A 55,731-nucleotide genomic window follows, 5' to 3' on the forward strand; every position below is an offset into this window, starting at 1 on the left:
CCGAACTCATCGGCGTCGTCTTCGTCGCCGCCGGTCTCGCCCTGGCCCTCGTCGTCCGCGACACCGCCGCCCACGTCGCCCTCGAACTCGCCCAGCACCCCGGGCCGCTGCCCGCCGGCGAGCGCACGGATCTCGCCGCCACGTTCGCCCGCACGTCCTGGCGCGACCGCTCCCTGCGCGGCGCCAGCCAGGCCGGTCTGGTCAACAACCTCAACGACGGCCTGACGTGGGGTGTCTTCCCCCTCCTGTTCACCGACCACGGTCTGGGCCTCGCCGCCGTCGGCCTCATCAAGGGCCTGTATCCGATCCTGTGGGGTGTCGGGCAGATACCCACCGGGCACCTCGCGGACCGCATCGGACGCAAACCCCTCATCGTCACCGGCATGCTCGTCCAAGCCGCCGGCTTCGTCCTCGCCCTCGCCCTGCTCGACACCCCCCTGCTCGCGGGCGTCCTCTCCGCCGTCGCCCTCGGCATCGGCACCGCCATGGTCTACCCCGCCCTCATCGCCTCCGTCTCGGACCACGCGCACCCGGCCTGGCGCGCCAACGCCCTCGGGACGTACCGCTTCTGGCGCGACATCGGCTACGCCGCGGGCGCCCTCGTCGCCGGCCTCCTCGCCGACGCCTTCGGACTGGACGCCACCGTCATCGCCGCGGCAGCCCTCACCGCCGCGTCAGGCCTCCTCGCCGCGCACTGGATCACCGACCGCGCGAAGGCCTGACGAGGAGGCACGGCGACGCGACTGACCCGAATGCCCCAGGGGCGGGGCGCCCCGACCGCAGTGCCCCGAGCATGGGAAGGGGCCGGCGGCAGTGGTTCCGTGCCGTCGGCGGCCCCGCAGCCCCGCAGCCCTTCCGCGGAAAGAGGTCCGTCATGACGTCGAGGGAGTCGTTCGGCGAACCCGTCTTCCCGTCCCGCGCGCCCGACGGCGGGCGTTACGGTGAGGACGTGTTCCGGCCCGAGCAGGCCGGCGAGGGCGAGCGGATCGATCTCGGGGCGCTCGCGTACGACGACCTCACCCTGTCGCGGCTGCGCGCCCTCGGTGCCGGGCCGGGGTGGCGCTGTCTGGACATCGGTGCCGGTACGGGCACGGTCGCGCGGCGCCTGCTGCGCGAGGCGGACGTGGCGGGCGTGCTGGCCGTCGACCGTGATGTGCGGTTCCTCGCCGAACGGACCGTCCCCGGCCTCGACGTGCTCCAGGCCGACATCACCGCCCCGGACTTCGCGCCGGGCCGGTTCGACCTCGTCCACGCGCGGTTCGTGCTCATGCATCTGCCGGAGCCCGAGCGCATGGTGTCCGCGCTGGCCGGGCTGGTCGCGCCCGGTGGCGTGCTGGTCCTCAGCGACGCCGTGGACCTGACCAACCACCCGCACTCGGCTCCGGACGGCCTGGCCCGGGCGGACACGCCGTACGCCGCGGCCATGCGGGCGATGTGGCAGGGGCTGCGCACCTCCATCGGCACCGACGTCTCCTGGGTGCCCTCGTACCCGCGGCTGCTGCGCGCGGCGGGCCTGCGGGCGGTCGGCGCCGAGATGTACGTGCCGCCGCTGCTGCCGGGAAGTCCGATCAGCCGTTTCTGGGCCGACACGTGGGAGCGCAGCCGGGCGTCCATGGTGGCCACCGGCCTGATCGACGGCGCGGGCATCGACGCGGCGGTCCGCTACCTGGACTCGGACGCGTGCGCCGCGCTCTCCGCCGGGATGCTCACCGCCTGGGGTCGGGCCGCGCGCTGACGCCGGCACGGATGCGCCCCCGCACCGTCACGCGACGAGCCGGGCCGCTGAGAACCCACCGCGAGGCGGGCCGAGGGGGCCGTCCGGCCCTCCTCACGGCCCGCCCGCAGGGGGAGACTCGGTAGGGACGACCTACCGAACCCTCCGCCCTGAGGAGCACACGATGCCCTCCTCCCGCTACACCGTCAGTGACGTCATGACGCACACCGCCATCGCGATCGGCCGTGACGCGCCGTACAAGGAGATCGTCGCGCTCATGGACGAGTGGAAGGTGAGCGCGCTGCCCGTCCTCGAGGGCGAGGGGCGTGTCATCGGGGTCGTATCGGAGGCGGACCTGCTGCCCAAGGAGGAGTTCCGGAACGTCGCACCGCGCCCGGAGGAGTTCCCCGAAGCCGCCAAGGCCGGGGCCGTACGGGCCGCGGAGCTCATGTCGAGTCCGGCCGTGACCGTGCACGCGGACGCCTCGCTCGCCGAGGCCGCCCGGATCATGGCGCGGCGGAAGGTCAAGCGGCTCCCGGTGGTGAACGAGATCGGGATGCTGGAGGGGGTCGTCAGCCGCAGCGACCTGCTCAAGGTGTTCCTGCGCAAGGACGAGGAGATCGAGGCGGAGATCCGCCGTACGGTGCTCGGCGGGTCTGCCGCGCTCGTGGACGTGGACGTCTCCGTGGGGGAAGGGGTGGCCACCCTGCGTGGTGCCCTCCCCGACCGCTCCCTGGTGCCGCTGCTCGCGCGCGCCGTGCGTGCCGTGGAGGGTGTGGTCGACGTACACATGGATCTCGACGGACAATCCTCGTAGGGGCGGGCAGGAACCCATCGAGCACAGGGGTCGCCATGACCGAGCTGCCGGAAGCGGCATCACCCACGCGGGTCTTCCTCGTGGACGATCACGAAGTCGTCCGACGGGGCCTGCGTGACCTGATCGACGACGAACCCGACATGGAGGTCGTCGGGGAGGCGTCGAGCGCGGACCAGGCGCTGGCCAGGGGGCCGGCGCTGCGTCCGGACGTGGCCGTGCTCGACGTACGGCTGCCGGACGGCGACGGGATCTCGCTCTGCCGCGAGCTGCGCTCACGGATGCCGGAGCTCGCATGCCTGATGCTGACCTCGTTCGACGACGAGGACGCGCTCATCGACGCGATCATGGCCGGAGCCGCCGGGTACGTGCTCAAACAGATCAAGGGCTCCGATCTGGTGTCGGCCGTACGGACCGTGGCCACGGGCCAGTCGATGCTCGACCCCGCCACCACCGCCCGGCTGATGCACTCGCTGCGGGATCCGGAAGCGGCCAAGCCGCCCGAGGACGAGCGGCTCGCGGTCCTGTCCGAGCGGGAACGTTCCGTGCTCGACCTGATCGGCGAGGGGCTCACCAACCGGCAGATCGCGAAGCAGCTGTACCTGTCGGAGAAGACGGTCAAGAACCACATCTCCCGGCTGCTCGGCAAGCTGGGTGTGGAGCGGCGGGTGCAGGCGGCCGTGATCGCCGCACAGGCCCACGAGCACGAGGCGGACGCGCAGTAGGCCGGCGCCCTCGGGCGCGTCCGGCCGGCAGCGGCAGCCGCCCTGCGAGCAGCGTGCAGCCGGTCGGTCACGGCCGCGCGGGGATCGGCCGGACACCCCCCTGCAGGCGTACGGCCCGTTCGGCGAGGTTCCATCGGCGCGGTCGCCGAGGCCGGCACGGCGGCCTCAGTCGACCGGGACGGTGATCACCGGGCAGTGGGCGCGGTGCAGCAGCCCGTGGACGACGGAGCCGAGGCGCATCCCCGAGTAGCCGCCCCGGCCACGGCGGCCGACGACGAGGGCCAGGGCGTGCTCCGCCGCCTCCGCGAGCCGCTCGACGGGCGAGCCGATGAGCACCTCGTGGGTGAGTCGGACGTCGGGGTACTTCTCCGCCCACCCGGCGGTGGTCTCGGAGAGCATCCGGCGCTCGGCGTGGAACAGGGTGTCGCCGGTGTGCAGCGTGAAGACGGGCGGGGCCCAGACGGCGATGGCGCGCAGGGCGCAGCGCCTGAGGTCCGCCTCCTCGAAGGCGAGGGCCAGCGCGGCACGGGAGGATGCGCTGCCGTCGACGCCGACGACCAGGTAGGGCGGGTCCTGTGTGCTGTGCTCGGCGTCGCCCACGACGACCACGGGGCAGCGCGCCTGGGCGGCGACCGGGACCACGAGGGAACCCGCGCTCAGGAACTCCTCGGTGCGGCTGAGGTGCCGCGAGCCGAGCACCACCATGGCGGCGTCCGACGACAGGCCGGCCAGCACCTTCGCCGGGGCGCCGTCGAGAAGGGCGGTGATCACGCGGACGTCGGGCTGCCGGTCCCGTGCCCAGGCCGACGCGACGCGCAGCGCGTCCTCGCCCGCGACCCTCCGTGCCCGGCGCCGGGCGGTGTCCTCGCCGTCGGGGGTGTCACGCGGGGGCGGTACGGCGACCACGAGGCGCAGGGCGCGGAGGCGCCGGCGGGCCTCGTCGGCGGCCCAGGCCATGGCGAGGTGCCAGTTCCGGTCGGGGTCCAGGCCGATGACGATGTCGCGCGGTACGAGCGTGCTGGTCATGGTGTGCTCCCGATGTCTGTCCGGGTCCGTGCCGTGGGATCGGCTCCACCGGGCAATGGGCGTACTGCGACTCCTCCACCCTCACAGCGGAGGGCGGCGCCGGCGGAGGGCCGCTGGGGCCCATACGGGGACCAAAGGTCCCCTCGGGGCACGGGCCGGGTCCGATCCGAACGGGCCCCGCTGTGGACCGTTCGGCCCTCGCCGCCCGTCGGCGGTCCCGTCAGGGTGGTGACACGGAACAGCTCTCGGCAGCGGCACGCGCGAACAGGAGGCGCGGCGATGAAGCACATGAAGGTCGGCGGCCTGATGACCGGCAATGTGGTCTCGGCCACCCCTGAGACCTCGTTCAAGGAAGTGGCGAAGCTGCTCGCCGAGCACGACATCACGGGTGTTCCCGTCGTGGACGAGGACGACCACGTGCTCGGCGTCGTGTCCGAGAGCGACCTGCTGGCCGCCCGGGAGCCGACCGCGCGGGCCCTGATGACCGAGCCGGCCGTCACCGTGCACGCCGAGCAGTCGGTCGCGGACGCGGCTCGTCTGATGCTGCGGCGCGGAGTCGAGCGCCTCCCGGTGGTCGACGAGGAGGAGCGGCTGGTGGGCATCGTGACCCGGCGCGATCTGCTGTGCGTGTATCTCCGTCCCGACGCGGAGATCCGGCACCGCGTGCGCGAGGACGTCCTCTCCGACGTCATGGGGCTGGCCGGTGACGCGGTGGACGTGCACGTCCTGGACGGTGTGGTGACCCTGGCGGGCCGCCTCCGGTGGCAGAGCCAGGCGCGGCTGCTCGTGAACCTCACGGAGCGCGTCGACGGCGTCGTCGCGGTCGTGGACCGTCTCTCCGCCCAGGAGGAGGGCACCCGGTTCGCGCCCGCCGGCCGCCCCTCGCACGATGCCTTCGGATGAGTCGCGTGCACCGGACCCGGGTGACGCCCAGCCGCTCGCGTCACCGCCCGGGGTCACAGGCGGAACCAGCGCTCCTGTCCCGGAGCGACCGCGAACCGCCGTTCGCCCGGGAGTACGACGGTGAGCGGGGCCTTCGGCGAGGCCGGGACCCGTACGGCGAGGCGCCCGGGAAACACCCGGAGGCGCACCCCCCGGTGGCCGGCGACGCAGAGGGTGAACGCGAACCGCGGAAGCTCCCGCAGGACCACCGGAGCGACCCGAAGCCCCTCCGCGGTCGCTTCGAGACCGGTGATGCCGCGCTCGACGAGGTCGATCGTGCCCGCCATCGCGCCGAGGTGGATGCCTTCACCGGTCGTGCCGCCCTGCACGTCGGCCACGTCCGCGAGGAGGGCCTCCTCGCAGTACCGCCAGGCGTCGGCGCCCTTCTGCCGGGCGAGGACCCAGCCGTGGACGAGGCTGCTGAGCGTCGAGCCGTGGCTGGTCCGCCCCAGGTAGTACGTGACGGTGGCGCGCCACACCTCGTCGTCGAGGCGGTGGCCGAGCCGGTCGAACAGCGCGTACAGCTCGTCGGGCCGGAAGAGGTGGCCGAGCATGAGGGTGTCGGCCTGCTTGGACACCTGGTAGCGGTTGACCGTGTCGCCCTCGGCCTCCAGGATCCGGTCCAGGCGGCGGATGTCCCCGTACCGCGCCCGGTACGCGTCCCAGTCGAGCTCCGCCAGCTCGCCGTAGCCCTCGAACTGGCTCACCACACCCTGGTGGAAGGGCACGTGGAGGCGGCGGGAGACGTCCTCCCAGTGGTCGGCCTCCGCGTCGTCCAGCGACAGTCGTGCCCGCAGCTCCGAGCGCCGGGCGGCGGGCAGTTCACGCAGGAGGTCGAGGCCGCGGGCGAGCACCCAGGCGGCGGTGACGTTCGTGTAGGCGTTGTCGTCGATGCCCGGCGCGGTGCTGCCGGGGTAGGCGTCGTGGTACTCGTCGGGGCCCACGACGCCACGGATCCGGTAGCGCCGGAGCGACGGGTCGAAACGGGCGGCGCCGGCCCAGTACCGGGCGATCTCCAGGAGCGTCTCGGCCCCCTCGCCGTACAGGAATCCGCGGTCGCCGGTGGCCTGGGCGTACCGCCACACGTTGTACGCGACGGCCGACCCCACGTGGTGCTGGAGGCGGGAGAAGTCGGGCAGCCAGCGCCCGGAGCGCGGGTTGAGGTGCAGCTCCTGGGTCTCCTCGCGGCCTGAACTCGCGCTCTGCCACGGGTACATGGCACCGACGCCGCCGGCCGCGCGGGCCGCGGCACGGGCGGCGGGCAGGCGACGGTGGCGGTACAGGAGCAGGGACCTGGCCACCTCGGGGAAGTGCAGGTCGAGGTACGGGAGGACGAAGAGCTCGTCCCAGAAGACATGGCCCCGGTAGGCCTCACCGTGCAGACCCCGCGCCGGAACGCCCACGTCGAGTTCCGCCGTGTGCGGGGACAGCGTCTGCAGCAGGTGGAACAGATGCAGCCGCAGGATGCGGCCGGCCTCGCCGGGCACGTGCAGCTCGCCCTGTTCCCACAGGCGTTGCCAGGAGGCCTTGTGGGTGGACAGCAGCCGTGGGAAGGCCGGGGCGCGGCCGGCCTCGTCGCAGGCCGTCTCCCGGGGATCGCCGGGGGGCCGGTCCGTCGAGGTGCGCAGGGCGAGTGTCTTCACGACGGTCACCGAGCGGCGGGGAGCGATCGGCAGGCGGTACGTCTGGACGGTGCCGGTCCTCGTCACGGTCTCTCGGGCGGGGCGCACGGGACGGGTGACCGTGCGGACGGCCGCGGCGATCACGGCCCCCGGGTCGGCCGTGCGGCAGGTGAGCCAGGCGACCCCGCCGGGCTCGAAGCCGCTTCTGTGGCCGGTGAGATGCCGCCCCTCCAGGTGCCGGTAGCGTTCCACACCGGCGTTGACGACCGCCCCGTCGAGGACGGACTCGACCTCGACGACGCCGCTCCAGCCGTAGGCGCGGAACCTCGTGCACTGGGCCGCGAGCGAGCAGTCGCCCATGTGCACGATCCTGAGGTGGCTCACCCGCAGGCCGTGGCCGCGGACGTCGCGGAAGAACAGATGCCGTGACAGCACACCGCCGCGCAGGTCGAGCTGCACGTCGTAGTGGCGCAGGTCCTCGGAGTCGGGTGTCAGCCAGTCTCCGGGCGACCCGTCGTCCGGCAGGCAGCGGTAGCGCAGCCGCGTCCAGTCGGGAAGGTTGACGAGGTCCTCGTTCTCGACCCGCTCCCCCGCGACGACCGAGGTGAGCCGGTCGTAGCAGCCCGCCAGGTAGGTACCCGGGTAGTGGGTGGCGTCGGCGGTGCACTCGGGGGTGGAACCGCGGGTGGCGAAGCGGCCGTTGCCCAGGGTGCAGAGCGCTTCGACCAGCCGTTCGCGTTCCGGTGCGTAGTGGTCGTACGCCCACGTCCAGCCGGTGGTCATCCGCGCTCACCCCAGACGCTCCGGACCAGCGTCGCGAGGTCGGGGACGACGAGGTCCGCCCCCGCTTCCCGAAGGCCCGGGGTGGCGTGGGCGTCCGGCGTGCGGTCGACTCCCACGACGAGGCCGAAGCCGCCCCGGCACCCGGCACGGACTCCGGCGAGGGCGTCCTCGACCACCGCGGTGTCGCCGGGGCGGGTGCCGAGGAGGCCGGCCGCGTGCAGGAAGAGCGCCGGGTCCGGCTTTCCGGCGAGGCCGAGCCGGGCGGCCTCCTCGCCGTCCACGACGGCGGCGAGGAACGGGACGAGCCCCGCAGGTCCGAGCAACGCCCGGGCGTGCCGGGAGGCCGACACGGCGGCGCAGGGCACACCGAGGGAGCGCAGGACGGCCAGTGCCTCCCCGGCGTCCTCGTAGCGGGCGACCGGTACGCGGTCGAGGGCGTCCCGGAACGCCTGCTCCTTGCCGGCCGCCACGGCCCAGACGGTGTCGCAGCCGGGCGGGTCTCCGGGCGCTCCCGGTGGGAGCCGGATGCCACGGGCGGACAGGAACGCCTCGGCCCCGTCGTACCGCGACCTGCCGTCGACGAACCGCCGGTACTCGGCGTCCGCGTCGAACGGCGCCTGCCCGCCCGCCTCGGCAGCCGCCCGGTCGAGGCAGGCGTCGAACGCGGTCTTCCACGCCGCCGCGTGCACGGCGGCGGAGTCGAGCAGAACTCCGTCGGTGTCGAACACGACACCCCGCGGCGGGGAGCCCGTGCGCCGGGCGTTCATCCGGCCACCGGAACTGCGTCCCGGAGCCGTACGACCGCGTGGCCGGGCTGCTCGATTCCCGGCCCGGGCAGGTCCCGCCGGGCGATCGGGCCCGGTCCCTCGACGACGGCTGCCTTCATGGCTCCACCCGCCTCCCTCGCTGCGTTCGCGTGTTCTCCTCGGTCAGGCTCGGCCGCCGCGCCGTGGCGGTGCACGTGCCGATCGGTCCCTGCAAGGGGGCCGGTCGGGCCGTGCGGGCCGCGCCGTCCGGTGCGACGGTGGAGACCGGACACCTTCCGAAGGAGGGCCGACCATGTCCGAGGCAGTCCCGCGAACCGCCCCTGCTCCCGGCGGCGAGCCCCTTGTCACGCCACGGCCCGTCCTGCTCACCTTCCCGGGCGGCGTGGGAACGGTCACCGGCAGCACGTTCCTGGTCGAGAGGGACCACGCGCGGATCCTCGTCGACTGCGGCCTCTTCCAGGGTTCCGCGAACCTGCGGCGCCGCAACCGGGAGCGCCTGGCCCGTGACGCCGCGGACGGACCGCCGTCGTACCCCGGTCCGGCGAGGCCGTCCTGGTCCGCCGCCCCGGGCCCTTCGGGCCCCCCGGCCTGCCCGGTGAGGAGAGAGCCATGACGAGCCGGCCGTTCACCGTCGCCGATGTGATGACCAAGAAGGTCGTCGCGGTCCTGCCCCGCGCCGACTTCAAGGAGATCGTCACCACGATGCAGCGCTGGCGGGTCACCGCCGTCCCCGTCGTCGAGGGCGAGGGCCGTGTCATCGGAGTGGTCTCCGAAGCGGACCTGCTCCTCAAGGAGGAGTTCCATGAACACCGCCTCGGCCTCATCGAACAGATGCGGCGCCCCGATGCCACGGCCAAAGCGGGCTCCCGCCGGGCCGAGGACCTGATGACCTCACCCGCTGTCACCGTCACATCCGAGGCGTCCCTGGCGCAGGCCGCCCGTCTCATGGCCGCCCATCGCGTCAAGCGGCTGCCGGTCGTCGACGGCCACGGGGCCATCCAGGGCATCGTGAGCCGCTCCGACCTGCTCAAGGTCTTCCTGCGTCCGGACGAGGACCTCGTCGCCGAGGTCCGTCGCGATGTCGTGGAGCGTCTCTTCCCGCTGTCGCACCGCGGGGTCGACGTCCGGGTCGACGCCGGCGTCGTGACCCTGTCCGGCACGGTCCGCGACAGCGCGCTCATCCCCGTCGCAGCCCGTCTGGCCGGCGCCGTCGAAGGAGTGGTGGACGTGCGGTGCGAACTCACCGCCGGCACGGAGTAGTCGGCACGGAGCGGCCGTGTCCGGACCATGACCGACGCACGGGGTGTCCGGACCATGACCGACGCACGGGGTGTCCGGACCGACGCACGGGCGGCGAGGAGTCGGGGGCGGATCTCCGCTCACGGCCTCCGCCTCCGGCACGGTCACTCGTCGCCCGCCCCGGGCTCGCTGCGCCGCCCCAGCCGGCCGGACCAGACGGGCTCCACCCGTTCCCACTCCCGCTCCCAGGCCGCGAGCCGTCGGCCCTCGCCGCTCCGTCGTACCAGGGCGAGTACGCCCGTCGCCGTCAGCCCTGCGGCCCCCGCCACAGCAGTACTGCCCGCGACAGTGCTCAGCGCGAGGTCCGCGGTGGTGTCCGGCGGACGCGCCGGAGCGCCGCTGTCGTCCACCCAGATGGTGACGGCGCGGCCCTGGGGTGTCCTGGGCGGGACATGGACGGATCCGGACCTGCGGACGTGGTCCGGATACTCCCAGACGGCCGGTGCGACGGCCTGCGGCTCGACGCCCGGCCGGATGGCGACCGGCGGGTCCTGGGAGCGCGCGGTGGTGGTCGCCTGCACCCGGTGGCGGTGTGCGGCGGTCTCCCGGTCGGCCCTGGCCCCGGTGCGCCAGAGGATCGCTGCGGCGACGGCACCGCAGATCAGGGCGATCGCCAGGACGAGGACCAGGGCGGCGCGCCCGGCGCGGGGGCTCCCGGACGCGGTGGTCTCGGGGCCCGACGGCTCGTGGTGGAACATGGCACACCTCCGGGGCGGGACGCCCGCCGGACGTCTCGGCGGTGCGCTCAGCGTGTGGCGCCGAGCTCGCTTCCGATGTGATGGGCCCACTCCTGGACCCGTGCCGGGTTGCGGAAGTCCCCGCCTCTGCCGTGCCGGACCATGGACCGGGCGATCCGCCCGGACGTCTCGGCGGTCACCGCGCCGCCGAAGGTGACGTGCTCGCGTGCGCCGAGCTTCTCCATACGACGCGCGACGCCGGGCACGGGCGGAATGTCCCGCTGTTCGGCGGAGCTGTCGACGGGCCCGCTGCTGAAGAGCCACAAGGGCTTGCGACGGAGTTGCTCGGCGTTGCGGCTCGCGCACCGTCGCGCCTTGCCGTTCCAGCGTCCGGCGTAGAGGGCACCGCCCAGGACGACCCCGTCGTAGCCGCTGACGTCGGTGACGGTGTCGGCCGGCAGGACGACCGCGTCGATGCCGTCGGCCCGCAGCGCCTTGCCGATCTCGTCGGCGATGCCCTCGGTCGCGCCGTGCTTGCTGCCGTAGGCGACCAGGACGCGCTTGGCGTTCATGACTTCCCCTCTCCGGTGTCGTCGGCCCGCCGCACGCGGATGGTCCGCCGGGTGTCGGCCTTCGCCTCCGGCATCGGGACGCGGATGGTGAGGATGCCGTCCTTGTACGAGGCGTCGACGTCGTCGGCGGGGATCGTCACCGGCAGCTGCAGGGTCCGGCGGAAGGACCCGTAGCGGAACTCGGAGTGCTCCTTGTCCTCCTCGCTCTCGCTGTGCTCCGCGCTCACCGTGATGACGTTGTCGTCGACGGTGATGGTGAAGTCCTCGGGGTCCATCCCCGGCAGTTCGGCCCGCAGTACGTACGCGTCGGTGCCGCTGGACACCTCCACCGGAATGGAGTGGGCGGCGGCACCGGGGCGCCATCCGGGCAGGCCCGGGAACTCCCGGGTGAACAGGTCGTTGAAGTCGGGGACGTGGCTGTGCCTGCGTTCCACCCTGTCACCGGTCATCGTTCTGCTCCTTCGGGAAAGTCGCCGACACCGGGATCGTCCGCTCCGGACGCCGGCGTCGCGCCGTACGGGGATGGTCACTCCGTTCTTCCGGGGGCGCCGCGAGGTGCGTCTCCGCCCGGGCTGTCCGCCGCCCGATCGCGGCGAAGCCGTCCGGCCGCAGGCCGGGGCTGTTCCGCTCCTCCCACTGTGCTCGCCCGGGAGCGGAGAACCCAGTGTCGAGCGGGCCGGCCCGTCGGGGCCGGTCGGCCCCGGAAGCGGTACCGTCCGTCGCTCCCGTCCGCCGGACCGGAACGGTGATCACGGGGCAGGCGGCATGGTGCAGCAGTCCGTGGACCGTGGAACCGAGCCGCATGCCGGAGTAGCCGCCGCGGCCCCGGCGGCCGACGACGACCGCGAGGGCCTCGCGGGAGGCATGGGTGAGTTCCTCGACGGGCTGCCCCCGGAGGATCACCTGTTCCACGTCGACGTCCGGGTAGCGGTCCGCGCAGCCGGCCACCGACTCGGCGAGCAGTCGGCGGCGGTCCGCGAGGCCCTCGGCTCCGTCTCCGTGGGACAGCGGGGGCCGGGGCCACGCCCAGACCGCCATGAGCCGTGCCTCGCGCAGGCTCGCCTCCACCGCGGCGAAGGCGACGGCTGCCCTGCAGTCCCTGCTGCCGTCCACGCCGACGACGATCAGCGGCGGGTGGACGGACGTGTGTTCCGGTGTGCGGATCACGACGACGGGGCAGTCGGCGCGTGCCGCCAGCGGGACGGCCACCGAGCTCTCGCTGAGAACCTCGGCGGCCCTGCCCAGGCGCCGCGAGCCGACGACGGCGAGCGCCGCGTCGGGTGTCCTGTCGCACAGCACGGTCGCGGGGGCGCCGTCGACGAGCTCCGTCGCGGTCCACAGCCCGTCGTGCAGTTCCCGTACGAGATCCTCTGCGTTCGCGAGCGCCGACTCCGCCCGGGTGCGCAGGGAGCCCCGGTGGGCGACGCCGGCGTACCAGAACCGGTCGTGGACCGGGGGAAGGGCGACGACCATGCGCAGCCTCGTTCTTCTGCGGACGGCTTCGTCGGCGGCCCAGACGAGGGCCGGGACGGACAGGTCGCGCGGGTCGATGCCGGCGAGGACGTCGCTCACGGCTGCCCGGACTCCTCGACGAAGGCGGAGGGGATGACCTCCACGGGGCAGCGGGAGTGGTGGATGAGCGCGTGGGCGACGCGGCCCAGGGACGGTCCGACGCCGAGCGGGCGGCGACCGCGGCCCATCACCAGGAGGTCGGTGTGGCCGCTCGCCTCGATCAGGATGCCCGGGGTGCTCGTGCCGGTCTCCACGTGGTGCCCGACGATCAGTCCGGGGTGGACCTCGCGGACCCGGTCGGCGAGGTCCTTGACCTCGTGTACGCGCCGGCGGGCGATCCCGTCGAGGTCGTCGAGCATGCTCGCGACACGGCCGACATGGGCCAGCACGTTCCACACGCTCACGATGCGCAGGGCCGCCTTGCGTGCCTCGGCCTCGGCGGCGGCGTGCAGGAGCCAGTCCAGGTCCGTGGCGTCGTGCACGGCCGCCGTCACGGAGCCCATCTCCGGTCGCTCGTCCCCCCCGCGTACGACGATCACGGGCACATCGGCACGCGCCGCGACACCCAGACCGACGGAGCCGAGCATGAGGGCGGAGAAGCCGCCGAGGCCCCTGCTGCCCACGACGATCGTCCCCCGGTCTCCGGCGGCCTCCCGGAGTCCGGCGACCGGCTCCCGGCGGATGAGCCGCCGCGTGACCGCGAGGTCCGGAAAGCGCTCGTGGACCGCGGCCGCGGTGTCGGCCAGCAGGTCTCGCCCCGCTTCCCGTACCGCCTGGATCGTCTCGGCGTCGGTCCAGTAGGCGCGCCGGTCGGTGTCGGCGGCGTGGACGAGGAACAGGGAACGGCCCCGGCCGTCCGCCTCGGCGGCGGCCCAGAGTGCGGCCGTTCGCGCGGAGGCGGAACCGTCGACTCCCACGATGACGTCGCCGAGCTCCGCTCGGGTGAGGCTCTCGCTGGTCATGGCTCCTCCCGCGGGGTACGCCTCCGAGGCACCGGGGCCCGGAGGGCACCTCCCACGCTGGCACCGAAGCGTTCCTCCCGGGATGGGCCGTTCGGCCCTGATCGAACCCTGCCCGGCCCCCTCCGTCGGGCGGGCCGACGGGCACAGCCTGATGTCCTGGAGTCCGTACGCCCTCCGGCGTCCGGACGCGGCACGGGCCCGGCCGAGGAGGCAGGTCATGACAGCCCAGGTCACCGTCGGTCTCGACGGCTCGGAGGAAAGCGTCGCCGCGGCACGCTGGGCGGTGCGGGAAGCGGTCCTGCGTGAGGTGCCGGTCCGCCTGATGTACGTGGAAGAGTGGCCGCCCGCCCCGGAGGTCCCCGTCTCTTACACCCGCGAAGCGGCCGAACGGGCCGACAGGCTTCTGGCGGAGACGGCGGAGCAGACGCGGAAGGAGCACCCCGATCTGGAGGTGTTCACCGAACGGGCCCACGGCCGGGCGGCCGAGGTACTGACCGCCGCGGCCGATGACGCGGATCTGACGGTGCTCGGATCGCGCGGCCTGGGTGGCCTGCTCGGCTTCGTCGTCGGCTCGGTGTCCCTCGCCGTCGTCGGAGCGGCCCGGCAGCCGGTCGCCCTGGTGCGCGCGGAGGGCGAGCGGACGCGGCCGCCCCGTGACGGGATCGTGGTCGGCGTCGACATCCACCGTCCGTGCGAGGGGCTGCTGGGGTTCGCGTTCACGGAGGCCGCTCGCACCCGCCTGCCCCTGCGCTTCCTGCACAGCTGGACGCTGCCCGCCTCGTACGGCTACACCGCCATGCTCGATCCCGCGATCGGCGCGGAGCTGGGCGCCCGTCGCGTCCGGGGACTCGGGGATCTGCTGGAGCCGTGGCGGAAGCGGTACCCGGGTGTCGAGGTGGCGGCCGCGAGGGCGATGGCGGGATCGCCCGCGTACGAGCTGGTCGAGGCGTCACGGGACGCGGATCTCGTCATCGTGGGACGTCGTACGAGGAGGGTGCCCGTCGGCCCCCGTCTCGGCCACGTGGCCCACGCGGTCATCCACCACAGTCCCGCGCCGGTCGTCGTCGTACCCCTGGGGTGAGCCGCCGGCCGGACGACGGGATGAGCCGGCGGCCGGACATCGGACATCGGGTCGAGCCGCCGGCCGGACGCCTGCGGCCCGGGCCCGACGGCCCGGGCCGCGCAGGCGGTGGGGCTCGTCAGCTGTCCGGCTCGGACGAGGTGCCGGGAGCGCCCGGCACCGACACGCGCCGCCCGGTCACACGGTGCGGGGACAGCACGACGACGGTGTCCCGCTCCGTCCCGGCCCACGGCATCGAGTACGCGGTCTGCTTGAGTGCACCGGCCGTGACCCGGTTCGACACCGTGCGTACGGGTCCGACGAGAAGAACGCTCCAGCCCTGGCTGAAGGCCTCGTCCATCTGGTCCTGCTCGAAGGCGATCACCGCGCCCGACGCCGCCGCACGGGCCAGCAGCGAGTCATCGCCCGTCATCAGCAGCAGTTCGCTGCCGACGACCTGGTAGTTCATGGGAAAGATCTGCGGCCCGTCGCCGCTCGTGACGGCGACCCGGCCGACTCCGTGATCGTCGAGCAGCGACCAGCACTCCTGCTCGCCGATCTCGTCCGTGCGCGCGTGATATCCCGCCCGTCCTCGGCCGGGCGCGAGGTCCGCGGTGTATCCGGTGAGGTCCTGGAGGGTCGTGTCGAGTGCGTCCGCGAGCCGGATCAGGAACTCGATGCCGGGAGTGGGCAGTTGCTCTTCCACCAGGGCGATGTAGCCCGGTGTGGAGCCGGCCCTCGCGGCCACCTCCTCGCGGGAGAGGCCGAGTCGGGAGCGCCGGGCCTCGACGCGGCGGCCGAGGTCGCTCATACGGTGTCGGGCGGCGGAGTTCATGACTGGTCTCCCTCCGAGGGGGCGGGGCGGCGCTCGGGGACGACGGCGACCGGGCAGGAGGCGTGGTGCAGGGCCCGGTGGGCGACCCTGCCCAGCTCCAGACCGACCAGGCCGTCCCGGCGTCGCGCCCCGACGACCAACAGGTCGGCGGCGGCGGAGCGCTCGGTCAGTACACGGTGGGCGGGGCCTTCGACGGTGCTTCTGCGCAGCCGGACCCGGGGGTACTCGTCCGCCATCGGTTCCAGGGCCTTGTCGAGGAGCTCCGACGCCCGGTGCTCCATGGCCGAGGCCGGCTCGCCGGTGAGGAGCGGGTGGCGGGCCGGTTCGTGGACGGGTCGCCGCCAGGTGCGGACGACGTCGAGTTCCGCGCCCCGCGCGGCCGCCTCGCGAAAGGCGAACCGCACGGCCGCGGCGTCCACGTCGTGGTCGCCGATGCCCAGCAGGATCCGCTGGTGGCGCGCTTCCAGGGCGTACGTGTCCCCACGGACGACGACGACCGGGCCGTGGGCCCGGGCCGCGACGACGAGGCCGACGGATCCGAGCAGAAGGTCGGCCAGCTCTCCTCGTCCGCGCGAGCCGACCACCAGGAGCGCGGCTTCCTGTCCCTCCCGCAGCAGCGCGCCGGACGCGTCCTCGGCGAGGACGTCCGCGGTGAGGGGGAGAGCGGGAGCGCGTCGCCGGGCCCGCTCCGCGGCCGTGCCGACGATGTTCTCCGCGAGGACCTGGCCGGAGGGCCGGTCCGTGGACGAGGCCGGCACGACCCCTTCGTAGCGTTCCCACAGCGAGGCGTGCACGATGCGCAGCGCCCAGCCGTGCCGTACCGCTTCGTCGACGGCCCAGTCCAGCGCCGTGAGACTGCCGCCGGAACCGTCGACGCCCACCACCACGGGGCCAACCCGACGCGACTCCATCGTCCCCACCGCCTTCCGAGTGCGAGGTGCACGCTGCCACGCTCGCACCGGGTCGCGCCGGCCGATAGGGCCGGTCGGCCCCCGCCTCGGCCCGTCGGTCCCGGCCGGGGTCCTCTCCTCCCGGCACGGTCGCCGCGTAGGGGCCAACGGTCCCGGAAGGGGACCGTTCGGCACTCCTGTCGGGAGGTTCCGCGTATGAGGGTGGGATCCGTGGAGACCGCCCGCCCGGTACGAGAGGAGCAGGTGATGCGTCACCGCAGGATCGACCGGCTGATGACCCGTGACGTGGTGAGCGTCCGCGGCGACACGCCGTTCAAGGAGCTCGTGCGGATGCTGTCCCGGCACAGGGTGACCGCCGTGCCGGTGGTGGACGGGAAGAACCAGGTGATCGGGGTCGTCTCCGAGGGCGATCTGCTGCGCAAGACCGCCGACCAGGCCGCCGGCCCGGGAGAGATGCCCGCGGTGCCGGGACTCGAGGCGTGGGAGCGGGCGAAGGCGGAGGGAACGCGCGCTGAGGAGCTGATGTCCGCGCCCGCGGTGTGTGCTCGTCCCGACTGGACCGTGGTGGAGGCGGCCCGGCTCATGGAGGTGCAGGGGGTGAAGCGGCTCGTCGTCGTCGATGACGAGGACCGCCTGATCGGCATCGTGAGCCGTCGGGACCTGCTCGGGACCTTCCTTCGCGAGGACGACGACATACGCCGGGAGATCTCCGAGGACGTCCTCGCCGGCACGCTCGGCCTCGATCCGGCCGGCATCACGGTCGAGGTCCGAGACGGCCGGGTGGAGCTCGGCGGCGAGGTGCCGTACCGGGGCATGCTGCCGGCGATCGAGCGCATGTGCGCGACGGTCGACGGAGTGGTCTCGGTCTCCGTCACCCGGCTCACGTACGAGAAGGACGACGTCTCCCCAGGAGGTGGACGATCATGACACAGGGCATCGTGGTCGGTATCGACGGCACCGGGCAGGCGCAGGCCGCCGCCGAGTGGGCTGCGGAGGAGGCCGTGCTGCGCGGCACCGGCGTCCATCTGGTCCATGCGCATGAACCCTGGCCCGATTCCGTCGACCACTGGGTGGCGCAGGAGTCCGAGGCGCCGGAGGAGGACCTGCTCGCGCGGACCGCCGACGCCCTGCGTGCAGGGCATCCGGGGCTGTCCGTCACCACCAGACTGCTCCTTTCGGGCCCCGTGCCCGGTCTCGTCGCCGCGGGCGACGAGGGCGACCTGCTGGTCCTGGGGTCGCGTGCGCTCGGGGGTGTGGCCGGGTACGTGGTGGGTTCGGTCGGGCTGACCGTCGCCGGTCTCGTCGAGCGCCCTGTGGTCCTCGTCCGCGCCCTCGGCGACACCTCGCCACGTGGCTCGGTCACGGTGGGGGTCGACGCACAGCAGCCCGCGGACACCGTCCTGGAGTTCGCCTTCGAGGAGGCCGCCCGTCGGCGCACCGGGGTGAACGTCGTCCACACCCAGCAGCTTCCCTTCTACGCCACCCTCGGGCCGGCCATGGTTCCGGACATCCGGCCCACCGTGGCCCCCGAGATCGAGCGTGCGCTGGAGGACGTCCTCGAGCCCTGGCGCGCCAAGTTCTCCGACGTGACGGCCACCGCCCGCGTGCTGATCGGGTCGGCCGGCCCCGAACTGGTGCGGGCGGCGGAGGACGCCGCGCTCGTCGTCGTGGGCCGCCGTACGCGTCGTTCGGTGCTGGGCGCCCACATCGGCAGCGTGGCCCACGCCGTACTGCACCACAGTCGCGCGCCCGTCGCTCTCGTACCCCACGACTGATCGCGGGCCGGTCATTCCTCCGGGCCCGCGGGGCGGAGCCGTACCGCCGTGACCTTGTACTCCGGGCACGAGGTCACGGTGTCGGCATGCTCCGACGTGAGCGAGTTGACGCTCTCGTCCGGGAAGTGGAACGCGCAGAAGACCTGTCCGGGCGCGAGGTCGAGGCCGACACGGGCGATCAGCCGCGCCTGTCCGTGGCGGCTGTGGACGAGGACGGGGGTGCCGTCCCGCACGCCGTACCGCGCGGCGTCCCGGGGGTGCAGGTCGAGGCGGCCACGGGGGTCGAGCACGAGGTTCGCGCCGTGCCGGGTCATGCTGCCGGAGTTGTAGTGGGCCCAGCGGCGCCCCGTGACGAGCAGGAGGGGGTAGTCGGCGTCGGGTTCCTCGCCCGGCGGCAGATAGGGGGCGGCGCAGAGGTGGGCGCGCCCGTCCGGGGTGGCGAACTCCTCGGTGTACAGGGTGGCTTCGCCGGGGCGGTCCGGGGCGGGGCAGGGCCAGGGAACGGCGCCCTCCCGGTCCAGTCGGGCGTGCGAGAGACCGGCGAAGACGGGGGCCGTCCGCCCGCACTCGGAGAGCGTCTCGGCGGGGGTGGCGCAGCCGAGGTCGGAGCCCATCGCGGTGGCCACGGCGTGCACGACGGCGAAGTCGCTGCGGGCCGATCCCGGCGGCCGTACGGCGGCTCGTACCCGTTGGAACCGGCGGTCGAAGTTCACGAAGGTGCCGTCCTTCTCCAGCCAGGAGGCCACGGGCAGGACGACGTCCGCGTGCCGGGCGGTCTCCCCCAGGAACAGCTCGTCGACGACCACCAGCGGGCAGGCGTCGAGGGCCGCGGCCACGCGCCGGCTGTCCGGGTCGGTCGCGCACACGTCCTCGCCGATGATCCACAGGGCGCGCAGCCGCCCCTCGCGGGCCGCCTCGAACATCTCGGGGATCCGCATGCCCGGTGTCGGCGGGACCGGCCGGTGCCAGACGGCTTCGGCGCGGGCGCGCGCTTCGGGATCGGTCACCGGCCCGTAGCCGGGCAGCAGGTCGGGCAGGGCGCCCATGTCGGAGGCTCCCTGGACGTTGTTCTGGCCGCGCAGCGGGCTGATGCCGAAGCCCCGGCCGGTGCCGCCGACGGCGCCGCGGAGGATGGGGAGGTTGGCCAGGGTACGCACGCCGTCGGTGCCGTGGAGGTGCTCGGTGACGCCGAGCCCGTAGACGATGGCCGGGCGTTCGGCTCGGCCGTAGAGGCGGGCCGCGGCCGTGATGTCCTTCGCCGGGACGCCGGTGATCTCGGCGACGCGTGCGGGCGGGTGGTCGGCCAGGAGCGTGGTCAGTTCGTCGAGGCCGGCGGCGCGGTCGCGGAGGAAGTCGGGGTCGGTCATGCCTTCGTCGACGAGGACGTGGGCGAGGCCGTGGAAGAGGGCGACGTTGGTGCCGGGCCGGGGCCTCAGGTGGACGTCGGCATGGTGGGCGAGGCCGACGCCGCGTGGGTCGGCGACGACGAGCGCGGCGCCGTCGAGGGCCCGCTGGAGGAGCCGGGCGCCGACGACGGGGTGGGCCTCGACGGGGTTGGCGCCGACGACCAGGAAGCAGTCGGCGGTCTCCACGTCGTCGAACGAGTCGGTGCCGCCGGCCCGTCCGAAGGACGCCGTGAGTCCGGCCGCGGAGGGGGCGTGGCACAGGCGGGAGCAGTTGTCGACGTTGTTGGTGCCGATGACGGTGCGCAGGAACTTCTGGACGAGGTAGTTCTCCTCGTTGGTGGCGCGGGCGGAGGAGATCGCGGCGACCGCGTCGGGGCCTCCCTGTGCGACGGCGGCGCGCAGACCGTCCGCGACGACGCCGATGGCCTCGTCCCAGCTCACCGGGGTCAGGACGCCGTCGCGCCGGACCAGGGGTTCGGTGAGGCGTTCGGCGGAGGTGAGGTAGCCGTACGAGAAGCGGCCCTTGACGCAGGCGTGCCCCCGGTTGACCGCTCCGTCGCGGGCGGGCACCACGGCGATGACCCGGTCGTCGCGGACGGCGACGTCCAGGGTGCAGCCGACGCCGCAGTACCCGCACGTGGTGCGGACCCGGTCGGGGTCCGGTCGCCGGGAGGTGAGGCCGTGCCCGGGACCCGGCTGGGTGATCGCGCCGGTGGGGCAGGTGTCGACACAGCCGCCGCAGGCCACGCAGTCGGATTGCGCCCAGGGTCCCCCGGTGCCAGGGGCGACGACGGTGTCGGCGCCACGTCCCGTGAGGGTGAGGGCGAAGGTTCCCTGCACGTCGGCGCACATCCGGACGCAGCGGCCGCAGGCGATGCAGAGGTCGCGGTCCAGTTGCACGTACGGGTGGGTGTCGTCGCGCCCGCGCGGGGGCGACCCGGCGCCGGCGGCCGGTGCGATGTCCAACGTGCGGCACAGTTCGGCGAGTTCACTGGGCGAGTCGTCCGCCGTCGCGTACGAGGGGAGCGCCGAGGCGATGAGGGCCACGGCGTCCCGGCGCAGGTTGCCGATCCGTTCGCCGGCGGTGTCGACCGTCATGCCCGGCGCGGCGGGGGTGACGCAGGCGGCGACGGTACGCCCGTCGGCGTGGACCAGGCAGGTCCGGCAGGAACCGGCGGGCCGGAGGCGGTCGTCGTGACAGAGGGTGGGAAGCTCGGCGCCGGCGGCCCGTGCCGCGTCGAGCAGGGTCGCTCCGGCGGGCAGGTCGACGGTGACGCCGTCGACCTGGAGACGGGTCACCGGTCCCACCCCGCGAGGTCGGCGCCGTAGGCGCGTGCGAGGCTGCGGACGGCGAAGGGCACGCGCCGGCCGAAGGCGCAGAGGCTCGCCTCGCCCATCAGCCGCGCCAGCCGTTCGTACGCCTCGCCCGGAGCGCCCGCTCGGTCGTGGGCGAGTTCGAGGCCGCGCCTGGTACCCACCCGGCAGGGCGAGCAGGCGCCGCAACTCTCGTCGGCCGCGAACTCCCACAGGTGCCGCATGAGTTCGTGTGGATCGGTGGCGGCGTCGAAGGCGACGAGGCCGGCATGGCCGAGGGCCGCGCCGTGCTCGGCGAGTGCCTGGGAGGTGAGCGGTACGTCGAGGGCGTCCGCGGCGAGGAAGCCGCCGAGGGGGCCGCCGATCTGGAGGGCGACGAGGTCGCGCCCGTCCTTGAGGCCACCGCCGTGCTGGGTGACGATCTCCCTGACGGGGATGCCGAGTTCGACCTCGTAGGCCCCGGGCCGGGCGAACCGCTCGGACAGGCACACCAGTTTCGTGCCCGTCTCGTCCGGTACGCCACGCCGGGCGTAGGCAGCGCCGCCGTGTCGGACGATCCAGGGCACGGCGGCGAGCGTCTCCACGTTGTTCACCACGGTGGGCGCGTCCCACAGGCCCTGGTCGGTGGGGTACGGGGGCCGGGGGCGGGCGCAGCCACGGGCGCCCTCCAGGCGGGCGATGAGCGCGGTCTCCTCCCCCGCCACATAGGAGCCGGCCCCTTCGACGATCTCGACGAACGGCCGCGGACCGGCGGTCCCGGCCGAGGGGGCGAGGTCTCCCGCCGCCACCGCTTCGCTCACCGCCCGTCGCAGCCGTGCCATCGCCTTGGGGTACTCGGAGCGCACGAGGACCGTTCCGCGCAGGGCGCCGCAGGCGTAGCAGGCCAGGGCGAGCCCCGCGAGGACGCGCTGCGGGTCCTCCTCCATCAGCAGCCGGTCGGCGTAGGAGCCCGGGTCGCCCTCGTCGCCGTTGGCGACGACGACCGCGCCGGGCCGGCCGGCGACCGCGTGCCACTTGGCCGCCACGGGGAACCCGGCCCCGCCGCGCCCGCGCAGCCCGGAGGCGGCCACCTCTTCGCGTACGTCGTCGGGGCGCAGCCCGGCCATCGCCCGGTGCCACACGTCCCAGGAGGACTCCTGGTTCACGATGCCCGCGAGGAGGACGGGGGCTGCGGTGGTGTCGGCGACGGGAATCGCGGGGGCGCGCGGGGCCGTGCGCCCGGCGAGCTGGTCGGCGAGATCGGCGCCGACGCAGGGGCGGGTGCCGTCGAGGGCGGCGGGGCCCGCGTAGCAGTAACCGAGGCAGTGCACGGTCTGGAGCGAGGTCCGGCCGTCGGCGTCGACGTGTCCGGCCGTCACGCCGAGCGCTTCCTCGGCCTCCGCCACGTGTCCGCCGCCACGGGCGGCGAAGCACGCCGTCGCGGTGCACACGCGCACATGGCGCTCGCCGCGCGGGGCGGCGAGGTCGGCGAAGTAGGTGGCGGGACCGAGACCGGCGGCACCCGGCAGTCCGGCAGCCCCCGCGACCAGGGGCGCCCATTCCCCGGGTCCTGAGGGGGTCGCCGCCCTGGCCCGCTCCAGCGCGGCCGGCAGCAGCCGACCGGGCGCTCCGTGCCGTGCGGTCACTTCACGGAGCGCGTCGCGGTGTCCGCCCGGCTCCCCGGGCTTCCGACCGGCCATGGTCCCAGGGTGACCGGGTGCGTCCACGTCCGCATCCCGGCACAGCGCCGCGCCGGAGGCTACGGCTCCCCGCTCCGCAGGGCGCGCAGGCGCCTTCGGTACTCCTCCTCGTCGATCTCACCGCGGGCCAGCCGCTCGCCGAGGATCTGCTCGGGCCCGCTGGGCCCCTGGCGCGCGGGCCGCTCCCCGGCACGGTCCAGCGAGCGGAAGAGCAACACGGCCGCGGTGATGAGGAGGCCCCAGAACAGGACCATCCCCGCCGACATGGCGAACCAGCCCCACCCGTTCATGCCGTCTCCGTACCAGAACATCATGGCTACTCACGCTCCCGGCAGCCGGACCGGGACGTGCAGGGCGTCCCTGCTCCCGATCGGGCCGACATTCCACGGTGCCCCGGTCCGCACACGGGCGCACAGGGCCGACCGGCCCACGCGGGGCCGCCGGTCGGGCACCGAAAGGGACGAGTGGCCCCTGGGGCCGGAATTCCCGTTCGCCGAGCGTGGGGGAACCAGCAGGCGTCCGCGTCGACGGCGCGAGCTGCTGCCAGGAGGCATCATGATCCGGCGTACCGAGAGATCGCCCCACGCGGACCGTGCCCCCCGACCGTGGCAGATGCTGCTCCTGGCCACGGTGGGATTCGCCCTCTGCTTCTGGGCGTGGGCCCTGCTCGCACCGCTCGGCCCCCGGCTGCGTGACGATCTCGACCTCAGTTCGTTCGAGCAGTCCCTGGTGGTCGCCGTGCCGGTGGTCGTCGGTGCGCTCGGCCGGATCCCGGCCGGAGCGATGACGGACCGCTGGGGAGCCCACCGCGTCTTCCCCCTGGTCTCCGCGCTGACGATCCTGCCGGTCCTGTACCTGGGGCATGTCGCCGACTCCTTGCCCGAGGTGCTGGCGGGCGGCCTCTTCCTCGGGCTCGGAGGAACGGCCTTCGCCGTCGGCGTGCCGTTCGTCAACGCCTGGTACCCGCCGGAGCGCCGGGGCGTCGCCCTGGGGCTCTTCGGCCTCGGGACCGGCGGCACCGCGCTGTCGGCGTTCACCACCGTCCAGCTGACCGACTCCGTCGGACGTGCCTTCCCCTTCGACCTCGTGGCCGGCTGCCTCGCCGTGTACGCACTGACGGCGTGGTTCCTGCTGCGCGACCGTCCGGGACGCGCGACGGCGGCGGGCTCGCTCGTGTCACGCACGGCCGCGGCCGTGCGCACGCCCGCGACCTGGCAGTTGGCGTTCCTGTACGCCGTGTCCTTCGGCGGGTTCGTCGCCTTCAGCGTCTACCTGCCGACCTATCTGACCCGGGCCTACGACCTCGGCCGCTCCGACGCGGCCCTGCGGACGGCCGGATTCGTCGTCCTCGCGGTCGCCATGCGGCCCCTCGGCGGCTGGCTCTCGGACCGCACCCACCCCGTGCCCGTACTGACGGTGTCGTACGGGCTCGTGGCGGCCTGCGCGGTCGTCGCCGCCGCGGAGGCGGAGCTGGTCCCGGTCGGCACGGCCGCCTTCCTCGGCATGGCCGCCGGCCTGGGGGCCGGTTCCGGGGCGGTCTTCGCCCTGGTCGCACGTCTCGTGCCGGCCGAGCGCGTCGGCTCGGTGACGGGTGTCGTGGGGGCGGCGGGAGGCCTCGGGGGCTTCTTCCCGCCGCTGGTGATGGGTACGGTCGAGAGTGTCGCGCACGACTACACGTGGGGCTTCGTCCTCCTCGCCGTCACCGCGCTCGTCGCCGGCGCGCTGACCACGACGACCGTCCGGCGCCGCGCGCGCACCACCGAGAACGCATGACCAGGCCCGGCGGCTCCCGATGGGGCCGGTTGTCCCCCCGTCCGGGCCCGGACGGCCGTAGCCGTCGATTCCCTCCCGGGTCTCGTATGGGAGGCATGAACAGCGACCGGCCTCTCCTGATCGCCACGAAGGTCCGCAAGATCTACCGGACCGGTTCGGTGGCGGTGACCGCCCTGGACGACCTCGATCTGTCCGTGCGCCACGGCGAGCTCGTGGGTGTCATGGGGCCGTCGGGGTCCGGCAAGACGACCCTGCTGAACTGTCTGTCCGGGCTCGACGACATCGACGGCGGCCGGGTGGAGATCGACGGGCACGACCTCTTCGCGATGTCGGACGCGGCGCGCACGGAGCACCGGGCCCGCACGATGGGCTTCGTCTTCCAGTCGTTCAACCTCATCCCGGTCTTCTCCGCGGTGGAGAACGTCGAACTGCCCCTGCTGCTGGTCGGCACCCGGCCCCGCGAGGCGCGGCGCCGGGCGCTGGCCACACTCGCCCGCGTCGGCCTCGAACACCGGGTCGGGCACCGGCCCAGCGAGCTCTCCGGCGGTGAGCAGCAACGGGTCACGATCGCCCGTGCCCTCGCAGGCCGGCCGGCCATCGTGTGGGCGGACGAACCGACCGGAAACCTCGACAGCGCCATGGCCGGCCAGGTCATGGACCTGCTGAGCGAACTCAACCGGGAGGAGGGCCAGACCATCGTCCTGGTCACCCACGACGCCGTCATCGGCGCACGCGTCCCCCGGCTGATCCACATGCGCGACGGCCGGCTGGTCCACGACCTCCACCAGCCCGTGCCGGTCCCAGACCCGGCCACCGACGTCTCCCGGGGCTGACGATGTACCCGAACCTGCTGGCCCCGCTGCTGATCGCACTCGCGCTCGTCCTCGTGGCGCTCGCCCTGGTCGCGGTGCGGCAGCCGGTGTCGCGGCGCCTGGCCTTCCGCCGCCTGGCTCGACGGCGTACCGAGGCCGCTCTGGTGATCGGCGGTTCGATACTCGGTACGGCCATCATCATCGGGGCCCTGGTGGTCGGCGACACCCTGAACTTCTCCGTGCGGCAGGAGGCGTACCGCACCCTGGGTCCGGTGGACGAGCGCGTCGTCGCACCTCCCGGCCCGGCCGGCCGCACCGTCGCCGAACGGCTCGGCGCACTGACGAGCGACCCCGATGTCGACGGTGTCCTCGTCGCCCAGGCCACCCAGGCGTCGGCCGTCAGCCGTAGCGGCGGCCGGCCGGTCGCCGAACCGCGTGTCCTGGCCTGGCAGACGGACTTCGACGAGGCAGCGCACTTCGGTGCCTCGGGCGGCGCCTCCGGTCTGGCCGGACCGGCCCCGAAGCCCGGCGAGGTCGTGATCAACGCCCCCCTGGCGCAGTCCCTGCGGGTGGGAGCCGGGGAGCCGATCACCCTCTACCTGTTCGGCACCCCGCACGCGTACCGCGTGGACCGTGTGGTGCCGGAGCGGGGCCTGGCCGGTGTGGGTCTGGGCGGCAGGCTGAACCGTGACGCGTTCCTGGCTCCCGGGACCCTGGACGCCGCGGCCCGGGCCGCCGGAACGGAGCCCCGTTCGGTCGTGTTCGTGTCCAACCGCGGCGGTGTCGAGAGCGGCGACGCCCTGACCGGGCAGGTGACCGCCGACATCCGCGAAACCCTGGGGCCGCTCGCCGGCCAGGCCGCGATCGACACCCCGAAACACACGGTCCTGCGGGACGCCCGGCGGGCCGGGGACTCGCTCGGCGCGCTGTTCCTGATGATCGGCAGCTTCAGCATCATCGCGGGCGCCCTGCTCCTCGTGAACATCTTCGTCATGCTCGGTGAGGAACGGAAGACGCAGATGGGCATGGTGCGGGCCATCGGCATGAAGCGCTCGCGCCTGGTCGGCTCCTTCACCCTCGAAGGCGCGGTGTACGCGCTGCTGTCCGCCCTGCCGGGGGTGGCCATCGGGGTCGCCGTCGGCTGGGGCGTCGCCGTGGTCGCCGCGGAGATCTTCCAGGGTTGGTCGGTCGGCGGGAGCAGCCTCCGGATCACGTTCGCCGTCACGCCGACCAGCATCCTCAACGGCGTGGCCCTGGGTCTGCTCGTCGCCTTCGCCGCGATCCTCGCCACCAGTGTGCGCATCAGCAGGTTCAACATCATCGCCGCCATCCGCGACCTGCCGTCGACGCCCGGACGGCGCCCGCGCCGCAGGCTGCTCGTCGTGTGCAGCGCCCTGTCGGTCCTGTTCGCGCTCGCGGCCGTCCCGGCGATCGCCCGCAGCCAGGCCGAAGCGACCTACCTCATGCCGGCTCTCGCGCTCGCGTTCGCCGCCCCGGCCCTGCTGCGGGTGATGTCCCGGCACGCCGTCACCACGCTCGTGGCGGGCGCCGTGCTCGTCTGGACCCTCCTGGCGCCGGTCCTGCGGCCGCGGATCTTCGACACGCCCTCCATGTCCGTGTACGTGATCCAGGGGGCCCTGGCCGCCTTCTCCGCGGTCGTGCTCGTGAGCGACAACCAGAAGACGCTGCTGCGCCCCGTACGGCGGTTCCTCGACCGCCCGTCCGAGTCGGGCCTGGCGGCGCGCCTCGCGGTCGCCTACCCGCTGGCGAAGCGGTTCCGTACGGGTGCCACGCTCGTGATGTACACGCTGATCGTCTTCGTGCTGGTCCTCCTGACGGAGATCTCCGGCATCCTCCGCGCCGGCGTCGACGGGGTCGTCGCGGACGCCACGGCCGGCTACTCCCTGCGGCTCGACCACAACCCGCAGGTCGCGGGCGATCCCCTCGTCACCGCACTGCGCAACGGCCCCTCGGCCGCCGGGATCTCCGCCGTCACCCCGCTGCTCAACGCGACCGGCCGGGCCACCGACCCCGGTCACCGCAGCACCCAGCCGCTGGACGTCGCGGCCGTAGGGGTGCCGGACGGCGCGATCACCGGCATCACCTTCCGCGAGCGGCTGCCCGGACTCGCGGACGACCCGGCGGTCTGGCGCGTCCTGGCCACCGACCCCCGCTATGTGGTCCTGGACGGCTTCTTCGGCAGCACCGGAGGCCCGGCGGGCGACTACTACGACCCGGGCGACACCCTGACGGTCACCGATCCGCGGACCGGCCGCAGCGAACAGAAGGTCATCGCGGGCGTGCTCAGCAACGGAATGGTCTTCTACCCGGGCACCGGCGCCAGCTCGACCACGTACCCCGTGGTCATGGGAGAGGGGAGCATGCGCGAGTTGTTCGGCGACCAGGCGCAGCCCGCGTCCGCCCTCGTCAGCACCCGCCCCGGGACCTCGCCGGACGACCTGGCGACCCGGCTCCAGGGCGAGCAGCTGCGGTCCAGCCTGGTCGCCACCCCGATCGCCTCGGAGATCCGCCACCAGTTCGACGCCAGCACGGCCTTCTTCCGCCTCATGCAGGGTTTCCTCGCGCTGGGCCTCGGCGTGGGCATCATCGGTCTCGGCGTCGTCATGGTCCGTGCCGTACGCGAACGCCGCCGCACCATCGGCATCCTGCGTGCCCTCGGTTTCCGGGCGCGCACCGTCCGCCGGTCCTTCCTCTGGGAGAGCGCCTTCATCGCGTCGGAGGGCATCGTCCTCGGGTCGGTCCTCGGCGTGCTCACCACCTGGCTCATGTACCGCAACAGTGCGGCCTTCGAGGGCCTCCACGGCGGGTTCCCCCTCGAATGGACCAGCATCTGCGGCCTGGCCGCGGCCACGTTCGCCGCGTCGATCCTGGCCACCATCGGTCCGGCCCGCCGCGCCGCCGCCATCCGCCCGGCGCGCGCGGTCCGCATCGCGGACTGAACCCGCGGGTCCCGGCGTACAGGACACGGCGTTTCCTTCGCGTCTGCTCAGCTCGTGGCGGGGGTGGTGTAGCGGTCGGGGTCCGCGTCGAAGGCCGCGGCACAGTGGGCGGAGCAGAAGTGGAGGGTGCCGACGGGGCTGTCCCGGTGCTCGGGGGCGGTCACCGGGTCGACGTCCATGCCGCACACGGGGTCCACGGCCGTCCCCTCCGAACGGGCGGTGTCTTCGTCCCGGGCGGCCCGGTCGGCCGCGGACTCGACCTCCGGCCGCCGGCCGCGCACCGCCTCGGTCTCGGGCAGGGGCGCGGCTTGCCATCGGCGGAGCCTGGAGGCGTTGGTGACGACGGACAGGGAGGAGAGGGCCATGGCCACGGCGGCGATGATCGGGCTGAGCCGGATGCCCCAGAGCGGGTAGAGGGCGCCGGCGGCGATGGGGACGCCGACGGCGTTGTAGACGAGGGCGAAGAACAGGTTCTGCTTGATGTTGCGCATGGTGGCGCGGGACAGGCGGATGGCGGTGACGACTCCGGCGAGGGAGCCGGAGATGAGCGTGATGTCGGCGGCCTCGATGGCGACGTCGGTGCCGGTGCCGATCGCGAGGCCGACGTCGGCCTGGGCGAGGGCGGGGGCGTCGTTGATGCCGTCGCCGACCATGCCGACGGTGTGCCCCTCGTTCTGGAGCCGGCGGATCTCGTCGGCCTTGTGCTCGGGCAGCACTTCGGCCAGGACGCGGTCGATGCCGACCTGGCCGGCGATGGCGGCGGCGGTACGGGCGTTGTCGCCGGTGATCATGACCACGTCGACGCCGAGGCGGCGCAGGGCGCCGACCGCCCGGGCGGAGTCCCCCTTGAGGGGGTCGGCGACGGCGAGCACGCCGGCCGGACGTCCGTCGATCGCGGCGAGGACGGGGGTCCTGCCCGCCTCCGAGAGGTCCGTGGCGACGCGGTCGAGGGTGGCGGTGTCGACGCCGGCGTCGTGCAGGAGGCGGGCGGCGCCGACCAGCACGGTGTGCCGTTCGACTTCGGCGCGGACGCCCTCGCCGGTGATCGATTCGAAGCCGGTCGCGGCGGGCGGACGGACGCCACGGGTTCGTGCGCCCGCGACGATCGCCTGGCCGAGGGGGTGTTCGCTGTCGGCCTCGACGGCGGCGACCAGGCGCAGCAGTTCGGCTTCGGTGACGTCCTCGGCGGGCCGTACGTCGGTGAGGACGGGGCGTCCGGCGGTGACGGTGCCGGTCTTGTCGAGGACGATCGTGTCGAGCTTGTGGGCGGTCTCCAGGGCTTCGGCGGAGCGGATGAGGATGCCGGCCTGGGCGCCCTTTCCGGTGCCGACCATCACGGAGAGCGGGGTGGCCAGGCCCAGGGCGCAGGGGCAGGCGATGATCAGGACGGCGACGGCGGAGACCAGGGCGAGAGTGAGTGCGGGGGAAGGCCCCACGGTGTACCAGAGGGCGAAGGTCGCCACGGCGATGGCGATGACCGCGGGGACGAAGTAGGCGGAGATGGCGTCGGCGAGGCGCTGGATCGGTGCCTTCGACGCCTGGGCGACCCGTACGAGGCGGATGATCTGGGCGAGCACCGTGTCGGCGCCGACTTTGGCGGCACGCACCCGCAGCGACCCGGTGGTGTTGACGGTGGCGCCGACCACCGTGTCCCCGGCGTGTTTGGTCACCGGCATCGGCTCGCCGGTGACCATGGACTCGTCCACGGCGGACGAGCCGGACAGCACCTCGGCGTCGACCGGGATCTTCTCTCCCGGCCGGATCACGATCTCGTCCCCGACGGCCACGTCGTCGATGGCGATCTCGGTCTCGGTCCCGTCGCGGACGACACGTGCGGTACGGGCCTGCAGGCCGATCAGGGCGCGGATGGCCTCACCGGTGCCGGCCTTCGCCCGGGCCTCCAGGAGACGGCCGAGCAGGATGAGCGTGAGGATGACGCCGACGGCCTCGAAGTAGACCTCCCGCACGTCCTCGGGAAGCAGTCCCGGGGCGAGGGTGACGAAGAGGCTGAAGACGTATGCGGCGCTCGTGCCCAGGGTGATCAGCGAGTTCATGTCCGCCGACCGGTGCCGCAGCGCCGCCCAGCCGATGGAGTGCACGGGCCATCCCGTGTACAGCATCACCGGAGTGATCAGAGCCAGCTGGAACCAGTGGTTCAGCATCCAGCCGGGCACCCAGTCGGCGCCGAACAGTTCGTGGGCCATCACCGCGAACAGCACCGGCGCGGTGAGCACCGCCCCGACGACGACCCGGCGTGTCAGGTCCTTGATCTCCGCCTGCCGCTCGGCGAGGTCCGCGTCCTCCGCGGCGGTGGCGTCCTCGTGCCGCCCGGCGGCCGCCGGCGCGGGCGGGGCCACGGCCGGGGCTTCGGCGGGGCCGTCGGCGGGTTCGACCACGAGCGTGCCGTGGATCATGTTCATGCCGCAGGCGAACCCGAAGGTGCCCGGCCGGTCCGGGTTCAGCCGCACCGTCGTCCGGGTGTGGGCGGGCAGCCCCGCCCCGACCCTGAGGTCGGGGAAGACGACGCGCGAGGTGCACTCGCCCGCTTCCTGCCGGTCGAAGACCACCTCCACCGGCACTCCCTCGCGGACCTTGATCAGACTCGGGCTGTAACCGCCGCGCACGATCACGTCGACCCGCTGCACACCGCCCTCCAGACGCGCGGTGCCGGCCTTGCGCGGGCCGAAGAAGTACCGGCCCAGGGCGGTGATCAGCCCCAGGGCCACGACGCTGACGACCACGTCCGCGACGGTCATGAGGCTCGCCTCCTCGCACGCGCCTGCCCCTCCACCTTCGCGCGCAGTATCGACTCGGGCCACCACTCCGGGGCAGGGACTCTTCGGCCTGGGACACGGGACCGTTCGGCCCATCCTCGCCCGGTCCCCGCGGCGGGAGGATGACGGGGACGAAGGAGGCCCGTGATGAAGCAGAATCGATGGGGTCTGTACGCCATCGCCGTGGCGATCGCCGTCGTCGGCGCCCTCGCCCTCGGCGTCCCCGTGGGGACACTCACGATCCTCGGTCTCGCGATGGCCTGTCCGCTGATGATGTTCTTCATGATGCGCGGCATGCACGACCAGGACACGCACGACGGTCGCGACCGTGACCGATCCCGGTCCGGGCGGCCCTGAGCGGCGTGCGCACCGGGTGAGTGCCGTGATCGGCATGACCGCCCTGACCGTCGCGGGGATGGTTCTCGGCGCCTTCGTCTATGACACGGCCCGGCTGATCGGCTCCTCCGAGTCCCGCTGCCCGCCGCTCGCCCGCGTGCTGGGCCGGCGGCCCGCGCTGGAGGCCGCGGAACGGCGTCTGGTGGGCCTGCGGCTGCGCGGCCGGATCGACGAGGCCACGTACCGGCGGCGCATGACGGCGATCGCCCACGGCCTGCGCGACAGTGACCCCCCGCGCCGCCCGCTGCGGAGGAGAACGTGAGCGGCGGATCGGACGCGGGGCCGCTGCTGACCGCGACCGGGGTCGTGAAGTCGTACCGGCGCGGCGTATGGCCCGCTCGGCGTGCGGTCCCGGTGCTGAAGGGGGTGGATCTGAGCCTCGCGGCCGGTGAGGTGGCCGGGCTGGTCGGTGAGAACGGCTCGGGCAAGAGCACGCTGATGCGGATTCTCGTCGGGGACCTGCCGGCGGACGCGGGCACGGTGATCCGCCGTGGACGGCTCGGGTACTGCCCGCAGCAGCCGGTGGTGTACGAACGGCTCACCTGCGACGAGCACTTCGAGCTCCTCGGGCACGCCTATGGGCTGCCCGGCCGGGCGGAGCGCGCCGGCCGGGCCGAGATCTACGCCCGGCTCGGCTTCGGGAGGTACGCGACCACCCGCGCCGACCGGCTCTCGGGCGGGACGCTGGCCAAACTCAATCTGGGCCTGGCCCTGCTGGCGGACCCCGAGGTGCTGCTCCTCGACGAGCCGTACGCCGGTTTCGACTTCGACACGTACCTGAAGTTCTGGGAGCTGGTGGCCGACCGGCGCCGGGCGGGCCGCTCCGTGCTGATCATCAGTCACTTCGTCAGCGACGCCGAACGCTTCGACCGCATCGTCCACCTCCGCGACGGGCAGGCGACGGAAGCATGACCACCGTCCCGCTGCTCGTCCGGCGCTTTCTGCGCGACGCCGCCCGCACCCCGGTGAACCTGTTGGTCCTGGTGCTGGTGCCGGTCGTGTTCGTCGTCGTGGCGTCCCGCCCGCTGGCCGACGCGGCCGAGCTCCTGGGCGGTGTCGGCGGGCCCCCGGTCGAGACCGCGACGGCCGGCTGGGCCGCGGGGTTCATCGCCGGCGTCGCCATGTACTTCCAGGTGCGCGGCGCCCGGGCCGCCGACCGCCGCCTGGTGCTCGCCGGCCTCGCCCCCGCCCGGCTGGTGGCGGCCCGCCTGGCGACCGGACTCGCGCTGGCGGGCTTCGCCTCCGCGGCCGCCCTGGTGACCCTCACCGTCCGTACCGGCCTGGGCGACGCGCCCGGCCGGGTCGTCGCGGGGACCGTGATGTACGCGGTGGTCTACCTGGCGATCGGGGCCGTGATCGGTGCCCTGGTCGCGAACCCGGTCAACGGCACCGTACTGGTGCTGTTCGTGTGGATCCTCGACGTCTTCCTCGGACCCGTCCTCGGCGCCGCCGACCGCCCCCTGACCTGGGTCCTTCCGACCCACTTCGTCACCTTGTGGATGGTGGACCTGCCCTCCGGCCACGGCGGGCGGGTGGGGGACTTCGGCTGGGCCCTGACGTGGACCGCCGTCGCGCTGGCGGTCGCCTGGTCGGTGATCGCCGCCACCAGCCGCACCGCGCACGCTCGTCGCCGTGCCCCGGCCGGTTCGCCACGGGACCAGCTGTCCGCGGGCCTACGGGCGGGGCTGCGGGAGACCGGCCGCAACCGCGTGCTCTGGGTGCTGCTCGTCGCCGTGCCCGTCGTCTTCGTCCTCCTCTCGGTCGCGACCACACCGGACGCGTTCACGACCCTGACCGTCCGCGAGAACGGCGCGGAGCACACCGTGCGGCCGTGGCTCCCCGACATCCACGGCGGCACCATGGCGCCGATCGCCATCGGCTCGCTCGCCGCGCTGACCGGCGTCTTCACCGTCCTCGACGCCCGCTCCGCCGACCGGCGGCTCGCCCTGGCGGGCTTCCACCCCGCCGCGCTGCTCGCCTGCCGCCTCACGGCGGTCCTCCTCGGCGCGCTCACGGCGACCGCCGCCTCCCTCGCCGTCACGGCCACCGTCTTCGACGCCCGCGACTGGCCCCGCTACATCGCCGCCGGCATCCTCATCGCCCTCACCTACGCCCTCATCGGCGCCCTGCTGGGCCCCGTCTTCGGACGGCTCGGCGGCGTTCTGATCGCCTTCCTGATCCCCTTCGTGGACCTGGGCATCGGCCAGAGCCCCATGCTCCGCCCCGAGCCGCCCGGCTGGGCGCACGTCCTGCCCGGCTACGGCGCCGGGCGCGTCCTCACCGACGCCGCCCTCACCCCCAACTTCGACACGGCGGGTCCTCTCCTCCTGTCGCTCGTCTGGCTCGCGGGCCTCGCCGTCGCCGTCGCGGCGCTGTTCCACCGCGCCCTTCCCACCGCCCGCTGAGGCACAGGGGTACCCCGACCGAGCATTTAGCCCGCGTTTGCATCTATAGCGCTTCTGCAATTATTGTTTGAGCACGTAAGCAGCTCACTCAATCAAATGCGGAAGGACGCGCCATGCCGCTTGCTCTCCTGGCTCTGGCTGTCGGAGCCTTCGGGATCGGCACCACCGAATTCGTGATCATGGGACTGCTGCCCCAGATCGCCGCCGACTACGGCGTCACCATCCCCACGGCGGGCCTGCTGGTCACCGGCTACGCACTCGGCGTCGTCGTCGGCGCACCACTGCTGACCGTCCTCGGCACGAAGGTCAGCCGGAAGCGGATGCTCATGCTGCTCATGGGCCTGTTCGTGCTCGGCAACCTGCTGTCCGCGCTCGCCCCGAACTTCGGGATGATGCTGACCGGCCGTGTCGTCGCCTCCCTCGCCCACGGCTCGTTCTTCGGCATCGGATCCGTCGTCGCCGCCGAGCTCGTCGCACCGGAGAAGAAGGCCGGCGCCATCGCCACCATGTTCACCGGACTGACCGTCGCCAACATCGTCGGTGTGCCGCTGGGCACGTTCATCGGGCAGGCGGTGGGCTGGCGCACCACCTTCGCGATCGTCGCCGCGCTCGGCGTGATCGGGCTGCTCGGCATCTCGAAGCTCGTCCCGGCCGTACCCCGCCCCGAGGGCGCCCGGCTACGCGGCGAGCTGAAGGCCTTCCGCAACCCGCAGGTGCTGCTCGCGATGGCCATGACCGTGCTCGGCTTCGGCGGTGTCTTCGCGGCCGTCACCTACATCGCGCCGATGATGACGCACGCCGCAGGCTACTCCGACGGGGCGGTCACCTGGCTGCTCGTCCTCTTCGGCGTCGGCATGTTCCTCGGCAACCTGCTCGGCGGGCGCTTCGCCGACCGGGCGCTCATGCCCCTGCTGTACGCCACCCTCGGCGGCCTCGCGGTCGTACTCGCCCTGTTCACCGTGACCGCGCACCACAAGGTCCTCGCCGCGATCACCCTCCTCCTCGTCGGGGCGCTCGGCTTCGCCACCGTGCCGCCGCTGCAGAAGCGCGTCCTCGACCAGGCGCACGGCGCGCCGACCCTGGCCTCCGCCGTCAACATCGGCGCCTTCAACCTCGGCAACGCGCTCGCCGCCTGGCTCGGCGGCATGGTCATCGCCGCCGGCTTCGGCTACACGTCCCCGAACTGGGTCGGCGCCGTCCTGGCCGCCGCGGCCCTGCTCCTCGCCTTCTGGTCCGCGGCGCTGGAGCGCCGTACACCCGCGAAGGACGCCGGCGGCGTCGAGGGAGAGGCCGTCGCCGTCGAGGCCCTCACCGTCACGGCGCCCGCCGCGCCCGCCCCCGTACACCACTGACCGCCCTCCCCATCCGCAGCACCGACGGAAAGAGCACCCGCACCATGGCACCGTCCACCACCCCCACGGTCACGCTGAACAACGGCGTCGAGATCCCGCAGCTCGGCTTCGGCGTCTTCCAGGTCGCCGACGACGCGACCACCGCCGCCGTCGCCTCCGCCCTCGAGGCCGGCTACCGCAGCATCGACACGGCCGCCGTCTACGGCAACGAGGCCGGCGTCGGCCGTGCCCTCGGCGCCTCCGGGCTCGCCCGCGAGGAACTGTTCGTCACCACCAAGCTGTGGAACGCCGAGCAGGGCCACGACGCCACGCTGCGCGCCTTCGACGACAGCCTGGCCAAGCTCGGCCTGGACTACGTCGACCTGTACCTGATCCACTGGCCCGCCCCGGCCCGTGACCTCTACCGCGACTCCTGGCGCGCCCTGGAGCGGCTCGCCGACGAGGGCCGCATCCGCGCCGCCGGCGTCTCCAACTTCCAGCCCGGGCACCTGCGCCGGCTGATGGACGGCGCCACGCTGACCCCGGCCGTCAACCAGATCGAGCTGCACCCCGGGCTCCAGCAGTCCGAGCTGCGCGCCTTCCACGGCGAGCACCGGATCGCCACCGAGGCGTGGAGCCCGCTGGCGCAGGGTGCGGTGCTCGACGACCCGGCGATCACCGCGATCGCCGCCGCCCACGGCAAGTCGCCGGCGCAGGTCGTCATCCGCTGGCACCTCCAGCTCGGCAACGTCGTCATCCCCAAGTCGGTGACCCCGGCCCGGATCCGCGCGAACTTCGACGTGTTCGACTTCGCCCTCACGGACGAGGAGATGGCGACGGTCGCGGGTCTCGACCGCGGCCTGCGCACCGGCCCGCACCCCGACGAGCTGAACTAGGCGCCCACCGCCCGCCCCGTCACCAAGGGACCATGCTCATGCCCTGGCCGGCCCAGTCCGCGAAGGACACGGGCCGGCCGCCCAGCTTCAAAGGCAGGATCCGGTCACAGGTGGCCCGGGCGTCGAACCACATCTCGCCCCGGTGCGGGCCGCTGACGACGAGGAGGGTGGAGAAGCCGCAGCCCCCTTCCTGAAGGTGGACCGCGCCCGCCGTCTTCCGTTCCTGCAGCACCCCGCACTCGGCGTCCCACGCCTCCCACGCCCCCGCGTCCTCGCGCGGGGGCTCACGCGCGTCCAGCTCGTCGTCGTACGCGTCGTACGCGTCGGGGTGCGGGAACGGCTCGGCGAGCAGGTCGTAGTTGGTGTCGGTGTCGCCGTACCAGCCCCAGCCCCGCGGGCCGCGCCACAGCTGCCTGAAGCCCCGGCCGGCATCGCCGTACCGGAGGATGTGGTCGCGGTACTCGGCGGGGAACACGATCCCGAGCTCGCCCTCCGCCTCCCGCACGTCCGCCTCGGTCAGCCGCCGCGTCAGCGGATTCCCGAACCGCCGCACCGCCTCCGCATCGAGCCGCTCGTGGCGGTGCCCGCGCAGGAGGCGCTCGTACTCGGCCTGCCAGTCGATCGTCATGCGGCGAGGATAGGCGTCGCGCGCGACGCGACAGCGCCCCGTCGCGGTACCGCGTCCCGGGCCGGCGACGACTACGGCTGCGGTGTCAGTGCGCTGACGTATCCTTCCGGCCACCGCACACCGACTCGGAGGAACAAGAGAATTGACCGGCCTGTCCGCCTTCCCGCTGCCCTTCCAGACGTCCCGATCCATAGCGTTCGCGGCACCCCGGACGCTGCGCGAACTTCAGATGATGCAGTGCAGCGCTCACCTCCGGGCGAAGCCGGGGTGGTTCGACAAGAGGAACGACGCCGACATCGTCTCCAGGTGGACGCGGGAAGCGCTCGCCCAGGGCCTCACCGAGGCGCAGATCCATTACGTGCTCGCCGAACTCGCGCATTACGCCGCGCTGCGGGACGAGCGGACCGGCGTCGAGGTGTCGGCCGTCGACGGCGTGTGGCAGTCGGACACGCTGGTCGACGACGAGCTCAGGGCCCGGCTGCGCGAGGCGGTCCGGGTGCTGGAGGACGTCCCCGAAGCAGAGCGGGACTGGCACCCCGGCTCCGACGGCCAGGTACTGGACCTCGTGCACCCCTCGCTGTTCTGCCTGGTGCGGGAGGTGAGCGGCGCGCCCGAGCGGGCTTGGCAGAACCCGACCGACCGCTACGCGAAGTACGAGTTCTCGGAGAGGTTCCAGTGGCTGCCGACGGACGTCGACGTCAGTGACGAGGGCACGGTCGCCTTCCGCTCGTACGTCAACAACGTCCACCCGGAGACCCATCACGAACTGGCCGCCGTGCTGCCGGAGCTGTTCGCGCGCTTCCTCCCCCTGCTGGAGAACGTGCTCACCGATCTGCGCCACCCGCGGCCCCTGCGGATCGAGGCCGATCCGTACGGGTGGTACGACTCGGAGCCGGAGTATCCGGACAAGTCCGCCTACAGCGACGACGAGGCCTACGCGGAGGCCCGCCGCGCCTGGGAACAGGCCCAGGACGAGTGGTGGGAGAACCGTCGCCCGGTCGTCCCGGACGCCCCGGACTTCACCGCGCCCGAGCTGCCCGCCGCGGCCGACCGGGTCGACCTGCGCGGACGTCGTCTCCAGGTCGTCGTGAAGCTCGCGACCATCCATCTCACCCCGGAGAAGCCCGAGTACGCGGGCGGTTCCTGGCATGTCGAGGGGATGCTGAACGAGCGGATCGTCTCCACCGGCATCTACTACTGGGACAGCGAGAACATCACCGAGAGCCGGCTGAGTTTCCGGGCGGCGCTCGACGACCCGGACTACGAGCAGAACGACGACAACGGTCTGCGCGAGGTCTACGGCCTGGAGGACGAGGACGCGCTGAACCAGGTGCTCGGATCGGCGTCGACCCCGGCGGGCCGCTGCCTGGCGTTCCCCAACGTCCTGCAGCACCGCGTCGGTTCGTTCCGCCTCGCGGACCCCACGCGGCCGGGGCACCGCAAGATCCTCGCGTTCTTCCTCGTCGACCCTTCGGAAACGATCGTCTCCACCTCCGATGTGCCGCCGCAGCAGCCCTGGTCGGACACCTCGACCATGACGCTCGAGCAGGCCGAGGCCTTCCGTGAGGACCTCATGCGGGAACGCAAGTTCTTCGTCGACGAGCACAACGAGCAGCTCTACGAACGGGAGTTCTCCCTCTGCGAGCACTGACCGCCACGGCCCGGCCCGGCCTCAGGCCCGGCCGGGCCGGACGCGGTCCGGGAGGCGGTGGACACCGTGACCCGAGGTCAGAAGCGGTCGGTCATGAGGTCTCCGCTCCGGCCGAGGCGGCGTGCCTCGTCGCGGGCCGCCGCGGCCGTGCGCGCATCGCCCAGTGCGTCCGCCAGACGCGCCCTGCTCAGCCAGTTGTACGGGCTGTCCGGACGCAGCGCGGTCCGCTCGCTGATCAGGACACGCGCCATGTCGTGCCGCCCGGACCGCAGGGCCGCCTCGACGAGGGTCTTCTGGACGGCGTCGCGCTGGGCGTGGCTGCCTCCGAACTCGTGGAGCCGCCTTCGCAGCGGCCACAGCAGCTCCAGGACGGTGTCGTGATCGCCTGCGGCGTGGGCGACGAGGGCCTCGCACACGGGCAGGCCCACGTGTGCGGTCATCGCGTGGTTGCTGACGGCGCTCGCGCTCGGCTCCGTGAGCCACCGGCGGCGGTCGGCGATCAGCCGTTGCGCCTCCCCGACCCGGCCGGCGCCGACGTAGGCCATGACCGCGTGCACGTCGTTGAAGGCGTAGAACGGCGGGTCGGCCCGTGCCGACCAGGCGTCCGCGAGCGCCTCCCAGCGGCGGGTCTGGTCGGATCCGGCCAGATGGAAGCGCCACAGCATGGCCGCCGCGTCGAGGAGTTCCATCGCCAGTCCCCGGGATCCCTCGTGGTGCAGGGCGGCGTCGTAGATGCCGAGGGCCTTGTCGGCGTGCCCCGCCTCCAGGGCGTAGAGCGCGTAGTGCCACCAGTTGTGGACCGTCAGGAAGTTGCCCCCGGACCAGTCGCCGCTGCGCGCGTCGAGGAAGGCCGTGCCCTCGGCGAAGCGGCCCTGCATCTCGTAGGTGTGCACGACGGCGTGGATGGCCCACACGTCGTGGCGGTTCCGCTCGACGGCGGCCGAACCGGTGTCCCGGGCGTGTGCGTAGTGCCCGCACTCCTCCAGACCGAAGGCGTACATGCCCAGGACCGGGCCCCGGTGCGGGTCGTCCTCGTCCCAGGCGGACAGGGCGCCGCCGATCCTGTCCCGCAGGCGGAGGGCGTCACCGGTGAGGAAGTCGAGCTGGTGCCCCACGAAGAGCGCGAGCGCGTCGCGCGGGTGGGCCACGGTCAGCTCCTCCAGAAGGGCGCTCCCTTGGCGCAGGTCGCCCGCGAGGAGGCTTTCGGCGGCGGCCGTGTGCAGGCGCTCCCGCAGGGGCAGTGCGGTCACGTCGAGACCGGACGCGAAGCCCTCGAACCGCCGCCGGGCCGCCGCGGCGCCGGCGGGCTCGGTTCCCAGCACGCCCAGATAGGCCGCGAACGCGTGCGCGAGCGGTGCGGTGGGGGCGGTCGCGAGCAGCTCGTCGACCGCCCCGGTCACTTCGGGGCGGAAGAAGAGCAGGGCCTCCACGGCCCGGTCCAGCCGCTCGGCCGCCTCCGCCGTGCCGTCGTACAGCTCGTGGCCGTGCCGGTCGGTCGCCAACGCTGATCACCTCGTCAGGGGAGCGGTCTTGTCGGATCGGCGCCCGCACTGCAGGACGCCTCTTCCCATGGAGCCAGGAACCGGTGCCGGCGCACAGTACCTGAAGGGGTGATCCGCCCGCCGCCGTGACTCATGCCTCATCCGGACGGTGGCCGGTCGGCGGTAGCGTGCCGCCCGTGTCCGAGCACCCGCGCGACCTCGTCGGCTACGGCGCCGAGCCGCCGCACGCCGCCTGGCCCGATCGCGCCCGCGTGGCCGTGAGTCTCGTCCTCAACTACGAGGAGGGCGGCGAGCACAACGTCCTCGACGGCGACCCCGCCTCGGAGGGGTTTCTGCACGAGGTCGTCGGTGCGCCACCCGTGGCCGGCGGCCGTGACCTGAACGCCGAGTCGATGTTCGCGTACGGCTCGCGCGCCGGTTTCTGGCGCGTCCACCGCACGCTGCGGGCGCACGGGGTGCCGCTCACCGTCCACGCCGTCGGGCAGGCCCTGGAGCGGAATCCGGACGCGGCGCGCGCGATGGGCGCCGCGGGCTGGGAGGTGGCCGGGCACGGCTGGCGCTGGATCGACTACCGCGAGGTGCCCGAGGACGTGGAGCGCGCCGACATCGCCCGTACGGCCGCGACGATCGAGCGGCTCGTGGGGCGCCGGCCCGTCGGCTGGTACACGGGCAGGACGAGCCCCGCCACACGGCGTCTCGTCGTGGAGGAGGGCGGTTTCCTCTACGACTCCGACGACTACGCGGACGACCTGCCGTTCTACGTCGGGGCAGCCGGCCGGCCGCACCTCGTGGTGCCGTACAGCCTGGACGCCAACGACTTCAAGTTCCTGCTCGTCCACGGGTTCACGACGGCGGACGACATGCTCGCGTACCTCGTCGACACCTTCGACACCTTGTACGCGGAGGGCGCCGAACGCCCGCGCATGATGAGCGTCGGCCTGCACGGCCGGATCATCGGCCGGCCCGGCCGCATCCGGGCGCTCGACGGGTTCCTGCGGTACGTCGCGCAGCGGGGCGGGGCGTGGGTCGCCACGCGCGAGCAGATCGCCCGGCACTGGCTGGCCACTCGACCCCCACCTCCGTCGTCTGTGCGACCGACGCCACCCGTGTGAGGGAGCGCCCACCGTCACGATCAGGCCGTTCCGGGGGCGCGGGGCATGGGCCGGAGCGCGGCGGGGCACCGATGCCCGCGTGCCCATCACCGACGAGACACAGCGATTCGCCGCCCTGTCGGCGCGGCTGACCGGCTTCGACGCGGGGGACCTGGCGGCCACCGGGCTCGTCGAGGTGTACCGGTCGGTCGCCGCGGAACGGCTCGGGGCGGACCGGTACGAACGGCTGTTGCGGGAACCCCCGGACCCGGAGGACCTACGGTCGGCGGCCCGGGACGTCACCTACCTCTGGTACACCGGCAGTTGGCCGGGGCCGCGGCCCGCGCTCGTGTCCCCGCGCGCCTACGCCGAGGCCCTCGTGTGGAAGGCGGCCGGCCTCACGGCTCCCGCCGCCGCCCCCGGCGGGTACGGGAGCTGGGCCGAGGGGGACGAGCGGTGACGCGGTACGACGTGATCGTCGTGGGCGCGGGCATCGCCGGCTCACTGGTCGCCCATCGGCTCGGGCGGCGTGGCCGCCGGGTCCTCGTCCTGGAGGCGGGCGCGAGGGCCGGCCGCGAACCGGCCGCCGACCCGCTCACCGCGTACCTGACGGCCGCGGGCGCACTGCCCGGCTCCCCCTACCGGCCCCATCCGGCGGCCGCCTCGCCCGAGGTGACGGACCTCGCCGGTACGGAGGGGACTCACGGCTTCCGGGCGGCAGGCCATCTGCTGCAGGACGGCCCGCTCCCGTACGCCAGCGGCTACGTGCGCGCCAACGGCGGCACCGGCAACGTCTGGACCGGCCTCACGCCCCGCATGCTGCCCGAGGACTTCGACACCGAGTCCTTCGGGTACGGAAGGGCGTGGCCGCTCACGTACGACGATCTGGAGCCCCACTACCGCTCGGCCGAGGAGGAGCTGGGCGTGGCCGCCGACGCCGACGAGCAGCGGGCGCACCTCGGTCTGCGCTTCCCCGACGGCTACGTCTTCCCGATGCGGCCGCTGCCGGCCGCCCGGCTCGACCGGCTCCTCGCGGCCCGGCTCGACGGGCGGAGCGTCGAGGATCCCGTCGGCCTGCGCGAGGTGGAGCTGCGGGTGGTCGGCACCCCGCACGCGCGCAACGGCGTCCCCGACCCCCGGTACGACGGCGGCCGCGGTTACGTGCCCCGTGGGCGGGACGGGCGGCCGGACCCGGACAGCCGGTGCGTGGGCAGTGCGGGCTGCATCCCGCACTGCCCCTCGTACGCGAAGTACACCCCGCTCAAGACCCAGGGCCGGTGGAGCGGGTCCGTCACGCTCCGGGACCGGTCCGTGGTGAGCCGCGTCCTCGTCGACGGGCGGGGACGCGCCACGGGGGTCGAGTACCGCTCGTACGACGGCGGGGTGTCCGTGGCGCACGCCGATGTCGTCGTGCTCGCCGCGCACGCCGTGGAGAACGCCCGGCTGCTGCTCCTGTCGGGCCTCGCCGGCCGCAGTGGCCAGGTGGGCCGGAATCTGATGGACCATCCGGTGCTGCTGACCTGGGGCCTGTTGCCCGAGGGCGAGCACGCGGGCGCGTACCGGGGGCCCGGCTCCGTCTCCGGCTTCGAGGGCTTCCGCTCCGGTCCGGCTCGGAAGCTGCGGGCGCCGTTCCGCGTCGAGTTCGGGACGTGGGGGTGGATCTGGGCGAAGGGCCCGGTCGACACGGACGTGCAGCACTTCCTCTTCGAACGCGGTTTGTCCGGAAAGGAGTTGAGGCGGGCGGTCGGGGACCGGCTGAGCCGTCAGTTCACCTTCCAGTTCGAGATGGAGCAGGGTGCCGACCCGGCGAACCGGGTCACGCTCCACCCGACCGAGCGCGACGCCCTGGGCCTCCCGCGGCCTCTCGTCACCTACGACCTCGGCGAGCACGTCAGGGAGGGGATGGCCGCGGCCCGGGCCGTGTCACACCAGCTCTTCGCCCTGCTCGGCGCCGAGGACCACACGGACTACGCACCCCCGGCGGCCTGGCCGGGCCGCTTCGAGCACCGCGGGCGCACGTACGGATACCGCGGTGCCGGTCACGCCGCCGGGACCCACATCATGGGCGACTCCCCCGCCACCTCGGTCGTGGACGCCTGGCAGCGCTGCTGGGACCACCCCGGTCTGTACGCCGTCGGCTGCGGCAGCATGCCCTCGGTGGCCACCTCCAACCCGACGCTGACGATGGCCGCGCTCGCACTGCGCAGTGCCGAGCGCATCGAGGCGGACCTCACGGCCCGCGACCGGCCCCTCTCCCTCGAACCGACCGCCCCAGGAGCCCCCGCATGAGCTCACGTCCCCTGCCGCCCGTGGCCGAGCCCTTCCGTCTTCCCTTCCACTACGGGGCCCTGCACCAGATCGGCGTCGACTGGCTGGTCGACCCGGGCCCGGTCCGCGAGCTGCTGTCCAAGTACCACCCGGATCTGACCGCGGCCGTGTTCGACGACGGACGGGCGCTGGTCTCGCTCAACTACCAGCTGTACTTCGCGCAGTACCCGTTCGGCGGCGGTGTCACCCAGGAGATCGAGGTCAACGTCATCGCCTTTCCGACGGCCGACGCGCACCGTCTGCCGCGGCTGACCTACGCCGAGTACGCGCAGGGCTGGGACCAGACGAAGCTGCTCGGCATCGCCCGGTTGCACGTCGTCTGCGACAACCCGTTCGCGATCAGGGCGGGGCGCGAGCTGTACGCGGAACCCAAGTACCCGGGCTGGTTCGAGGTCGGGCTGCCGTCCCTCAACGGGCCCGCGGGCGAGACGTGGACCGTGCGGTGCAAGGCGGGCAGGGTCGGCCCGGACGACACCCTGGAGAAGGATCCGGCCCCGCTGCTCGACCTCACGGTGAGACTGGACGGGCTCACCTCCGTGGCCGCCTCCTCCGCCCCGATCACCGGGTACGGCACCGACCGCGAGGGACGTCTGCTCGCCGGCCCGATGAACGTCTACCGGCCCTACGCCTGGTACGGCCTGAGCGCCTCCGAGCACTCCGGACGCACCCACCTCGTCGTGCGCGCCCCGGACGGCGATCTGGGCCGCGACCTGCGCGCCCTCCTCCCGGACGGGGCACCGGCCGCCGGTGCCTGGACCTACCAGTCACCGCCGGTGGCCGCCCACCACCGCCCGTACTACCCGGCGACCGGACCGCGCCCCTGACAGAGGCAGGACGAACGGGGCCCGCCGCCGGCCGGCGGCGGGCCCACGGGGATCCTAGGTGGCGGCCCGGGCGCCGGGGACGGTCCGCAGGATCGCCGCCGCCAGGTGGGCGGGGTGGACCAGCGGCTCGGAGATCCCGAGCTCGAAGAAGTCGACGCCCTCGGTCAGGACGTACGCCTCGGTCCTCCCGCCCTCGTCGAGGACGGCGCCCCATTCGTCGTTCCACGACACGTGCCAGGTCTGCCGTTCGGCCGTGGTGTAGGCCAGCACGCACCCGCACAGGACCTCGTCGTCCTCGGTGCCGCCGGCGTCCGGGGCCCCGTGGTGGGTGGTGTCGACGGTGGCGGCCGCGCCCAGTCGGGCGGCCACCGCGACGATCGTGTCGTGGACGGTGGCGGGGGCCCGGTCGGCGCCCTGCGGGACCGCCTCGTCGAGAGCGCCGAACAGCTCGGCGTACTCTCGGGCGCCGGCCCCCTCGGCGCGGTCGACGGCCGCCGCCGCGCCGCCCAGCGCCTGCGCGATGCGAGGGGTGTCGGGAATGTCGCCGCGGCTCTGGGCGGTGGTGATGCCCGCGAGAAGGGTCCGGGCCAGGCGCTGGGTCTCCGCCGTCAGCTCCCGCACGGCCGCCACGGCGGCCCCGGCGTCGCGGGGACCGTACACGGCCCACTCGTCCTGGAGGGTGCGGTGCGCGGCCCCGACGACACGCGCGGAGCCGTAGAGGACCTCCGCGGTGAGCCGGGGATGCCGCTCGACGCACTCGACCGCGTACTCGGCCTCCATCGCGACGTCCGCGCCGATGCCGTCCTCGACGCCTTGGCGGAACGCGGCCGCGACGGCCGTGTCGACGTCTCCCTTCCGGCCGGGGACACCGGCCTCCGTGCTGAGGTCGTGGGACTGCTGGGAATCGCTCATACCCTGGTAACGACGGGCCCGGGCGGAAGGCAACCTCCGGGGCGGACGGTGCGTCCTCCCCCACACGACCCGTCGGCGCCCTCGCGCCCGGCCCCACCGGACAGGACATGTGATGAGTGACAAGGCCCGCATCCTCTTCGATGCGCTCGACCTCGACCAGGACGGCACGCTGACCCGTACCGAGGTCATCCGGGCGCTGCGGGAGAAGGGGCCCACCCTGGCGGCGCAGGGGCTGATCCCCCTCTGGGGAGTCGGGGACGTCGACGACTCCGCCGCGCTGTTCGACGAGGCCGACGCGAACGGCGACCGCGTGCTGAGCTTCGAGGAGTTCGCCGCGGTCGTCGACCGCCGCTTCGGATGGTGAACCCCGAAGTCGCGTGAGGCTCCGCTCCTCAGCCTCTGCGCACGTGGAGGACGTGGGCGTCGAGGGGCAGCGGACGGTGTCCGACGAGCGCGAGGCCCGCCGCTTCGAAGAGTCGCGCGTACGCGTCGGCGCGGCGCTCGCGGCCGCCCGTGTTGCACAGCATGTGCAGGTCCCACGCGGTCGCCAGGGACGGCGTGGCGTCGGCGGGCAGCAGCCGTTCGACGACGAGCAGGTCGGCGTGGGGCGGCATGGCTTCCGCCAGGTGCCGCAGGATGTCCCGGCACCGGGCGTCGTCCCAGTCGTGCAGGACCCGGGAGAGCAGGTACACGTCCCCGGCGGGCGGTACGTCGGCGAAGTCGCCGACCCGGTAGTCGCACCGCTCGCCGAGCCCGGCGGCGGTGAGCCGGTCCCGCGCGGCGGCCACGACGTGCGGCCGCTCCAGGAGGATCCCGCGCAGCGCAGGATGGGCGGCGAGGACCCGCCGGAGGAGCTCTCCGGTGCCGCCGGCCACGTCGACGACCGTGCGCGTGCCGGGTCCGGCCGCGGCCGCCGCGAGGACGGGGTGCGCCGGCAGGGGGTCGAACATCCGGGCACTGGCGGCCATGGACCGGTCGAAGGTCTCGGCGAGTCCGGGGTCGTGGGCGAAGTGGTCGAAGTGGTTCTCGCCGTAGAGGTGCTCGAAGCCCGGTTCGCCGGTCCGCACGGCGTGCCCCAGGTGCGCGAAGGACTGGTAGAACGGGCCGCCGTACATCAGGGCCAGGGGCCGCATCGAGCCTGCGGCGTCCTCGCGCAGCAGCAGGCCGGGGGCGGTGAGGCGGAAGCCGTCCTGGTCCTCGGTCACCACGCCGAGCATGGCGAGGTACCGGAGCAGCGTCTCCAGGGGCTCGGGGCGCGCTCCGACCTCGCGCGCCAGCCGCCGGGCGCCGCGGGACTCGTGCGCGCTGAGCGCCTCAGGGAGGCGCAGCTCGGCGCAGGCGGCGAGGGCCTGGGTGGTCCAGGCGCCGGTCAGCAGCCGCAGGAGCGTTTCCGCCGCGCGGGAGTCGGTGTCCCCGAGCGTGCCCTCCCGGGCTTCGGGGCAGGCCGGTCCCTCGGCCAGGTGCTCGGCGAGCAGGTCCCGGTGGTCGCCGACCGCGTACAGCTCCATGCGCCGGTAGTCGGTCTTCGTCCCGTCCGGGGTCGCGAAGTAGAACACCGTCCCGTCCTCGTGCGGGTTGTACCCACCGCCGTCCGCCACCGCCCCGTGCCGTACGAGCGTCGCCCGCAGCCCGCGCAGCACCAGCGGGTCGGGCCGGTCGACGTCGAAGGCGAGGTGCGCCTCGTGGTCGTGGTCGCGTTCCCGCTCGGCCAGTGCGGACAGCGCGGAACCGGGTGGCACGGCGAGGGCGAACACCTCGACCGCCCGGCGCTCCCCGGAGGGTCCCGGCACGGTGGGCCGGAGAATCCTTACGTCAAGATCGGCGGCGTCGATTCCGTGGCGCGCGGCCAGCCGGTCGCGTACCACGACGCTCGGCCGGGATCCGGCCTCGTCGGGAAGGCCGCAGGCGGCGAGGGCGGTCCGCAGTCCGGGCCGGTCGGCGGGGAAGACGAGGAGCGCGGCGTGGGCGAACCGGCAGCGGTCGGCCACCGCCCGCAGCTCGGGACCGTCGAGGCCGGGCAGCACGCGGGAGAGCAGGACGGACGTCTCCTGTTCCCGGACGAAGTCGGCGGTCGCGCGCAGGCGCCGGACGTCGTCGGGCGCGAGGCCGGTCGGCAGGGCAGGGGTACGCATCAGGGGGCATCCTCGGTGAAAGGGCGGGAGGGAATGGGCCCCGGCCGACGGGCCGGGACCTGGAGCACGGGGGGGAGGGAGCCGGCCGGGGCTGATCGGCCGGTACCCGGCCACGGAGGGGGAGAGAAGGGAGCGGGCCGGGGCCCGTGCCGTGGGGCGGCAGGAGGTCAGATGCCGACGTACTGCTCGGCGAACCAGTCCTGGTGGGTACGGGACGTCCGCAGCGACTCCATGCGGGACCTGCGCATGCCCTCCTGGAACGGCGGTGCGCCGTGGAGGAGGCGGATCATCCAGTGCGAGAACTCCTGCGCCCGCCAGATGTGCGCGAGGCAGCGGTCGGAGTAGCGGGCGAGCGGTCCCGGGTCGCCGCGGTGGAGGTCGTCGGCGAGGGCCTCGGCGAGGAGTTCGGCCTCCAGGACGGCGAGGTTGGCGCCCTTCGCGGCGGAGGGGCTGATGAGGCCGGCGGCGTCGCCGGCCAGGAGGAGGGAGCCGTACCGGAGCGTGTCGAGCACGTCCGACTCCAGGTCGACGACGGCGCGCTGGAGGATCCGTCCCCTTCGCAGCGGACCGTGGTCGGCGCTGCGCATCCGGAGGTCGAGCTCGTCCCAGATCCGCTCCTCGCTCCACTCCTCGGCAGGGGTGCCGCGCTCGCACTGGAGGTAGTAGCGGGTGATGTCGGCGGACCGGGCCATGTGGCCGGCGAAGCCCCGGGGATGTGTCGCGTAGCCGACGGCGTCGAGGCTGGGCGGTGCCTCGGCGAGGAGTCCCAGCCAGGAGACGCCGTGGTCGCGGGAGTGCCGCAGGGCTCCGTCCGGCAGTGAGCGCCGCCCGGCGCCGTGGCGGCCGTCGCAGGCGGCGACGTACCTGGCCTCCCACCGTACGGGCCGGCCGTCCGGCTCCCGTGCGGCGACCCACGGGCGGTCGGTGTCCGCGCCGCGGACCTCCACCGCCTCGGTGGCGAAGCGGATGCGGCCCCCGGCCGCGAGGTACACGGCCAGCAGGTCGGCCACCAGTTCGTGCTGGGGGTAGACGGTGTGGGGTTCGCCGGTGCCGAGGTGCCGGTAGTCGAGCCGGAAGTGCCCGTCCTCGGTGCGGAACTCGCACACGCCGTGCTCCTGTCCCCTTCGCCGCAGCCCTTCGTCCAGGCCGTGGCGGCGCAGGACGCGTGCGGTGTGGGGGGCGAGGTATCCGGCCCGGGCCCGGTTGAGGAGGTGCTCGCGGTCCGCGCGTTCGAGGACGACGCAGTCGATCCCGCTCCGCAGCAGGAGGTTGGCGAGGACGAGCCCGGCGGGACCGGCCCCGAGGATGACGACGTCGGCCGACTCCCGGCGATCCCAAGCGTGTTGACTTTCTGTCACGAAAGTGGATCTTAAGCACGGGATGATCCACCACCGGGCGAATGTCACCCGAATGCCAGATTCCGCGGGAAAAGGATTCTCCACGGCACTCAGGCCCCGCCGGAAGACGGCGGGGCCTGAGGGGTCGGATCAGAGGGTGCCTCGGGGCGTCAGAGGACGTTGACCCCGGTCCAGGCCGCCGCCACGGTGGCGTACTCGGGGCTGGTGGCGCCGTACAGGTCCTTCGCCGCGTTCAGGGTCGCGACGCGGGCGCCCTTGTAGTCGGTGGTGGAGGTCATGTAGACGGTCAGCGCCCGGTACCAGATGGCCGCGGCCTTCTGGTTGCCGATGCCGGTGACGGTGGAGCCGTTGTACGTCGGGCTGTTGTAGGTGACGCCGTTGATCGTCTTGGTGCCGCTGCCCTCGCTGGCGAGGTAGAACCAGTGGTTGCCGACGCCCGAGGAGTTGTGCACGTCGAGCCGGCCGACGGACTTCGACCAGTAGTCGGCGGAGCGGCCGTCGAGGGAGGGCTTGTCCATGCGGCGCAGCCACGGCGGGGTGGACTGGTCGCTGAAGAGGTAGTCGGGGGTGTCGATGGCGTTGTTGGCGTACCACTCGACCATGGTGCCGAAGATGTCGCTGGTGGCCTCGTTCAGGCCGCCGGACTCGCCGCTGTAGCGGAGGTTGGCGGTGGCGGAGGTGACGCCGTGGGTCATCTCGTGGCCCATGGTGTCGAGGTCGACCTGCTCGGGGTCGACCGTGCCGTTGCCGTCGCCGGTCATCATGCAGAAGCAGGAGTCCGACCACTGGGCGTTGTCCCAGTTGGTGCCGACGTGGACGAAGACGGTGGCGCCGCGGCCGTCGTTCTTGATGCCGTTGCGGCCGAAGGTGCTCTTGTAGTAGTCGAACGTCTTCGCGGTGTTGGCGTGCGCGTCGACGGCGGCGGTGGCGCGGTCGGTGGAGAACTTCCGGCCGTCGCCCCAGATGTTGTCGGCGTCGGTGAACAGGGTCCCGGAGGAGCTGTTCAGGGACGAGGACGAGACGTTGTGGGCGTCCCGGGTGATGTGCTTGCGGATCGGGTCGATCAGGGCGAAGGTGCCGTCGGCCTGCAGGGTGGTGTCGAGGGTGACGTCACCGGTGTACTCGGAGTGGCCGGTGCCGGTGGCCTCGCGCTCGGTGTCGTAGTTCTCGATCGCGGCGCCGGTGGTGGCGTCGGTGACGAAGACCTCGCCGTGCGGCTGGCCCTTGTCGCCCAGGCCCTGCACGGTGGTGCGCCAGGCCAGGCGCGGGGTGCCGTCGGCGGCCCACACGATCAGCTCGGGGGTGGACGTGCCGTCGCTGACCAGGCCCTGCGCGCGCTTGAGGGCGCCGGCGGCGGTGCCCTTGGCCTCGACCGCGGGGGTGACGGACGTGAGGGCCACCTTGTGGGCCTTGGCGTGGGTGGATCCCTTGAGCGAGCCGTCGGCCTTCTGGTGGACGACGAAGTCGCCGCCGACGACGGCCAGACCCTTGTAGGTCCGCTCGAAACGGACGTGCTGGGTGCCGTCGGCGTCGAGCACGACGTCCTTGACCTGGAGCGCCTGGCCCGCCCCGAAACCGAAGGTGTCGGCGTGCCGGGCCACGTTCGCGCGGGCCTGGGATATCGCCGCGTCACGGACGGAGGTCACGTGCTGGACCTCGTCGGGCTGCGAGTACGCCGGTACGGCGAGCGCGCCCGTGGTGATGACGGCGGCGGCGACGGCCGTGGAGAGGGCAAGGAGGGGACGGGGCATGCGGGGTGTTCCTTCGCTCGTCGTGGGGGTGACGACGTCCTTGGACGTTGACGCGAAGTGTTCACCAGGTGACATGTTCCTGACGTGATCCCAGCTGGGATACAACTGTGGAGTTATAGAGGGGGCATTCGGCAGTCAGTCTTCCGCGCCCAGCGCGAACTCCCTGCCGCCGTTCTCCCACCAGGCCAGGTACTGCGGCCGCTGTCGCACCAGCGACAGATACGCCTCCGAGAGCCGCTCGCCCACCGCGTCGGCGAGTTCGGGCGGTACCGATTCCGGGTTCCAGGCCAGCTGGAGCCGACGGTGGAACGGTACGTCGGCCAGCGGGCGTTGCACGGTGCCCTGGGCGGGGACGTCGGCGCTCGGCCACACGCCGCAGACGGCCCGCCGGCCGGCGACCAGGATCTGCGCCACGGACAGGTCCGGCGTCACATGCGCGATGCGCGGGGTGAATCCCGCCGACTGGCAGGTGAGATGGAGGTACGCGTGCACTCCGCTCTCGTCGGCCTCCGGCATCACCCACTCCTCGCCGCCGAGTTCACCGAGGCTCACCGTCTCCCGGCGGGCCAGGGGATGGCTCTCGGCGAGGAGGACGAAGACCGGCTCGCGCAGCAGGGTGCGCGTCACCACCGACTCGCCGACGGGGAGGGGGAAGCCCGGGAACTCGCCGAACACCGCTATGTCGCATTTCGACTGACTCAGCGCCTTCACGAGGGCGTGCACGGAACGGCGGGCGTCGATGGCGAGCCGGCTCTCCGGGACGAGCTCGAAAAGAGCGGATATGAGCAGTGATGTCAGGGGTCCTGCGGTTCCGCCCGCCCGCAGCGGCACGGTCGTCCCCGCATCGGCCGCGGCGGCCGACCGGGCGTGCTCGCGGAGCCGGTCGAAGCCGTCCACGAGGTCGCGCGCGCTGCGCAGCACGTACTGGCCGAGCTCGTTCGGCTTCACTCCGTCGGCGCTGCGGACGAAGAGCGGGCCGCCCAACTCGTGTTCGATCCGCTTCAGCTGCGCGCTCGTGGCGGGCTGGGAGAGCTGCAGACGTGCGGCGGCCCTCCGGATGCTGCCGGCCTCGGCGACGGTGAGCAGGACACGGAGGTGCCGGAACTCGAGCTGCATGAACCATCCCCGCTCAGGACGGAGAGCCCCTTGCACCCCCCGTGACCAGCAGAACCAGCTGCCCGAGGGCATGACGACCAAGATCTGCCGGAGCCGTCGGGGCGGCAACCACGGGAGGGCAAAATCTCCGCGCCACCGGCATGCGGCGGGCACCCGGCCGGGGCGTCGCGGGCACGTGGCGCCGTCCGGCCCTCGGACCGGGCCGAGGCGGGCCCGGAATGGCTGGTTACAGTGGGTGGCATGCCTCGTACCTCTCCTACGGTCGCCCTCGACGCCCTGATCGCCGGAAACCGGCGCTTCGTCGCCGGGACGCCCGAACACCCCAACCAGGACGCCGCGCGCCGCGCACAGCTCGCGCCCGGGCAGGAGCCGTTCGCGGTCATCCTCGGCTGCTCCGACTCGCGCCTCGCGGCCGAGATCATCTTCGACCAGGGACTCGGCGACCTGTTCGTCGTGCGGACCGCGGGCCATGTGCTCGGGGCCGAAGTGCTGGGCAGCGTCGAGTACGCCACGAGCGTGCTCGGCTGCCGGCTGGTCGTCGTCCTCGGACACGACTCCTGCGGCGCCGTCGCGGCGGCCCGGACGGCGGTCGAGGACGGACTGCCCGCGGCCGGATTCGTACGGGACGTGGTGGAGCGGGTGACGCCGAGCGTGCTCGCGGCCCGCGCCGCCGGTCTCACCGAGGACAGCGACATCATCGACGAGCACATAAGGCACACCGTGCAGCTGCTCATGGACCGCTCCCGGGTCCTGTCGGAGCAGGTGCGGACGGGCGAGGTGGCGGTCGTGGGACTGGCCTACCAGCTCGCCGAGGGCAGCGCCCGGACGGTGATTTCGGCCGACGTCGAGAGCGGGAAGTGAACGACCCCATGGCACAGCGTTTCGACTGTTCGGACCCTTCGGCCCGCGCGGCCGGCATCGACGCGGCGGTGGCGGCACTGGGGCAGGGGCGGCTCGTCGTCCTCCCCACCGACACCGTCTACGGTGTCGGCGCCGACGCCTTCGACCCGCGGGCCGTCGCCGGCCTGCTGGCCGCGAAGGGGCGGGGCCGGCACAAGCCCTCCCCCGTGCTGGTCGGCTCCAGGGAGGCGCTCGACGACCTGGTCGCGGACCTGCCCAAGACGGCCGAGGCCCTGATCGAGGCCTTCTGGCCCGGCGGTCTCACCCTGGTGCTGCGCCACCGGCCCTCGCTCTCCTGGGACCTCGGCGAGACCGGCGGCACGGTGGCCGTGCGGATGCCCGACCATCCCCTCGCGCTCGACCTGCTCGCGGCGGCCGGACCGATGGCCGTCTCCAGCGCGAACCTCACCGACCGGCCCTCGCCGGAGGACTGCGACGCGGCCTTCGGGATGCTCGGCGACTCCGTGTCGGTGTACCTCGACGGCGGCCGCACCGCGGGACCGGTGTCCTCGTCGATCGTCGACCTCACCGGCGACGTCCCGGTGCTCGTCCGGGCGGGGGTCCTCTCCGTCGACGAGCTGGCGACGGTCGCCCCCGGTCTGACCGTGCGCTGACCGCTCCTCCCGTCCACTTCCCCGGAAAGGGTTCCGGCGCTTCCCCGGAAAGGGTTCCGGCGCTTCCCCGGAAAGGGTTCCGGCGCCGGAACCCTTCCCGGCGCCGGAAGAAAGTCCCGCCGCCTTCCCGCTGAGCGGGAACCGGCCCCTGCGCCGGACCGCCCCTCCCTGACACGCTCCCCTCCGCTGTGGTTCCACCGCCCGCGCCCCGCCCGGGGGGACGGGGCAGCAGGGAGGACGTGACAGATCATGAGGGGCGCGCAGACCATCGCCAGGCTCGCAGACTGGGCCGCCGAGCGGTACGGGGATGAGGAGGCCCTCGTCTTCGGCGAGGAGCGCTGGACGTTCACGGAGCTGCGCGACCGGGTCGACCGGGTGGCGCGCGCGGTGATCGCGCACGGGGTGCGCCCGGGCGACTCGGTCGCCGTGTGGGCGCCCAACAGTGCGCGCTGGGTGGTCGCCGCGCTCGGCGCGGTGGCTGCCGGGGCGGTGCTCGTCCCGGTGAACACCCGCTACAAGGCGGCCGAGGCCGCCGACATCCTGCGCCGCTCCCGAACCCGGCTCCTGTTCACCGAGCACGACTTCCTCGGTACGGACTACCGGGCGCTGCTCGCGGACTCGGGGGAGGAACTCCCTCTCCTGGAGCGGACGGTGACCCTGCACTCGGCGGACTGGCCGGGTTTCCTGTCGGGCGCGGACCGGGTGGGCGGTCAGGAGCGGCTCGCCCGCGGCGCCGCCGTGCGCCCCGCCGACACCGCCGACATCCTCTTCACCTCCGGTACCACCGGCCGCCCCAAGGGCGTGCCCACCACCCACGGCCAGAACCTCCGTGTGTACGACGCCTGGGCCCGCACGGTCACCCTGCGGCGCGGCGACCGCTACCTGCTCGTCAATCCGTTCTTCCACACCTTCGGCTACAAGGCCGGCATCCTCGCCTGCCTCCTGCACGGGGCCACGATCCTCCCGGAGCGGGTCTTCGACGCCGATGCCGTCCTCGGCCGCATGCAGCAGGAGCGCGTCTCCGTCCTGACCGGCGCGCCGACAGTCTTCACCTCGCTCATCCACCATCCCGAGCGCGCGGCGTACGACCTGAGCGCGATGCGGATGGCGGTGACGGGCGCGGCGAACATCCCCACCGCGCTCATCGAGGAGATCAGGACCTCCCTCGGCGCGCGGAGCGTCAACACCGCGTACGGGCTGACGGAGTCGACGGGCGTGGTCGCGATCTGTCCCCCGCACGAGTCCCCGGAGATCCTGGCCCGCACCTCCGGGACGGCCCTGGAGGGCACGGAGCTGCGCGTCGACGCGCCGCCCGGGGAGCCCGGCGAGATCCTCACCCGCGGCTACCACGTGATGCACGGCTACCTGGACGACCCGGAGGCCACCGCCCGGGCCGTCGACGCGGACGGCTGGCTGCACACGGGGGACGTCGGGGTGCTCGACGAGCGCGGGTTCCTGCGGATCACCGACCGGCTCAAGGACATGTTCGTCGTGGGCGGGTTCAACGTGTACCCGGCGGAGGTGGAGCAGGTGCTGCGCGGCCATCCGGCGGTCCTCGACGCGGCGGTCGTCGGCGCGCCCGACGCTCGGCTCGGTGAGGTCGGCGTCGCGTACTGCGTACCGGCGGGCGGGGCTCCCCTCGACGCGGCCGAGCTGACCTCGTACACGCGGGAACGGCTGGCCAACTTCAAGGTCCCGCGCGCCTTCCACACGCTCACGGCCCTGCCGCACAACGCGGCGGGCAAGGTCGACAAGAAGGCGCTGCGGCGGTCGGCGGAGAACACCACCACCCGATGAGGAGAGTACGAGCGTGAACGACAGCAAGATCCAGTCCGTCGACGTCGGCGTCGTCGACGTAGTCGTCATCGGAGCGGGCGTCACCGGTCTGTACGCCGTGCACAGGCTGCGCGGTCTCGGCCTCGGCGTGCGCGGCTTCGAGCGCGGGGACGACGTGGGCGGCGTCTGGTACTGGAACCGCTACCCCGGTGCCCGCTGCGACGTGGAGTCCGTGGACTACTCGTACTCCTTCGACGAGGAGCTGCAGCAGGAGTGGGACTGGAGCGAGAAGTACGCGACGCAGCCGGAGATCATCCGCTATCTGCGTCATGTCGCCGACCGCTTCGACCTGCGCCGCAGCTTCACCTTCGGCACGTCGGTGACCTCGGCCGAGCTCGACGGGGAGACGCTGCGCTGGACGGTCCGCACGGACGGCGGCGAGGTGGTGTCGGCCCGGTTCTGCGTGTTCGCCGTCGGCTGTCTCTCCAGCACGCACATACCGGACATCCCGGGTGCCGGGGAGTTCGCGGGCGCCACGTACCACACCGGCGCCTGGCCGCACGAGGGCGTGGACTTCGCCGGGCGGCGCGTCGGCGTGATCGGCACCGGCTCCTCCGGGATCCAGGCCATCCCGCTGATCGCCGAGCAGGCGGCGCACCTCACCGTCTTCCAGCGCAGCGCCAACTTCAGCATCCCGGCGGGCAACAAGCCCCTGGACGACGAGACGCGCCGCCGGCAGAAGGCGGAGTACGCGGAGCGGCGGCGGCTCTCGCGGCTCAGCGGCGGCGGCTCGCCCCACGCGGCGCACCCGTCGGCGACCTTCGAGGTGTCGCCCGAGGAGCGGCGGGCCGCGTTCGAGGAGCGCTGGGAGCTGGGCGGTGTCCTGTACTCGAAGACCTTCCCCGACCAGCTGACGGACCTCGCGGCGAACGAGGAGGCGCGGGCGTTCTGGGAGGAGAAGGTCCGGGAGCTCATCGACGACCCGGCGGCCGCGGATCTGCTGGTTCCCACGGACCATCCGATCGGTACGAAGCGGATCGTCACCGACTCGCACTACTACGAGACGTTCAACCGCGACGACGTCGACCTCGTGAGCCTGCGGGAGAACCCGATCGAACGGATCGACAGCACCGGGATCGTCCTGGCCGACGGCACCCGGGTGGAGCTCGACGCGATCGTGTTCGCGACCGGTTTCGACGCGATGACCGGGGCGATCGACCGGGTGGACGTCCGGGGGCGCGGCGGCCGCAGCCTCAAGGACGTCTGGAGCGCCGGTCCCCGCACCTATCTGGGCCTGGGCGTCGACGGCTTCCCGAACCTGTTCAACCTCACGGGCGCGGGCAGCCCGTCCGTCATGGCGAACGTGGTGCTCTGCGCCGAGCAGCACGGCGACTGGCTCGCCGACT

General features: G+C 73.4%; 51 protein-coding genes (2 of these 51 cut by a window edge). 29 read left to right on the forward strand and 22 right to left on the reverse strand.

The window, feature by feature from the left end:
* The 4 genes from ABT041_RS13810 to ABT041_RS13825 all read left to right on the forward strand — a co-directional run.
* Positions 1-722: the 3' portion of an MFS transporter gene (locus tag ABT041_RS13810; protein ID WP_351183562.1), read on the forward strand. 553 nt of this gene lie to the left of the window's left edge; 722 of the gene's 1,275 nt are visible here — the last part of the coding sequence; its start codon lies off the left edge, out of view; the stop codon is at positions 720-722.
* A gap of 152 nt (positions 723-874) precedes the next feature.
* The gene (locus ABT041_RS13815; protein WP_351183564.1) at positions 875-1,735 is read left to right on the forward strand and encodes a class I SAM-dependent methyltransferase; all 861 of its coding nucleotides are present in this window, start codon (positions 875-877) and stop codon (positions 1,733-1,735) included.
* Positions 1,736-1,898: 163 nt separating this feature from the next.
* Complete coding sequence (locus ABT041_RS13820) at positions 1,899-2,531, forward strand: CBS domain-containing protein (RefSeq protein ID WP_351183566.1); 633 nt, start codon at positions 1,899-1,901, stop codon at positions 2,529-2,531.
* Positions 2,532-2,566: 35 nt separating this feature from the next.
* Positions 2,567-3,253: a response regulator gene (locus ABT041_RS13825; protein ID WP_351183568.1), complete on the forward strand. Its 687-nt coding sequence runs from the start codon at positions 2,567-2,569 to the stop codon at positions 3,251-3,253.
* A 165-nt stretch (positions 3,254-3,418) separates the two neighbouring features.
* On the opposite strand, the gene ABT041_RS13830 is transcribed toward ABT041_RS13825, so the two are convergent.
* On the reverse strand, positions 3,419-4,279 hold the full coding sequence (locus ABT041_RS13830; protein WP_351183570.1) for a universal stress protein: 861 nt from the start codon (positions 4,277-4,279) through the stop codon (positions 3,419-3,421).
* Between the two features lie 279 nt (positions 4,280-4,558).
* Here ABT041_RS13830 and ABT041_RS13835 point away from each other — a divergent pair, with 279 nt between their 5' ends.
* Positions 4,559-5,182: a CBS domain-containing protein gene (locus ABT041_RS13835; protein ID WP_351183572.1), complete on the forward strand. Its 624-nt coding sequence runs from the start codon at positions 4,559-4,561 to the stop codon at positions 5,180-5,182.
* 53 nt (positions 5,183-5,235) lie between these two features.
* On the opposite strand, the gene ABT041_RS13840 is transcribed toward ABT041_RS13835, so the two are convergent.
* Genes ABT041_RS13840 through ABT041_RS13850 form a run of 3 tightly spaced genes read right to left on the reverse strand, consistent with a single transcriptional unit; the run spans position 5,236 to position 8,512 of the window.
* Positions 5,236-7,626, reverse strand: coding sequence for a glycoside hydrolase family 65 protein (locus ABT041_RS13840; protein ID WP_351183574.1), 2,391 nt, complete (start codon positions 7,624-7,626; stop codon positions 5,236-5,238).
* Positions 7,623-8,393 carry an HAD family hydrolase gene (locus ABT041_RS13845; protein WP_351183576.1) on the reverse strand — a complete coding sequence of 257 codons (771 nt, stop codon included), beginning with the start codon at positions 8,391-8,393 and terminating at the stop codon, positions 7,623-7,625. The genes ABT041_RS13840 and ABT041_RS13845 overlap by 4 nt, the downstream gene beginning before the upstream one ends.
* Positions 8,390-8,512 (reverse strand): hypothetical protein, encoded by a 123-nt coding sequence (locus tag ABT041_RS13850; RefSeq protein WP_351183578.1) that lies wholly within the window; start codon positions 8,510-8,512, stop codon positions 8,390-8,392. Before ABT041_RS13850 ends, ABT041_RS13845 begins: the two co-directional genes overlap by 4 nt.
* 173 nt (positions 8,513-8,685) lie before the next feature.
* On the opposite strand from ABT041_RS13850, the gene ABT041_RS13855 reads away from it, so the two are divergent.
* Both ABT041_RS13855 and ABT041_RS13860 read left to right on the forward strand, forming a co-directional pair.
* Positions 8,686-9,006, forward strand: a complete 321-nt coding sequence (locus tag ABT041_RS13855) for a hypothetical protein (protein WP_351183580.1) — start codon at positions 8,686-8,688, stop codon at positions 9,004-9,006.
* Positions 9,003-9,653, forward strand: a complete 651-nt coding sequence (locus ABT041_RS13860; protein WP_351183582.1) for a CBS domain-containing protein — start codon at positions 9,003-9,005, stop codon at positions 9,651-9,653. Before ABT041_RS13855 ends, ABT041_RS13860 begins: the two co-directional genes overlap by 4 nt.
* 143 nt (positions 9,654-9,796) lie before the next feature.
* Here the strand turns inward: ABT041_RS13860 and ABT041_RS13865 are convergent, their stop codons facing one another.
* Genes ABT041_RS13865 through ABT041_RS13885 form a run of 5 tightly spaced genes read right to left on the reverse strand, consistent with a single transcriptional unit; the run spans position 9,797 to position 13,415 of the window.
* Entirely contained in the window at positions 9,797-10,390 is a 594-nt protein-coding gene (locus tag ABT041_RS13865) for an Rv1733c family protein (protein WP_351183584.1), read from the reverse strand.
* 47 nt (positions 10,391-10,437) lie between these two features.
* Entirely contained in the window at positions 10,438-10,941 is a 504-nt protein-coding gene (locus tag ABT041_RS13870) for a flavodoxin domain-containing protein (protein WP_351183586.1), read from the reverse strand.
* On the reverse strand, positions 10,938-11,390 hold the full coding sequence (locus ABT041_RS13875) for an Hsp20/alpha crystallin family protein (RefSeq protein ID WP_351183588.1): 453 nt from the start codon (positions 11,388-11,390) through the stop codon (positions 10,938-10,940). Before ABT041_RS13875 ends, ABT041_RS13870 begins: the two co-directional genes overlap by 4 nt.
* Positions 11,380-12,513, reverse strand: coding sequence for a universal stress protein (locus ABT041_RS13880; protein ID WP_351183590.1), 1,134 nt, complete (start codon positions 12,511-12,513; stop codon positions 11,380-11,382). Before ABT041_RS13880 ends, ABT041_RS13875 begins: the two co-directional genes overlap by 11 nt.
* A complete protein-coding gene (locus ABT041_RS13885; protein WP_351183592.1) occupies positions 12,510-13,415 on the reverse strand; it encodes a universal stress protein in 906 nt (301 codons plus the stop codon). Before ABT041_RS13885 ends, ABT041_RS13880 begins: the two co-directional genes overlap by 4 nt.
* A 217-nt stretch (positions 13,416-13,632) precedes the next feature.
* Between ABT041_RS13885 and ABT041_RS13890 the strand changes: the two genes are divergently transcribed.
* On the forward strand, positions 13,633-14,496 hold the full coding sequence (locus tag ABT041_RS13890) for a universal stress protein (RefSeq protein WP_351183594.1): 864 nt from the start codon (positions 13,633-13,635) through the stop codon (positions 14,494-14,496).
* A 118-nt stretch (positions 14,497-14,614) separates the two neighbouring features.
* Here ABT041_RS13890 and ABT041_RS13895 read toward each other — a convergent pair whose 3' ends face one another.
* Positions 14,615-15,310, reverse strand: a complete 696-nt coding sequence (locus ABT041_RS13895; protein ID WP_351183596.1) for a helix-turn-helix domain-containing protein — start codon at positions 15,308-15,310, stop codon at positions 14,615-14,617.
* Complete coding sequence (locus tag ABT041_RS13900; RefSeq protein WP_351183598.1) at positions 15,307-16,221, reverse strand: universal stress protein; 915 nt, start codon at positions 16,219-16,221, stop codon at positions 15,307-15,309. The genes ABT041_RS13895 and ABT041_RS13900 overlap by 4 nt, the downstream gene beginning before the upstream one ends.
* Positions 16,222-16,467: 246 nt before the next feature.
* On the opposite strand from ABT041_RS13900, the gene ABT041_RS13905 reads away from it, so the two are divergent.
* Positions 16,468-17,148 carry a CBS domain-containing protein gene (locus ABT041_RS13905; RefSeq protein WP_351183600.1) on the forward strand — a complete coding sequence of 227 codons (681 nt, stop codon included), beginning with the start codon at positions 16,468-16,470 and terminating at the stop codon, positions 17,146-17,148.
* Positions 17,145-17,996: a universal stress protein gene (locus tag ABT041_RS13910; protein ID WP_351183602.1), complete on the forward strand. Its 852-nt coding sequence runs from the start codon at positions 17,145-17,147 to the stop codon at positions 17,994-17,996. The genes ABT041_RS13905 and ABT041_RS13910 overlap by 4 nt, the downstream gene beginning before the upstream one ends.
* 11 nt (positions 17,997-18,007) lie before the next feature.
* Here ABT041_RS13910 and fdhF read toward each other — a convergent pair whose 3' ends face one another.
* Genes fdhF through ABT041_RS13925 form a run of 3 tightly spaced genes read right to left on the reverse strand, consistent with a single transcriptional unit; the run spans position 18,008 to position 22,709 of the window.
* Complete coding sequence (fdhF, locus tag ABT041_RS13915) at positions 18,008-20,701, reverse strand: formate dehydrogenase subunit alpha (protein WP_351183604.1); 2,694 nt, start codon at positions 20,699-20,701, stop codon at positions 18,008-18,010.
* Positions 20,698-22,395, reverse strand: coding sequence for an NADH-ubiquinone oxidoreductase-F iron-sulfur binding region domain-containing protein (locus ABT041_RS13920; protein ID WP_351183606.1), 1,698 nt, complete (start codon positions 22,393-22,395; stop codon positions 20,698-20,700). The genes fdhF and ABT041_RS13920 overlap by 4 nt, the downstream gene beginning before the upstream one ends.
* Before the next feature lie 59 nt (positions 22,396-22,454).
* Positions 22,455-22,709 carry an SHOCT domain-containing protein gene (locus ABT041_RS13925; protein WP_351183608.1) on the reverse strand — a complete coding sequence of 85 codons (255 nt, stop codon included), beginning with the start codon at positions 22,707-22,709 and terminating at the stop codon, positions 22,455-22,457.
* 241 nt (positions 22,710-22,950) lie between these two features.
* Between ABT041_RS13925 and ABT041_RS13930 the strand changes: the two genes are divergently transcribed.
* The 3 genes from ABT041_RS13930 to ABT041_RS13940 all read left to right on the forward strand — a co-directional run bounded on the left by ABT041_RS13930 (position 22,951) and on the right by ABT041_RS13940 (position 27,940).
* The gene (locus ABT041_RS13930; protein WP_351183610.1) at positions 22,951-24,168 is read left to right on the forward strand and encodes an MFS transporter; all 1,218 of its coding nucleotides are present in this window, start codon (positions 22,951-22,953) and stop codon (positions 24,166-24,168) included.
* A gap of 95 nt (positions 24,169-24,263) precedes the next feature.
* A complete protein-coding gene (locus ABT041_RS13935; protein ID WP_351183612.1) occupies positions 24,264-25,001 on the forward strand; it encodes an ABC transporter ATP-binding protein in 738 nt (245 codons plus the stop codon).
* A 2-nt stretch (positions 25,002-25,003) separates the two neighbouring features.
* Positions 25,004-27,940 carry an ABC transporter permease gene (locus tag ABT041_RS13940; protein WP_351183614.1) on the forward strand — a complete coding sequence of 979 codons (2,937 nt, stop codon included), beginning with the start codon at positions 25,004-25,006 and terminating at the stop codon, positions 27,938-27,940.
* A gap of 47 nt (positions 27,941-27,987) precedes the next feature.
* On the opposite strand, the gene ABT041_RS13945 is transcribed toward ABT041_RS13940, so the two are convergent.
* Positions 27,988-30,696 (reverse strand): heavy metal translocating P-type ATPase, encoded by a 2,709-nt coding sequence (locus ABT041_RS13945; RefSeq protein WP_351183616.1) that lies wholly within the window; start codon positions 30,694-30,696, stop codon positions 27,988-27,990.
* Between the two features lie 165 nt (positions 30,697-30,861).
* Between ABT041_RS13945 and ABT041_RS13950 the strand changes: the two genes are divergently transcribed.
* From ABT041_RS13950 to ABT041_RS13975, 6 genes are all read left to right on the forward strand, one after another.
* Complete coding sequence (locus ABT041_RS13950; RefSeq protein ID WP_351183618.1) at positions 30,862-31,071, forward strand: DUF2933 domain-containing protein; 210 nt, start codon at positions 30,862-30,864, stop codon at positions 31,069-31,071.
* A gap of 34 nt (positions 31,072-31,105) precedes the next feature.
* Positions 31,106-31,372: a hypothetical protein gene (locus tag ABT041_RS13955; RefSeq protein WP_351183620.1), complete on the forward strand. Its 267-nt coding sequence runs from the start codon at positions 31,106-31,108 to the stop codon at positions 31,370-31,372.
* Complete coding sequence (locus tag ABT041_RS13960; RefSeq protein ID WP_351183622.1) at positions 31,369-32,022, forward strand: ABC transporter ATP-binding protein; 654 nt, start codon at positions 31,369-31,371, stop codon at positions 32,020-32,022. The genes ABT041_RS13955 and ABT041_RS13960 overlap by 4 nt, the downstream gene beginning before the upstream one ends.
* A complete protein-coding gene (locus ABT041_RS13965) occupies positions 32,019-33,515 on the forward strand; it encodes an ABC transporter permease (protein ID WP_351183624.1) in 1,497 nt (498 codons plus the stop codon). The genes ABT041_RS13960 and ABT041_RS13965 overlap by 4 nt, the downstream gene beginning before the upstream one ends.
* Before the next feature lie 113 nt (positions 33,516-33,628).
* On the forward strand, positions 33,629-34,867 hold the full coding sequence (locus ABT041_RS13970; protein ID WP_351183626.1) for an MFS transporter: 1,239 nt from the start codon (positions 33,629-33,631) through the stop codon (positions 34,865-34,867).
* Positions 34,868-34,911: 44 nt separating this feature from the next.
* Entirely contained in the window at positions 34,912-35,742 is an 831-nt protein-coding gene (locus ABT041_RS13975; RefSeq protein ID WP_351183628.1) for an aldo/keto reductase, read from the forward strand.
* A gap of 19 nt (positions 35,743-35,761) precedes the next feature.
* Here ABT041_RS13975 and ABT041_RS13980 read toward each other — a convergent pair whose 3' ends face one another.
* Positions 35,762-36,370, reverse strand: coding sequence for an SMI1/KNR4 family protein (locus ABT041_RS13980; protein ID WP_351183629.1), 609 nt, complete (start codon positions 36,368-36,370; stop codon positions 35,762-35,764).
* A gap of 142 nt (positions 36,371-36,512) precedes the next feature.
* Between ABT041_RS13980 and ABT041_RS13985 the strand changes: the two genes are divergently transcribed.
* Positions 36,513-38,021, forward strand: coding sequence for a DUF4246 domain-containing protein (locus tag ABT041_RS13985; protein WP_351183631.1), 1,509 nt, complete (start codon positions 36,513-36,515; stop codon positions 38,019-38,021).
* Positions 38,022-38,098: 77 nt separating this feature from the next.
* Here the strand turns inward: ABT041_RS13985 and ABT041_RS13990 are convergent, their stop codons facing one another.
* On the reverse strand, positions 38,099-39,523 hold the full coding sequence (locus tag ABT041_RS13990; RefSeq protein ID WP_351183633.1) for a tetratricopeptide repeat protein: 1,425 nt from the start codon (positions 39,521-39,523) through the stop codon (positions 38,099-38,101).
* 176 nt (positions 39,524-39,699) lie between these two features.
* Here ABT041_RS13990 and puuE point away from each other — a divergent pair, with 176 nt between their 5' ends.
* The 4 genes from puuE (at position 39,700) to ABT041_RS14010 (ending at position 43,766) form a co-directional block, all read left to right on the forward strand.
* Complete coding sequence (puuE, locus tag ABT041_RS13995; RefSeq protein WP_351183635.1) at positions 39,700-40,635, forward strand: allantoinase PuuE; 936 nt, start codon at positions 39,700-39,702, stop codon at positions 40,633-40,635.
* A gap of 79 nt (positions 40,636-40,714) precedes the next feature.
* Entirely contained in the window at positions 40,715-41,074 is a 360-nt protein-coding gene (locus ABT041_RS14000; RefSeq protein ID WP_351183637.1) for a hypothetical protein, read from the forward strand.
* On the forward strand, positions 41,071-42,903 hold the full coding sequence (locus ABT041_RS14005; RefSeq protein ID WP_351183639.1) for a GMC family oxidoreductase: 1,833 nt from the start codon (positions 41,071-41,073) through the stop codon (positions 42,901-42,903). The genes ABT041_RS14000 and ABT041_RS14005 overlap by 4 nt, the downstream gene beginning before the upstream one ends.
* Positions 42,900-43,766, forward strand: coding sequence for a hypothetical protein (locus tag ABT041_RS14010; RefSeq protein WP_351183641.1), 867 nt, complete (start codon positions 42,900-42,902; stop codon positions 43,764-43,766). The genes ABT041_RS14005 and ABT041_RS14010 overlap by 4 nt, the downstream gene beginning before the upstream one ends.
* Positions 43,767-43,820: 54 nt before the next feature.
* Here the strand turns inward: ABT041_RS14010 and ABT041_RS14015 are convergent, their stop codons facing one another.
* A complete protein-coding gene (locus ABT041_RS14015; RefSeq protein WP_351183643.1) occupies positions 43,821-44,678 on the reverse strand; it encodes a hypothetical protein in 858 nt (285 codons plus the stop codon).
* A 112-nt stretch (positions 44,679-44,790) separates the two neighbouring features.
* Here ABT041_RS14015 and ABT041_RS14020 point away from each other — a divergent pair, with 112 nt between their 5' ends.
* On the forward strand, positions 44,791-45,042 hold the full coding sequence (locus tag ABT041_RS14020; protein ID WP_351183645.1) for an EF-hand domain-containing protein: 252 nt from the start codon (positions 44,791-44,793) through the stop codon (positions 45,040-45,042).
* 28 nt (positions 45,043-45,070) lie between these two features.
* Here ABT041_RS14020 and ABT041_RS14025 read toward each other — a convergent pair whose 3' ends face one another.
* The 4 genes from ABT041_RS14025 to ABT041_RS14040 all read right to left on the reverse strand — a co-directional run bounded on the left by ABT041_RS14025 (position 45,071) and on the right by ABT041_RS14040 (position 51,035).
* Positions 45,071-46,810: a methyltransferase gene (locus ABT041_RS14025; protein WP_351183647.1), complete on the reverse strand. Its 1,740-nt coding sequence runs from the start codon at positions 46,808-46,810 to the stop codon at positions 45,071-45,073.
* Between the two features lie 167 nt (positions 46,811-46,977).
* Positions 46,978-48,168, reverse strand: coding sequence for a 4-hydroxybenzoate 3-monooxygenase (locus ABT041_RS14030; protein ID WP_351183649.1), 1,191 nt, complete (start codon positions 48,166-48,168; stop codon positions 46,978-46,980).
* A gap of 149 nt (positions 48,169-48,317) precedes the next feature.
* On the reverse strand, positions 48,318-49,919 hold the full coding sequence (locus ABT041_RS14035; RefSeq protein ID WP_351183651.1) for a M4 family metallopeptidase: 1,602 nt from the start codon (positions 49,917-49,919) through the stop codon (positions 48,318-48,320).
* Between the two features lie 135 nt (positions 49,920-50,054).
* Entirely contained in the window at positions 50,055-51,035 is a 981-nt protein-coding gene (locus ABT041_RS14040; RefSeq protein ID WP_351183653.1) for a LysR family transcriptional regulator, read from the reverse strand.
* Positions 51,036-51,275: 240 nt separating this feature from the next.
* On the opposite strand from ABT041_RS14040, the gene ABT041_RS14045 reads away from it, so the two are divergent.
* The 4 genes from ABT041_RS14045 to ABT041_RS14060 form a co-directional block, all read left to right on the forward strand.
* Positions 51,276-51,896 carry a carbonic anhydrase gene (locus ABT041_RS14045; protein WP_351183655.1) on the forward strand — a complete coding sequence of 207 codons (621 nt, stop codon included), beginning with the start codon at positions 51,276-51,278 and terminating at the stop codon, positions 51,894-51,896.
* Positions 51,897-51,904: 8 nt separating this feature from the next.
* Positions 51,905-52,549: an L-threonylcarbamoyladenylate synthase gene (locus ABT041_RS14050; protein ID WP_351183657.1), complete on the forward strand. Its 645-nt coding sequence runs from the start codon at positions 51,905-51,907 to the stop codon at positions 52,547-52,549.
* 249 nt (positions 52,550-52,798) lie between these two features.
* On the forward strand, positions 52,799-54,346 hold the full coding sequence (locus ABT041_RS14055; protein ID WP_351183659.1) for a FadD3 family acyl-CoA ligase: 1,548 nt from the start codon (positions 52,799-52,801) through the stop codon (positions 54,344-54,346).
* Positions 54,347-54,359: 13 nt separating this feature from the next.
* Positions 54,360-55,731 carry the 5' portion of a flavin-containing monooxygenase gene (locus ABT041_RS14060; protein WP_351183661.1) on the forward strand. The gene runs 257 nt beyond the window's last position, so only the first 1,372 of its 1,629 coding nucleotides appear in the window; its start codon is at positions 54,360-54,362; its stop codon lies beyond the right edge, outside the window.

It is taken from the genome of Streptomyces sp. NPDC002825 (assembly GCF_040295385.1).
Lineage (GTDB): Bacteria > Actinomycetota > Actinomycetes > Streptomycetales > Streptomycetaceae > Streptomyces.

Excerpts from the sequence above, each read along its gene's own strand:
- ABT041_RS13920 (WP_351183606.1), bottom strand. The coding sequence starts at position 22,395 with ATGGCCGGTCGGAAGCCCGGGGAGCCGGGCGGACACCGCGACGCGCTC.
- ABT041_RS14010 (WP_351183641.1), top strand. The coding sequence starts at position 42,900 with ATGAGCTCACGTCCCCTGCCGCCCGTGGCCGAGCCCTTCCGTCTTCCC.
- ABT041_RS13850 (WP_351183578.1), bottom strand. The coding sequence starts at position 8,512 with ATGAAGGCAGCCGTCGTCGAGGGACCGGGCCCGATCGCCCGGCGGGAC.
- ABT041_RS13860 (WP_351183582.1), top strand. The coding sequence starts at position 9,003 with ATGACGAGCCGGCCGTTCACCGTCGCCGATGTGATGACCAAGAAGGTC.
- ABT041_RS13970 (WP_351183626.1), top strand. The coding sequence starts at position 33,629 with ATGCCGCTTGCTCTCCTGGCTCTGGCTGTCGGAGCCTTCGGGATCGGC.
- ABT041_RS13865 (WP_351183584.1), bottom strand. The coding sequence starts at position 10,390 with ATGTTCCACCACGAGCCGTCGGGCCCCGAGACCACCGCGTCCGGGAGC.
- ABT041_RS14025 (WP_351183647.1), bottom strand. The coding sequence starts at position 46,810 with ATGCGTACCCCTGCCCTGCCGACCGGCCTCGCGCCCGACGACGTCCGG.
- ABT041_RS14050 (WP_351183657.1), top strand. The coding sequence starts at position 51,905 with ATGGCACAGCGTTTCGACTGTTCGGACCCTTCGGCCCGCGCGGCCGGC.
- ABT041_RS13900 (WP_351183598.1), bottom strand. The coding sequence starts at position 16,221 with ATGGAGTCGCGTCGGGTTGGCCCCGTGGTGGTGGGCGTCGACGGTTCC.
- ABT041_RS13835 (WP_351183572.1), top strand. The coding sequence starts at position 4,559 with ATGAAGCACATGAAGGTCGGCGGCCTGATGACCGGCAATGTGGTCTCG.
- ABT041_RS13950 (WP_351183618.1), top strand. The coding sequence starts at position 30,862 with ATGAAGCAGAATCGATGGGGTCTGTACGCCATCGCCGTGGCGATCGCC.
- ABT041_RS13905 (WP_351183600.1), top strand. The coding sequence starts at position 16,468 with ATGCGTCACCGCAGGATCGACCGGCTGATGACCCGTGACGTGGTGAGC.
- ABT041_RS13855 (WP_351183580.1), top strand. The coding sequence starts at position 8,686 with ATGTCCGAGGCAGTCCCGCGAACCGCCCCTGCTCCCGGCGGCGAGCCC.
- ABT041_RS13815 (WP_351183564.1), top strand. The coding sequence starts at position 875 with ATGACGTCGAGGGAGTCGTTCGGCGAACCCGTCTTCCCGTCCCGCGCG.
- ABT041_RS14045 (WP_351183655.1), top strand. The coding sequence starts at position 51,276 with ATGCCTCGTACCTCTCCTACGGTCGCCCTCGACGCCCTGATCGCCGGA.
- ABT041_RS14015 (WP_351183643.1), bottom strand. The coding sequence starts at position 44,678 with ATGAGCGATTCCCAGCAGTCCCACGACCTCAGCACGGAGGCCGGTGTC.
- ABT041_RS13980 (WP_351183629.1), bottom strand. The coding sequence starts at position 36,370 with ATGACGATCGACTGGCAGGCCGAGTACGAGCGCCTCCTGCGCGGGCAC.
- ABT041_RS13940 (WP_351183614.1), top strand. The coding sequence starts at position 25,004 with ATGTACCCGAACCTGCTGGCCCCGCTGCTGATCGCACTCGCGCTCGTC.
- ABT041_RS14040 (WP_351183653.1), bottom strand. The coding sequence starts at position 51,035 with ATGCAGCTCGAGTTCCGGCACCTCCGTGTCCTGCTCACCGTCGCCGAG.
- ABT041_RS13930 (WP_351183610.1), top strand. The coding sequence starts at position 22,951 with ATGATCCGGCGTACCGAGAGATCGCCCCACGCGGACCGTGCCCCCCGA.
- ABT041_RS13830 (WP_351183570.1), bottom strand. The coding sequence starts at position 4,279 with ATGACCAGCACGCTCGTACCGCGCGACATCGTCATCGGCCTGGACCCC.
- ABT041_RS13845 (WP_351183576.1), bottom strand. The coding sequence starts at position 8,393 with ATGAACGCCCGGCGCACGGGCTCCCCGCCGCGGGGTGTCGTGTTCGAC.
- ABT041_RS14055 (WP_351183659.1), top strand. The coding sequence starts at position 52,799 with ATGAGGGGCGCGCAGACCATCGCCAGGCTCGCAGACTGGGCCGCCGAG.
- ABT041_RS14035 (WP_351183651.1), bottom strand. The coding sequence starts at position 49,919 with ATGCCCCGTCCCCTCCTTGCCCTCTCCACGGCCGTCGCCGCCGCCGTC.
- ABT041_RS13840 (WP_351183574.1), bottom strand. The coding sequence starts at position 7,626 with ATGACCACCGGCTGGACGTGGGCGTACGACCACTACGCACCGGAACGC.
- ABT041_RS13925 (WP_351183608.1), bottom strand. The coding sequence starts at position 22,709 with ATGATGTTCTGGTACGGAGACGGCATGAACGGGTGGGGCTGGTTCGCC.
- ABT041_RS13825 (WP_351183568.1), top strand. The coding sequence starts at position 2,567 with ATGACCGAGCTGCCGGAAGCGGCATCACCCACGCGGGTCTTCCTCGTG.
- ABT041_RS13895 (WP_351183596.1), bottom strand. The coding sequence starts at position 15,310 with ATGAACTCCGCCGCCCGACACCGTATGAGCGACCTCGGCCGCCGCGTC.
- ABT041_RS13955 (WP_351183620.1), top strand. The coding sequence starts at position 31,106 with ATGACCGCCCTGACCGTCGCGGGGATGGTTCTCGGCGCCTTCGTCTAT.
- ABT041_RS13885 (WP_351183592.1), bottom strand. The coding sequence starts at position 13,415 with ATGACCAGCGAGAGCCTCACCCGAGCGGAGCTCGGCGACGTCATCGTG.
- ABT041_RS13870 (WP_351183586.1), bottom strand. The coding sequence starts at position 10,941 with ATGAACGCCAAGCGCGTCCTGGTCGCCTACGGCAGCAAGCACGGCGCG.
- ABT041_RS13935 (WP_351183612.1), top strand. The coding sequence starts at position 24,264 with ATGAACAGCGACCGGCCTCTCCTGATCGCCACGAAGGTCCGCAAGATC.
- ABT041_RS13945 (WP_351183616.1), bottom strand. The coding sequence starts at position 30,696 with ATGACCGTCGCGGACGTGGTCGTCAGCGTCGTGGCCCTGGGGCTGATC.
- ABT041_RS13910 (WP_351183602.1), top strand. The coding sequence starts at position 17,145 with ATGACACAGGGCATCGTGGTCGGTATCGACGGCACCGGGCAGGCGCAG.
- ABT041_RS13975 (WP_351183628.1), top strand. The coding sequence starts at position 34,912 with ATGGCACCGTCCACCACCCCCACGGTCACGCTGAACAACGGCGTCGAG.
- ABT041_RS13875 (WP_351183588.1), bottom strand. The coding sequence starts at position 11,390 with ATGACCGGTGACAGGGTGGAACGCAGGCACAGCCACGTCCCCGACTTC.
- ABT041_RS13890 (WP_351183594.1), top strand. The coding sequence starts at position 13,633 with ATGACAGCCCAGGTCACCGTCGGTCTCGACGGCTCGGAGGAAAGCGTC.
- ABT041_RS14020 (WP_351183645.1), top strand. The coding sequence starts at position 44,791 with ATGAGTGACAAGGCCCGCATCCTCTTCGATGCGCTCGACCTCGACCAG.
- ABT041_RS13965 (WP_351183624.1), top strand. The coding sequence starts at position 32,019 with ATGACCACCGTCCCGCTGCTCGTCCGGCGCTTTCTGCGCGACGCCGCC.
- ABT041_RS13820 (WP_351183566.1), top strand. The coding sequence starts at position 1,899 with ATGCCCTCCTCCCGCTACACCGTCAGTGACGTCATGACGCACACCGCC.